At 71.2% G+C, this 56,343-nt stretch carries 50 protein-coding genes (1 of these 50 cut by a window edge); 9 read left to right on the top strand and 41 right to left on the bottom strand.

What is annotated here, in order from left to right:
* The first annotated feature begins 6 nt into the window (after positions 1 to 6).
* Positions 7 to 1,239, top strand: a complete 1,233-nt coding sequence (locus tag AB4091_RS01555; protein WP_442289972.1) for an MFS transporter — start codon at positions 7 to 9, stop codon at positions 1,237 to 1,239.
* Positions 1,240 to 1,276: 37 nt separating this feature from the next.
* On the opposite strand, the gene AB4091_RS01550 is transcribed toward AB4091_RS01555, so the two are convergent.
* Genes AB4091_RS01550 through AB4091_RS01540 form a run of 3 tightly spaced genes read right to left on the bottom strand, consistent with a single transcriptional unit; the run spans position 1,277 to position 5,357 of the window.
* Positions 1,277 to 4,018, bottom strand: a complete 2,742-nt coding sequence (locus AB4091_RS01550; RefSeq protein WP_442289971.1) for a LuxR C-terminal-related transcriptional regulator — start codon at positions 4,016 to 4,018, stop codon at positions 1,277 to 1,279.
* An 11-nt stretch (positions 4,019 to 4,029) separates the two neighbouring features.
* Positions 4,030 to 4,725: a TetR/AcrR family transcriptional regulator gene (locus AB4091_RS01545; protein ID WP_442289970.1), complete on the bottom strand. Its 696-nt coding sequence runs from the start codon at positions 4,723 to 4,725 to the stop codon at positions 4,030 to 4,032.
* Positions 4,722 to 5,357 (bottom strand): TetR/AcrR family transcriptional regulator, encoded by a 636-nt coding sequence (locus tag AB4091_RS01540; protein ID WP_442289969.1) that lies wholly within the window; start codon positions 5,355 to 5,357, stop codon positions 4,722 to 4,724. Before AB4091_RS01540 ends, AB4091_RS01545 begins: the two co-directional genes overlap by 4 nt.
* Positions 5,358 to 5,565: 208 nt before the next feature.
* Here AB4091_RS01540 and AB4091_RS01535 point away from each other — a divergent pair, with 208 nt between their 5' ends.
* Positions 5,566 to 6,819, top strand: a complete 1,254-nt coding sequence (locus AB4091_RS01535; RefSeq protein WP_442289968.1) for a flavin reductase — start codon at positions 5,566 to 5,568, stop codon at positions 6,817 to 6,819.
* A gap of 223 nt (positions 6,820 to 7,042) precedes the next feature.
* Here AB4091_RS01535 and AB4091_RS01530 read toward each other — a convergent pair whose 3' ends face one another.
* From AB4091_RS01530 to AB4091_RS01445, 18 genes are all read right to left on the bottom strand, one after another.
* Positions 7,043 to 8,365, bottom strand: a complete 1,323-nt coding sequence (locus tag AB4091_RS01530; protein ID WP_442289967.1) for an FAD-dependent oxidoreductase — start codon at positions 8,363 to 8,365, stop codon at positions 7,043 to 7,045.
* Positions 8,366 to 8,467: 102 nt separating this feature from the next.
* Positions 8,468 to 9,274, bottom strand: coding sequence for an aspartate/glutamate racemase family protein (locus AB4091_RS01525; protein WP_442289966.1), 807 nt, complete (start codon positions 9,272 to 9,274; stop codon positions 8,468 to 8,470).
* Positions 9,271 to 10,773, bottom strand: a complete 1,503-nt coding sequence (locus tag AB4091_RS01520; protein WP_442289965.1) for an FAD-dependent oxidoreductase — start codon at positions 10,771 to 10,773, stop codon at positions 9,271 to 9,273. The genes AB4091_RS01525 and AB4091_RS01520 overlap by 4 nt, the downstream gene beginning before the upstream one ends.
* Entirely contained in the window at positions 10,770 to 11,363 is a 594-nt protein-coding gene (locus AB4091_RS01515) for a cysteine hydrolase family protein (RefSeq protein WP_442289964.1), read from the bottom strand. Before AB4091_RS01515 ends, AB4091_RS01520 begins: the two co-directional genes overlap by 4 nt.
* A gap of 37 nt (positions 11,364 to 11,400) precedes the next feature.
* A complete protein-coding gene (locus AB4091_RS01510; RefSeq protein WP_442289963.1) occupies positions 11,401 to 12,171 on the bottom strand; it encodes an SDR family NAD(P)-dependent oxidoreductase in 771 nt (256 codons plus the stop codon).
* The gene (locus tag AB4091_RS01505) at positions 12,168 to 13,598 is read right to left on the bottom strand and encodes an FAD-dependent oxidoreductase (RefSeq protein WP_442289962.1); all 1,431 of its coding nucleotides are present in this window, start codon (positions 13,596 to 13,598) and stop codon (positions 12,168 to 12,170) included. Before AB4091_RS01505 ends, AB4091_RS01510 begins: the two co-directional genes overlap by 4 nt.
* The gene (locus AB4091_RS01500) at positions 13,595 to 14,569 is read right to left on the bottom strand and encodes an isocitrate lyase/PEP mutase family protein (RefSeq protein ID WP_442289961.1); all 975 of its coding nucleotides are present in this window, start codon (positions 14,567 to 14,569) and stop codon (positions 13,595 to 13,597) included. Before AB4091_RS01500 ends, AB4091_RS01505 begins: the two co-directional genes overlap by 4 nt.
* Before the next feature lie 6 nt (positions 14,570 to 14,575).
* Positions 14,576 to 15,508, bottom strand: a complete 933-nt coding sequence (locus tag AB4091_RS01495; RefSeq protein ID WP_442289960.1) for a VOC family protein — start codon at positions 15,506 to 15,508, stop codon at positions 14,576 to 14,578.
* 48 nt (positions 15,509 to 15,556) lie between these two features.
* Positions 15,557 to 16,729, bottom strand: a complete 1,173-nt coding sequence (locus AB4091_RS01490; RefSeq protein ID WP_442289959.1) for an acyl-CoA dehydrogenase family protein — start codon at positions 16,727 to 16,729, stop codon at positions 15,557 to 15,559.
* 51 nt (positions 16,730 to 16,780) lie between these two features.
* A complete protein-coding gene (locus tag AB4091_RS01485; protein ID WP_442289958.1) occupies positions 16,781 to 17,632 on the bottom strand; it encodes an alpha/beta fold hydrolase in 852 nt (283 codons plus the stop codon).
* A gap of 119 nt (positions 17,633 to 17,751) precedes the next feature.
* Positions 17,752 to 19,185, bottom strand: a complete 1,434-nt coding sequence (locus tag AB4091_RS01480; RefSeq protein WP_442289957.1) for an MFS transporter — start codon at positions 19,183 to 19,185, stop codon at positions 17,752 to 17,754.
* A gap of 14 nt (positions 19,186 to 19,199) precedes the next feature.
* A complete protein-coding gene (locus AB4091_RS01475) occupies positions 19,200 to 20,372 on the bottom strand; it encodes an acyl-CoA dehydrogenase family protein (protein WP_442289956.1) in 1,173 nt (390 codons plus the stop codon).
* Between the two features lie 154 nt (positions 20,373 to 20,526).
* Complete coding sequence (locus tag AB4091_RS01470; protein WP_442289955.1) at positions 20,527 to 21,618, bottom strand: ABC transporter permease; 1,092 nt, start codon at positions 21,616 to 21,618, stop codon at positions 20,527 to 20,529.
* Positions 21,611 to 23,218 (bottom strand): sugar ABC transporter ATP-binding protein, encoded by a 1,608-nt coding sequence (locus AB4091_RS01465; protein ID WP_442289954.1) that lies wholly within the window; start codon positions 23,216 to 23,218, stop codon positions 21,611 to 21,613. The genes AB4091_RS01470 and AB4091_RS01465 overlap by 8 nt, the downstream gene beginning before the upstream one ends.
* A gap of 2 nt (positions 23,219 to 23,220) precedes the next feature.
* Complete coding sequence (locus AB4091_RS01460) at positions 23,221 to 24,393, bottom strand: sugar ABC transporter substrate-binding protein (protein ID WP_442289953.1); 1,173 nt, start codon at positions 24,391 to 24,393, stop codon at positions 23,221 to 23,223.
* Positions 24,394 to 24,562: 169 nt separating this feature from the next.
* Positions 24,563 to 25,405 carry a fumarylacetoacetate hydrolase family protein gene (locus AB4091_RS01455; RefSeq protein ID WP_442289952.1) on the bottom strand — a complete coding sequence of 281 codons (843 nt, stop codon included), beginning with the start codon at positions 25,403 to 25,405 and terminating at the stop codon, positions 24,563 to 24,565.
* A complete protein-coding gene (locus AB4091_RS01450) occupies positions 25,402 to 25,998 on the bottom strand; it encodes a VOC family protein (protein ID WP_442289951.1) in 597 nt (198 codons plus the stop codon). The genes AB4091_RS01455 and AB4091_RS01450 overlap by 4 nt, the downstream gene beginning before the upstream one ends.
* Entirely contained in the window at positions 25,995 to 26,312 is a 318-nt protein-coding gene (locus AB4091_RS01445; protein WP_442289950.1) for a hypothetical protein, read from the bottom strand. The genes AB4091_RS01450 and AB4091_RS01445 overlap by 4 nt, the downstream gene beginning before the upstream one ends.
* 218 nt (positions 26,313 to 26,530) lie before the next feature.
* On the opposite strand from AB4091_RS01445, the gene AB4091_RS01440 reads away from it, so the two are divergent.
* Both AB4091_RS01440 and AB4091_RS01435 read left to right on the top strand, forming a co-directional pair.
* Positions 26,531 to 27,376, top strand: a complete 846-nt coding sequence (locus tag AB4091_RS01440) for an alpha/beta fold hydrolase (protein WP_442289949.1) — start codon at positions 26,531 to 26,533, stop codon at positions 27,374 to 27,376.
* 36 nt (positions 27,377 to 27,412) lie between these two features.
* Positions 27,413 to 28,663: an MBL fold metallo-hydrolase gene (locus AB4091_RS01435; protein ID WP_442289948.1), complete on the top strand. Its 1,251-nt coding sequence runs from the start codon at positions 27,413 to 27,415 to the stop codon at positions 28,661 to 28,663.
* Positions 28,664 to 28,907: 244 nt separating this feature from the next.
* On the opposite strand, the gene dmpG is transcribed toward AB4091_RS01435, so the two are convergent.
* The 6 genes from dmpG to AB4091_RS01405 form a co-directional block, all read right to left on the bottom strand.
* Positions 28,908 to 29,990, bottom strand: coding sequence for a 4-hydroxy-2-oxovalerate aldolase (dmpG, locus tag AB4091_RS01430; protein ID WP_442289947.1), 1,083 nt, complete (start codon positions 29,988 to 29,990; stop codon positions 28,908 to 28,910).
* Entirely contained in the window at positions 29,987 to 30,958 is a 972-nt protein-coding gene (locus tag AB4091_RS01425; RefSeq protein ID WP_442289946.1) for an acetaldehyde dehydrogenase (acetylating), read from the bottom strand. The genes dmpG and AB4091_RS01425 overlap by 4 nt, the downstream gene beginning before the upstream one ends.
* Before the next feature lie 151 nt (positions 30,959 to 31,109).
* A complete protein-coding gene (locus AB4091_RS01420) occupies positions 31,110 to 31,946 on the bottom strand; it encodes a 2-keto-4-pentenoate hydratase (RefSeq protein WP_442289945.1) in 837 nt (278 codons plus the stop codon).
* Positions 31,947 to 32,026: 80 nt separating this feature from the next.
* Positions 32,027 to 32,836, bottom strand: coding sequence for an IclR family transcriptional regulator (locus AB4091_RS01415; RefSeq protein ID WP_442289944.1), 810 nt, complete (start codon positions 32,834 to 32,836; stop codon positions 32,027 to 32,029).
* 73 nt (positions 32,837 to 32,909) lie between these two features.
* Positions 32,910 to 33,779, bottom strand: coding sequence for a DODA-type extradiol aromatic ring-opening family dioxygenase (locus tag AB4091_RS01410; protein WP_442289943.1), 870 nt, complete (start codon positions 33,777 to 33,779; stop codon positions 32,910 to 32,912).
* Between the two features lie 50 nt (positions 33,780 to 33,829).
* On the bottom strand, positions 33,830 to 34,210 hold the full coding sequence (locus AB4091_RS01405; protein WP_442289942.1) for a DoxX family protein: 381 nt from the start codon (positions 34,208 to 34,210) through the stop codon (positions 33,830 to 33,832).
* A 125-nt stretch (positions 34,211 to 34,335) separates the two neighbouring features.
* Between AB4091_RS01405 and AB4091_RS01400 the strand changes: the two genes are divergently transcribed.
* Positions 34,336 to 34,842, top strand: a complete 507-nt coding sequence (locus tag AB4091_RS01400; RefSeq protein WP_442289941.1) for a MarR family winged helix-turn-helix transcriptional regulator — start codon at positions 34,336 to 34,338, stop codon at positions 34,840 to 34,842.
* A 64-nt stretch (positions 34,843 to 34,906) separates the two neighbouring features.
* Here the strand turns inward: AB4091_RS01400 and AB4091_RS01395 are convergent, their stop codons facing one another.
* Both AB4091_RS01395 and AB4091_RS01390 read right to left on the bottom strand, forming a co-directional pair.
* Entirely contained in the window at positions 34,907 to 35,896 is a 990-nt protein-coding gene (locus AB4091_RS01395; protein WP_442289940.1) for an aldo/keto reductase, read from the bottom strand.
* A complete protein-coding gene (locus tag AB4091_RS01390) occupies positions 35,896 to 37,356 on the bottom strand; it encodes an MFS transporter (RefSeq protein WP_442289939.1) in 1,461 nt (486 codons plus the stop codon). The genes AB4091_RS01395 and AB4091_RS01390 overlap by 1 nt, the downstream gene beginning before the upstream one ends.
* 100 nt (positions 37,357 to 37,456) lie before the next feature.
* Between AB4091_RS01390 and AB4091_RS01385 the strand changes: the two genes are divergently transcribed.
* Complete coding sequence (locus AB4091_RS01385) at positions 37,457 to 38,407, top strand: helix-turn-helix transcriptional regulator (protein ID WP_442289938.1); 951 nt, start codon at positions 37,457 to 37,459, stop codon at positions 38,405 to 38,407.
* 2 nt (positions 38,408 to 38,409) lie between these two features.
* Here AB4091_RS01385 and AB4091_RS01380 read toward each other — a convergent pair whose 3' ends face one another.
* The 4 genes from AB4091_RS01380 to AB4091_RS01365 are packed head-to-tail and all read right to left on the bottom strand — an operon-like array spanning position 38,410 to position 42,431.
* A complete protein-coding gene (locus AB4091_RS01380; protein WP_442289937.1) occupies positions 38,410 to 39,156 on the bottom strand; it encodes an SDR family oxidoreductase in 747 nt (248 codons plus the stop codon).
* A 3-nt stretch (positions 39,157 to 39,159) separates the two neighbouring features.
* Positions 39,160 to 40,038 carry an aldo/keto reductase gene (locus AB4091_RS01375; protein ID WP_442289936.1) on the bottom strand — a complete coding sequence of 293 codons (879 nt, stop codon included), beginning with the start codon at positions 40,036 to 40,038 and terminating at the stop codon, positions 39,160 to 39,162.
* A 53-nt stretch (positions 40,039 to 40,091) separates the two neighbouring features.
* Positions 40,092 to 41,252 (bottom strand): fatty acid desaturase family protein, encoded by a 1,161-nt coding sequence (locus tag AB4091_RS01370; protein WP_442289935.1) that lies wholly within the window; start codon positions 41,250 to 41,252, stop codon positions 40,092 to 40,094.
* A gap of 48 nt (positions 41,253 to 41,300) precedes the next feature.
* Entirely contained in the window at positions 41,301 to 42,431 is a 1,131-nt protein-coding gene (locus AB4091_RS01365) for a ferredoxin reductase (RefSeq protein WP_442289934.1), read from the bottom strand.
* 86 nt (positions 42,432 to 42,517) lie between these two features.
* Between AB4091_RS01365 and AB4091_RS01360 the strand changes: the two genes are divergently transcribed.
* Entirely contained in the window at positions 42,518 to 43,747 is a 1,230-nt protein-coding gene (locus AB4091_RS01360; RefSeq protein WP_442289933.1) for a PucR family transcriptional regulator, read from the top strand.
* 67 nt (positions 43,748 to 43,814) lie between these two features.
* Here the strand turns inward: AB4091_RS01360 and purU are convergent, their stop codons facing one another.
* Genes purU through glyA form a run of 7 tightly spaced genes read right to left on the bottom strand, consistent with a single transcriptional unit; the run spans position 43,815 to position 52,705 of the window.
* Complete coding sequence (gene purU / locus AB4091_RS01355; RefSeq protein WP_442289932.1) at positions 43,815 to 44,717, bottom strand: formyltetrahydrofolate deformylase; 903 nt, start codon at positions 44,715 to 44,717, stop codon at positions 43,815 to 43,817.
* 37 nt (positions 44,718 to 44,754) lie between these two features.
* Complete coding sequence (locus AB4091_RS01350; protein WP_442289931.1) at positions 44,755 to 46,158, bottom strand: L-serine ammonia-lyase; 1,404 nt, start codon at positions 46,156 to 46,158, stop codon at positions 44,755 to 44,757.
* Positions 46,158 to 46,850, bottom strand: coding sequence for a sarcosine oxidase subunit gamma (locus AB4091_RS01345; protein WP_442289930.1), 693 nt, complete (start codon positions 46,848 to 46,850; stop codon positions 46,158 to 46,160). Before AB4091_RS01345 ends, AB4091_RS01350 begins: the two co-directional genes overlap by 1 nt.
* Positions 46,843 to 49,848, bottom strand: coding sequence for an FAD-dependent oxidoreductase (locus AB4091_RS01340; RefSeq protein WP_442289929.1), 3,006 nt, complete (start codon positions 49,846 to 49,848; stop codon positions 46,843 to 46,845). Before AB4091_RS01340 ends, AB4091_RS01345 begins: the two co-directional genes overlap by 8 nt.
* Before the next feature lie 2 nt (positions 49,849 to 49,850).
* Entirely contained in the window at positions 49,851 to 50,138 is a 288-nt protein-coding gene (locus tag AB4091_RS01335; RefSeq protein WP_442289928.1) for a sarcosine oxidase subunit delta, read from the bottom strand.
* Between the two features lie 27 nt (positions 50,139 to 50,165).
* On the bottom strand, positions 50,166 to 51,386 hold the full coding sequence (locus AB4091_RS01330) for a sarcosine oxidase subunit beta family protein (RefSeq protein WP_442289927.1): 1,221 nt from the start codon (positions 51,384 to 51,386) through the stop codon (positions 50,166 to 50,168).
* Between the two features lie 2 nt (positions 51,387 to 51,388).
* Positions 51,389 to 52,705, bottom strand: a complete 1,317-nt coding sequence (gene glyA, locus AB4091_RS01325) for a serine hydroxymethyltransferase (protein WP_442289926.1) — start codon at positions 52,703 to 52,705, stop codon at positions 51,389 to 51,391.
* A 147-nt stretch (positions 52,706 to 52,852) separates the two neighbouring features.
* On the opposite strand from glyA, the gene AB4091_RS01320 reads away from it, so the two are divergent.
* A complete protein-coding gene (locus AB4091_RS01320; RefSeq protein ID WP_442289925.1) occupies positions 52,853 to 53,512 on the top strand; it encodes a GntR family transcriptional regulator in 660 nt (219 codons plus the stop codon).
* Positions 53,513 to 53,525: 13 nt separating this feature from the next.
* On the opposite strand, the gene AB4091_RS01315 is transcribed toward AB4091_RS01320, so the two are convergent.
* Complete coding sequence (locus AB4091_RS01315) at positions 53,526 to 55,028, bottom strand: PucR family transcriptional regulator (RefSeq protein WP_442289924.1); 1,503 nt, start codon at positions 55,026 to 55,028, stop codon at positions 53,526 to 53,528.
* 154 nt (positions 55,029 to 55,182) lie between these two features.
* On the opposite strand from AB4091_RS01315, the gene AB4091_RS01310 reads away from it, so the two are divergent.
* Positions 55,183 to 56,343, top strand: partial view of a purine-cytosine permease family protein gene (locus tag AB4091_RS01310; protein WP_442289923.1) — the 5' portion only. It continues 423 nt past the right edge of the window; the window shows 1,161 of its 1,584 coding nt (coding positions 1–1,161); it begins with the start codon at positions 55,183 to 55,185; the stop codon falls past the right edge of the window.

Raw genomic sequence — 56,343 nt, 5'->3', positions numbered from 1 at the left:
GGTGGGGTGCGCGGTCACGTGACCGAGGTGCGGGTGGGTTTCATCACCCGGTACGCGTTGTCGTACCTGGGCACGTGCCTGCTGTTCATCGCGCCGCTCGCGGTCACGCTCGCCCTCAAGGTCGACCACCTCGTCGGCCCGGGCTCCGCGCCCGCCGGTCTCGCCGTCGTGGCCGGCGCCGGCTCCGTGGTCGCCCTGGTGGGCAACCCCCTCTTCGGGCGGCTCAGCGACCGCACCTCATCGCGCTTCGGCATGCGACGACCTTGGATGCTCGGGGGCCTGCTGGGCGGCACCGCAGGCGTTTTAGTCGTCGCGACCGCCTCTAGCGTCGCCGCCGTGGTCGTCGGCTGGTGCATCGCCCAGCTGTTCTTCAACGCTGTGCTCGCCGTCCACGTCGCGGTGCTCCCCGACCAGGTGCCACCCAGCCAGCGCGGGCGCGTCTCGGGCGTGCTCGGGGTGTGCCTCCCGGTGGCGTCGGTGGGGGCCACGTTCGTCGTGAAGGTCTTCAGCGGCAACGAGATGGCGATGTTCCTCGTGCCCTGCGCCGTGGGCGGCCTGCTCATCGTGGTGTTCGCCGCGAGCCTGCAGGACCGTCGGCTGCCGCGCGGCACCCGGCCGCCGTGGACTCTGCGTGAGGTCGCCGGCACCTTCGTCGTCGACCCGCGACGCCACCCCGACTTCGCGTGGGCCTTCCTCAGCCGCTTCCTGCTGGTCATGGCGTACGCGTTCCTCACGACCTACCAGGTCTACTTCCTCCTCGAACGCCTCCACCGGACCGCCGCCGAGGTCCCCGACCTCGTCTTCGTCGGGACACTCGCGCAGTCGGCCGCCGTCGTCGTGGCCTCGCTCGTCGGTGGCCGGGTGTCGGACCGTGCCGGGCGGCGCAAGGCGTTCGTGCTCGCCGCGGCCCTCGTGTACGCGTTCGCCATGGCCCTGCTGAGCGTGGCGACCGGGGTCGCGGCCTACGTGACCGCGCTCGCGGTCAGCGGGGTCGGCTTCGGGCTGTATTTCGCCGTCGACCTCGCGCTGGTCACGGAGGTGCTGCCCGACCCCGACGACGCCGCCAAGGACCTCGGCGTCTTCAACTACGCCGGCGCGCTGCCCTTCACGATCGCGCCGGCCGTCGCTCCGACCGTGCTGTCCCTGGGCCAGGGCAGCTACGGCATCCTCTTCGGGGTCGCTGCCGCCTGTGCTGCGGCGGGCGCGCTGGCCGTGCTCCCGATCAGGCGGCTGCGCTGAGCCCGAAGGGTGTGCGTCCGGACCGGCGGTGGCGCGCTCACCTGTCCCGGCCGCCGAGCAGGTCGAGCTCGCGGGCCCGGGTCACGGCTGCTCGTCGGCCACTCACGCCGAGGTTGGCGTAGACGTTGCGCGTGTGGGTCCGCAGCGTGTTGAGCGACACGACCAGCTGCCGTGCGAGCTCGGGGCCGGTGAGGTCGGTGGCGAGCAGGCGCAGCACCTCGAGCTCGCGGCTGCTCAGCGGGTCGACGAGCCCCCGCCCGGCCGCGGGGTTCGCCCCGGCAGCGACCTGCGGGGCAGCACCGGCTGTCGCGAGCGCACGAACGAACGGGACCTGCTGCTGCTCGGCCGGAAGCAGACGCACGAGGCGGGTCAGCGCCACACCGTGCTGGGTGAACACCCGCACGAGACCTTCCGGCCTGGCCAGGTTCAAGGCGTGACGGAGGTGGCCTGCCGCAGCCGACCTGTCGCCTGACGCGAGTGCCGCCAGAGCCTGCAGGACGTCGACCTCGAGCACCGTTCCGGCGCGACCGCCGAGCTGCGCCCCGTCGTGCAGCCGCTGGAGCAGACCTCGCACGGCCGCCACGTCCGTCGGGGCGGCGGGGCGCGCCTCGAGCTCGGCCACCAGCAGCATCGCCAGGGTGACGTGCTCGTACTCGTCGGCGTAGGTCACGGCGTCGTCCGCGTCGAGGCCGTGCTCGGCCGCCCAGCGGCGTGCTTCGTCGAGCCGCCCCGCGGCCACCAGGGCCCGGGCCCGGGTGGCGTGCACCGGGCGGACGTCGGGCTTGAAGTCCGCCACGTAGACGCGTGCGGCCTCGTCGAGCAGGGACAGCGCCTCGTCGAGGTCTCCGTGCGCCTGGCGCACGAGCGCCATGTTCACGCGCAGCTGGTAGGCGTGCTGCGGCATCCCGGCCTCGTCGCCGAGCTGTTGGGCTCGACGCAGCTGCGACTCGGCCTCGGTGACGTCGCCGCGCTCGAGAGCGACCGCGCCGAGCGCACTGTGGAGGTCGGCCGTGCCGCGCACCACGCCGTCTGCAGTGGCAGCGAGGTCGAGCGCCTTGCGGAGCGTGGCCTCGGCCTCGCCGAGGCGCCCCTGGGCGACCCGCACGTCGGCGAGGGTTGTCGAACAGCCCAGCACGTCGGAGACGTGGCCGGCCTGCACCAGGTCGTCCACGCACAGCGAGTAGCAGCGGTGGAGCCCGTCCAGGTCGCCCTGACGCCAGTACGCGAGCCCGGACAGTCCCCAGGCACCGGCCCGGGTCGGGTGGTCGTCGGGCGCTGCGAGCCTCGCGGCCAGCTCGGCGTGGCGACGAGTCTCCTCGAGGTCACCGCCCACGACCGAGAGTGCGGCGCGGTAGAGCTCGACCCTGCCGGCGAGGCGGGGCAGGTCGAGCGGGTCCTCGACCAGGATCCCGGGTGTGCCTCCCCCGCCGGGCGACGCAGTGTCGACACGGGTGATCGTTCGGTCGATGTCATCCAGCCGGACTGCGACAGAAGCGAACTCGTTGCGCTCCATGAGGGCAGCGACGAAACCCATCGCCAAGGCCGGGCGGTGGTGCACGACGTCGGCCGGCAGCGCGCCGATCCACCCGGCCACCACCGCTTCCTGCCTCCGACGGAGCAGGTCGGGGATCGAGCGCTCCATCAGGGCCGCGGCCCGGACGACGTCGCCCGCGGCGAGGGCGTGGTCCACCGCCGACACCGGTTGGCCCTCCTCCTCGAACCAGGCACTGGCCCGGGCGTGCAGCTCCGCCGGCGGCGGCCCCTGGGCGGCGGCCGCCAGGTGCGCGCGCAGCACGTCGGCGAAGAGGTGGTGGTAGCGGAACCACTGCCGGCGCGAGTCGAGCGCGACCACGAAGAGGTTCTGACGCTCGAGCTCGCGCAGCGTGGCGTCCCCGCCGACCTGCCCGGTGACGGCGTCGCAGAGCGGCCCGCTGAGCCGGTCGAGGACCGACGTGCGGAGCAGGAACTCGCGCACGTGCGAAGGTTGGCGGGCCAGCACCTCGTCGGCGAGGTAGTCGACGATGAACCGGTCGTCGCCCGCGAAGTGCGCGAGGAACTGTGAGGTGTCGGAACGCCCGCGGAGCGACAGGGCGGCGAGCTGCAGCGCGGCGGCCCAGCCCTCGGTGCGCTGCTCCAGCACGGCCACGTCCTCCGCGTCGAGCTCGAGCCCGGCCTGCTCGAGGAAGCCCGCCGCCTCCGAGAGCGTGAAGCGCAGGTCGGCCGCCCGCACCTCCACGACCTCGCCACGGGCCCGCAGCCTGCTGAGCGGCAGGCCGGGGTCGGCGCGGGTGCCGAGCACGACGTGCACCTGCGGCGGCAGGTGGTCGAGCAGGAAGAGCATCCCCTCGGCGACACCGGCGCCCTCGGCCAGGTGGTAGTCGTCGAGCACGAGGACGACGTCGCCGGGAGCGTCCGCGAGCCGGTTCACCAGCTCGGCCAGGACCACTGTCAGGGGCGGGCCGGGCCGGCCCAGCAGGGGAAGGACCCCCTCGCGCACCTCGGGCACGCGGTCGGCCAGCGCGGTGACGGCATACGCCCAGAACGTCTCGGCCTCGGCGTCGTCGGCGTCGAGCGACACCCAGGCGACCGAGCCGGGCGCGGCGTCCTCGTGCGCCCAGGCCGCCATGGCCGTGGTCTTGCCGAAGCCGGCCTGCGCCGACACCAGGGTCAGCTTTCCCGTCGTACCGCGACGCAGCAGCTCGGCGACCCGCGGTCGCTCCACCGCGCCCGCCTGCGGGCGTGGCACGAAGAGCTTGGTGCGGAGCAGCGGCGTCGGCACGGCGCACCCGGTCAGGCGGAGGCGGCGATCGCGTCGATCGTGCCGGCCATCAGCTCGACGTACGCGTCCGCGTCGAAGTCCGGGTAGACCTGCGAGCCGACGACGATGCCGTCGGAGATCGCGATGACGAGGTTGCCGAGGTCGTCGGCGAGGTCGGCACCCACATTGTCAGGGAGCAGCTGGGTGATCCATGCCGAGATCATCAGGCGCACCTGCTCACGCACGTCCATGTACGCCGCCCGCGACTTCGCGTTGACCTCTCCCGTCTCGAGCAGCACCTGCATGCCGATGCGCAGGAAGGCCGGCATCTCGGCGAAGGTACGGGTGGACTGGCCCATGACGCGGCGCAGACCCTCGACGATCGTCGTGTCGGTGGAGACGTCCCACCGCGGCACCGACACGAGCCACTTGGCATAGCTCGCCCGGATCACCTCGGCGAACAGGTGGTCCTTGTCCTCGAAGTACCAGTAGACCGAGCTGACGGGCAGGCCGGACCGCTGGCACACCCGGGCGATCGTGGCTCCGCTGACGCCGCGCTCCTTGGCGAGGTCGGACGCGGCCTCCATGATGCGGTCACGGGACCTCGCCGGCGGAGCGGCCTTGGCCGCCTCCTTGCGCACCACTTTGCTCACCTCTTTGCTCACCTCTTCGGCCGCCCCGGAGACGGGCGCGGATCGCGTGGCCTGGCCGGTCGCCTTGGGGCTCATGCCGCGACTCCCAGCGACTCGAGGTGCTGGCCGAGACCCTGCGCCACGCGGCTGACGAGGCGCTTGATGTCCTTGTGGTTCGACGAGCGCACCTGCAGGAAGAGGCCGTCCATGAGCATCATGTGGAAGCGCGCCAGCCGGGTGGTGAGGTCGGGGTCGGCCTCGAGCGCACCGGGGGCGAGCACCGTCGCCCACCAGTCGCGGATGGCGACCTCTGTCTCGTGGCGGACCTCGGCGTAGAGCCGACGCGCTGCGGGCTCCTTCACCCGGTGCTGCAGCGTCAGCAGCAGGCCGAGCGCCCAGAACTGGGGAGAGGTGCTCAGCGACTGCGCCGCGGCGCCGAACCGCTTCTCGATGCGGTCGACGAACTCCTGCGGCTCGGCCCCCGCGACCCAGGTGGGGGCGCTGGCGCGCCAGCTGCGGTAGGAGTGCTCGAGCGTCGCGGCCAGCAGCTGGTCCTTGCTGCCGAAGTGCCAGTAGATCGAGCTCGCGGGCAGGCCGGTGGCCTCCTGCACGAGCGCCACGGTCGTGCCGTCGTAGCCACGCTCGGCGGCGATGGAGAGGGTGGCGTCGAGGATCGCCTGACGGGACTCGTCGCCCTGCCGGTGCCGTCGTTCGGTCTTGCGTGCCATTCGCGCTCCGCTCTCTGCCCGGCGCCGTCGGGGCGCGTGGCGGACTGGTTCCCTGTAGTGCAATCCTACGGATAAGGGGCTCGTTGAACACCCTGCAGGCCGGTCGATATCTCATCGGAGCATGGAAGGCCTTGCCCTCCGCCCTGCGATGACCTACTTTCACTGTAGTGAATGCTACAGAGTTGTAGCAGGAAGAGAAGGTGGCATCGTGACCAACGAAGCAACGACGGTCCAGTCGCAGGCGCTGGACCCCGCACACTACCGCGAGGTCATGGGTCACTACCCGACCGGCGTCGCCGTGGTCACCGCCACGTCGGCGGACGGGGAGCCCCTGGGGATGGTGGTGGGCACCTTCACCGCGGTCTCGCTCGACCCCCCGCTCGTGGCGTTCATGCCGACCACGACGTCCGGCACGTTCGCGCTCATGCGCGACGCCGACGCGTACTGCATCAACGTGCTCGCCCACGACCAGCTCGAGCTGTGCCGCACGATGGCGGTGCCTCGGCCGGGCAAGTTCGACGAGGTGAGCTGGCACCTGTCGGACCACGGCGCACCCGCCCTCGACGACGCCGTGGCCCGCATCCACTGCCGTACGCACGACGTGATCACCGCGGGCGACCACTACATCGTGCTGTGCGAGGTGGAGGGGATGGAGGTCAGCCGCCCGGTGACGCCCCTGCTCTTCTTCCAGGGCGGCTACGGCGGTTTCAGCTCGGGTGGCCTGAGCGCCAAGGGGGATGCCGGCCTCATCGAGTCGGTGCGCCTCGCCGAGGTCGGCCGCGCCCAGGCCGAGCGCGTGGCCCGCACGCTCGGGTGCGAGACCGCCCTGCTCGTCGCCGCGAACGACCACGAGCTCACCACCGCGGTGACGGCATACGGCCCGAACGTGCCGGCCCTCGAGCCGCTCGGGGTGCGCGTGCCGCTCATGCCCCCGCTCGGGGAGGCCTATGTCGCGTGGTCCGACGACGTCGTCGTCGACGCCTGGCTGCGCCGCGCGTCGAGCCAGGAGCCGGAGGTCGTGGAGAAGTACCGCCGACGCCTGGCTGCAGTGCGCGAGAGCGGCTACGCCGTGTCGCGGCAGCGGGAGCTCGACCACCCGCGCTACTCCGACCTGCGCGAGGCGATGCGTGAGTATGCCGCCGGGGACCTCACGCCGGTCCGCGAGCGAGCAGTGCGCTCGGTCATCTCGCAGTCCTCCGCGTTCTTCGAAACGATCGAGATCCAGGACGGCGAGACGTACGACCTCGGTGCGATCGTCGTTCCGGTCCTCGGACGCGAGGGGCGAGTCGCCCTGTGCCTCAGGGCAAGTCAACTCCCCGGAGGCGCAGACGCCGAGACCGTGCGCGGGTGGATCAGCACCCTCGAGGCCGCCGCCGCCGAGATCGGCGAGCAGCTGCGCGAGCCGCGCCGCGCGGAGTACGCGGCGTTCCTCCAGGCCACGCCCGGCGACTTCATGATGTGACGGGCCGTCGCGCCCTCGAGCAGCTCGCACGAGGGCGCGATGCCGCCTGGGGTGCAGCCCCGGGCCACGAGTGCGGCTTTGCGCCACGAGCGCAGCTGTGCGCCACGAGTGCGGCTTTGCGCCACGAGCGCAGCTGTGCGTCATGAGTGGAGCTGTGCGTCACGAGCGCGCGGTGCACCGTGCACTCGTGACGCAACTGCGCACCGGTGGCGGCGGCGTGCGCTCACCGTCCCGAGCTGATCTCGTTCCCGATGATCCAGCCCATGCCGAAGGCCGACAGCAGCCCGTTGCCCGAGCTGTAGCCGCCCGACTGCGTGCCGGCCAGGCCGACGGCCACCCCGCCGCCGGCCCGCAGGCCCTCGATCGAGGTGCCGTCCGTCCGCAGCACGCGCCCGTGCGGGTCGATGGCGACGCCGCCCTGGGTCGTCAGGACGCCGTGGGTGAGCCAGGCGTAGTGGAAGGGCGCGACCAGCGCGCGGCGTCCGGGCAGCGGCTGCAGGGAGGCCTCGAGCACGGACCGGTCGATCCGCAGGGCGGCCGCGAGCGAGGTGATGTCAGGAGCACGTCGCAGGGCACCTGCACTCTCGGACTCGCGCATCATCTCCGAGTGCTGCGCTGTCTGCTGCGCCTCGTCGTCCCAGATCATCACGGCCCGCTCGCCGGGCTGCCCCTGGACGACGCCGGCCAGGCCCGAGTAGCCGTTGGCCTGCTCGTCGACGAAGCGCTCGCCGTCGCGGTTGACCAGCACCGCGCCGAGCCACGGCAGGGCCGGGTTGACCCTGGTGCCGTGCAGCGTGACCTGGCCGTGGCGCAGGCACGCGCCCATGTTGCGCAGCTCGGCCCCGAGCGGACGCAGCCAGCCGATGGCGTCACCCGTGGCGGTGCTGACCCCGCCGTGGAAGGGGTCGCCGAGCTCGGCGCAGAACTCCTGCATGAGCGCGCGGTTGCCCGCGAACCCGTCGGTCGCGAGCACGGTCACGTCCGCCGACACGACGAGGTCATGACCGCCCTGCCGGGCGCGCACCCCGACCACCGTGCCGTCCTCGACGCGCAGCCCCGTCACCGGCGCCTCGTCGAGGACGGCCACGTTGGGCCGGTCCGCGAGCAGCCGGCGCAGGTGCCCCATGAGGGGACCGCCGCCGGCGCGAGCCGGGTCGGCGTGCAGCCGGGGAACCGACATGCCCTTGCGGGCCATGTCGGTGCCGACGTCCATCGGGTAGCCGAGGTCGTCGGCAACCCAGTGGACGTAGTCGGCGGCGACACCACAGAGGGCGTCGACGAGCTCACGGTGCCGCTCGTCACCGGACGCGGCGAGGATGTCGTCGGCGTGACGCTCGGCCGAGTCGTCGATGCCGGCGGCCTCCTGGAAGCGGGTGCCGCCGGCGGCGAGGCTGCCGCTCGACACCCCGGCGTTGCAGCCTTCGGTCATGCTCTTCTCGAGCACTGCGACGACGATGTCGGGGTCCTCGCTGGCTCGTAGGGCGGCCATCACGCCGCACGCGCCTGCGCCGCCCACGACGACGTCGACCTCGATGTTCTCGTGCATGGCAGGGTCCTCGTGGTCGCTGGGGCCGACGGGTGTCGGGCGGGTGTCGGGCGAGAGTCAGGTGGGCGTCGGGCGGGAGTCGGGCGGGAGTCGGGCGGGTGGTCAGCCGTCGAGGGCGTCGGGGATGCCGTAGAAGGAGCGGGCCCGGTCGAGCAGCTCGCGCGGCGGCTGGGCGTGGTGGAAGCCGCGGCGCGACGGCACCAGGCCGGCCGAGCGGTACTGCCGCCCGCGCAGCTCGGCGACCTGCAGCAGGGTGCCGAGCGAGTCGACGACCGGGACGTCGTCCACCCGACTGACGCCGTGGTCGGCGAGGAAGACGTTGAGCGGTCCCTCCCCCGGCACGATCACGTCGGCCCCGGCGGCGATCGCCTCGCGGGCAGCGGCACGGAACGCATCGAGCAGGGCGTCCGGGGCGGCATACGCCCCCATGACGTCGGTGAACTCCGCCGCCACCTGCCGGATCGGACCGACGACGCCGTCGAGGCCGTAGGTGCGCAGGTTGCGGCGCAGCTGCGGCTCGAGGGCGCCGATGAAGTTGACGATGCCGACCGTGGCGCCGAGCGTCGAGGCCATGAGCACCGAGGTCTGCCCGAACGCGAGCACCGGGATGTCGACGACCGAACGGCACTCCTCGTAGGCCGTGTCGGGGATCGTCGCGATGAGGAACGCGTCGTAGCCCTCGTCCTGGGCGCGCAGGGCGGCGTGCACGAACTGCTCCTTGTGCAGGCCCGAGAGGTACGCGTAGCCGATGTGGGTGCCCGGGTAGTCGCTCGGGTAGGTGCCCGGCTTCATGCCGTGCAGGTGCACCTCGGTTCCTGGGTCGGCCACCTTGGCCAGGTGGCGCTCGAGCGCATCACGGTAGTGCGGCACGTCGTCCAGCACGGTGAAGCTCTGGTGCCAGATCTTCATGACCGCTCCTTCACGGCAAGGGCTGCGGCGTCGGCGCCGGCGATGCGCCCGAAGGTTGCACCGCGCAACACCGAGGTCGAGCCGGTGTAGTTCGAGTAGTAGAGACCGGTCATCTCGCCGGCGGCGTAGAGGCCCGGGATGGCGCGCCCGTCGCGGTCGATCACGCGGGACCCGGCGTCGACCTTGAGGCCGCCGAACGTGAACACGTTGGCGCACATCACGGGGTAGGCGATGAAGGGTCCGGACTGGATCGGCTTGGCCCAGTTGGACTTCGGGGGCATGACCCCCTCGGTGGCCAGGCCGTCGGGGCGGGTCGGGTCCCACTCTCCCGCCGGGCAGCCGGCGTTGTATGCCGCCACGGTCTCCTCCAACGTCACCGGGCCGACGTCGATCTTCGCCGCGAGCTCGGCGATCGAGTCGGCGCGCACCGGCTTCTCCTCCGAGCGGATCGCCGTGCGCAGGTTCGGGATCGCCTGCCCCTGCGCGTCGAGGATCATCCAGGCCATGCCGCGCGGCTGGGCCTGGATGTCGCGGGTCGTGCGCTCGTACCACGCGTCGATCGGGCCGCGCGCCTCGTCGACGAAGCGCTCGCCGTCGACGTTGACGAGGATGCCGTAGGTGAAGGCCATGATCGCGGCCTCCGGGTCGCCCGAGCGCGGGTCGACCGGCTCGGCGTGGAAGAGGGAGAAGTTGCCGGCCGTGGCCGCCCCGACGGCCATCGCCATCTCGAGGCCTTCACCCTTGTTGTAGTTGCCACCGCGCGCGACGGGACGGCACAGCATCCCGAGCGGGCCGTGGTAGCGGGCCATCAGCTCGGCGTTGCCCTGGTAGCCACCGCTCGCGAGCACCACGGTGCCGGTGAAGGTGCGCCGTCCTGCGTCGGCGACGGACGCCTCGACGCCGACGACGGCACCCGAGTCGTCGAGGACGAGGGCGCGCGCCGTGGTGCGGAAGTGGAAGTCCACACCGAGCGAGCGGGCTCGTGCGCCAAGGGTCTCGACGAGGGCGAGGCCTCCGCCGACCGGAGCCATCCTGGTGGTGGACACGGTCAGGAAGAGGGTCGGCAGCTCGCCGAAGGCGATGCCGTGCCCCTCGAGCCAGCGCAGCGTGGGGCCGGCGTTGTCCTCGAAGGCGGCGACGTAGTCGAGGTCGACGACCTGGTGCGCGCGCAGCAGTGGGTTGCGGCGTTCCCAGTCGAGGCCCGAGTCGGCCGTGATGCCCGGGTCTGGGTGGCCCATGAAGTCGTCGACGAGGGTGTCGGCGAGGCCGTCGGAGACCTCGTCGAGCGACTTCATCCGCAGGTAGGCCTCGGTGTAGCGGGTGTTGCCGCCCGTCTCGGCCTCGACCGAGCGCTCGAGCAGAGCCACCCGAGCGCCGCTCTCAGCGGCCGAGAGCGCGGCGGACAGGCCGGCGATGCCGCCGCCGACGACCACGACGTCGTAGTCGGTTCCGGCCGGCACCCCTGCGCCGGAGTGGATCTCGCGTGTCGTGGTGGTCATGCCCAGCTCCCGATGATCTCGTCGGCGGAGCGCACGTCACCGAAGAGCGGCAGCGTCCGGGTGACGGCGAACTCGTGCAGGGCCGGGTCGGGTGCGGCGCACATGTCCTCGACCACGCTGACCTGCAGCCCGGAGTCGGAGGCGTGGCGCGCCGTGGACTCGACGACGAGGTGGGTCGCGATGCCGCCGAGCACGACGTGGTCGACGCCCTCTGCCGCGAGCACCTCGCGCAGCGGGGTGCCGATGAAGGCGTTGACGCAGCCCTTGTCGACGACCGGCTCGCCTCCGACGGGCGCGAGGTCCGTGACGAACTCGGCCTCGGCCGAGCCGGCGAGCATCTTGCCGTTGGCCGGATAGCCGTCGAAGCGCGGAAGCCGGTTGGTGCGCAGGCGGTAGGTGGGGTCGAACGCGAGCCGGACGTGGAAGACCGGTACCTCGGCGGAGCGCGCGGCCTCGAGCAACCGCTTGGCGGTCGTGAGGACGTCTCGTTCGCGCACCTGGGCGGCGAGCGGCGGCGCCAGGCAGAGGTCGCCCTCCTGGGCCAGCGCGACCTGGTAGTCGAGCATGAGCAGTGCGGTCTTTTGGGACATCAGGCGGTTCTCCTTGAAGGGCAGAGGGATTCGGGGTTCACCACGCGGACCAGCCGCCGTCGACGTAGACGACCTGTCCGGTCATGTACGCCGAGCCGGGTGACGCGAGCAGGACGAGGGGGCCGGCGAGGTCGGTGGCCGGGTCGCCGAGTCGGCCGAGCATGGTGCGCTGCGCGAACCACTCGAGGCGCTCGGGGTCGTTGCCGAGCGGCGCGGTCATGGCCGTGGGGTAGAAGACCGCCGGGGCGATGGCGTTGACGGTGACCCCGGAGTGCCCGAGCTCGCTCGCCAGCGAACGGGTCACGTTCACGACCGCCGCCTTCGAGGCGTAGTAGGCACTCTCGGGCACCGGTCCCACCCGCTCGGCGTAGACCGTCGTGACGTTGACGATGCGGCCCCACCCGGCCGCGGCCAGGCGCAGGCCGAACTCGCGACCGACGAGCCAGCAACCGGAGACGTTGACCCGCATGACGCGCTCGAAGTCCTCCAGCGAGGTGTCGCCGACCTCTCGACGGAGCATGACACCGGCGGCGTTGACGACGATGTCGACGCGACCGTGCGCCGCGACGACGGCGTCGGCGAGCGCGCGGACCGAGTCCTCGCTCGTCACGTCGACGGCGTGCGCCGTGGCGGTGTCGCCGCAGAGCGCACGCGTCTCGGCGAGCTTGTCTTCCTGGCCCTCGAGGTCGGCGACGGCGACCGTGGCGCCGTGGTCGGCGAGGGCGCGCGCCATGCGCTCCCCGAGCCCGCCCGCGGCCGCGCCGATGACGACGGCCACCCGGCCGGTGAGGTCGAACAGGTCGGTCACCACTGGAGCTCACTCTCCTCGCGTGCGGCAGCGTCGCCGGCGACCCGGCCGAAGACGGCCGACTTCCCGATCGACGTGCCGGTCATGTAGCCCGCGCCGTGGAACCCGCCGACGAGCTCCCCTGCCGCGTAGAGCCGCTGGATGGGCTCACCGAACACGTCGAGCACCCGCATCGAGGTGTCGACCGTGACGCCGCAGTAGGTGGCGAGCACGACGGTGCCGGACAGCTGGGCGTAGAACGGCGGGGTGTCGACGGGCTGCCGCTCGCCGACTCCGCCGACGACGTGCACGCGGCCGAGGGGGTCGGGCTCGCCGGCGGCGATGCGTGCGTTGTAGTCGGCGATCTCGGACTCGAGGACGCCCGGCTCCGTGCCCAGCCGCTCGGCGAGGCCTTCGAGGGTGTCGGAGGTCTCGAGCATGCCGGCGCGTTCGCGACCGGCGAAGTCGTAGATGGGCACCTCGTCGTTGGACTGGGCCATGACCTTGGCGTCGAACACCTGCCAGGTGCGGGCGGTCGGTTGCGCCAGGCTCGCGTCTCCGAGCGCCTTGTAGGGGATCGACTCGTCGACGAAGCGGCGTCCGCTCCGGTTGACGGCGACCGCGCCCTTGTAGACGGCGAGGATGCCGGTGCCGTCCTCGCCGTGGTGCGGCTCGTGGAAGATCCCGTAGGTGCCCTTGACGTAGGGCAGGTCGCGCAGGCCGGCGCCGAGCGCCATCGCCATGCGCAGCCCGTCGCCGTGGTTGCCCTCTCCCCCGGCCAGCAGTGCCTGCGCCATCTGTGGCGCGAATCGCTGGAGCATCTCGCGGTCCCGCGAGAAGCCGCCCGTCGCGAGGACGACGGCGTCGGCCAGGACCTCTCGCTCCTCACCGCCCTGCATCACGAGCACGCCGGTCACCCGCGTGCCGTCGTGCAGGATCCGGGTGACGTCCGCGCCGAGGACGAGCCGGGCCCCGAGCCGGCCGGCGGCGGTGAAGAGCGAACGCAGCATCGCCGTCGTGTCGGTCGGGTGCGAGCGCGGGACCGACTGCCCCGACGCGGCGTGGATGTGGCCGTAGCGCACGCCGTGACCCTTGAGCCAGCGGTACGTGTCGAGCTGGCGCTCGCAGTAGAGGTCGACGAGGTCCTCGTCGTTGACGTGGCCACCCGTCTCGAGGAGGTCCTTGCGGAACAGCTCGACGGAGTCCGGGATGCCCTGCTCCCGCTGCTCGTCCGTGCCGACGAAGGCCGACAGTCCCGCCGAGCGCACCGTCGACCCACCGAACGCGTCCGTCTTCTCGAGCAGGACGGCATACTGCCCGGCCTCGGCGGCGGCGAGCAGGGCGGCGGCACCGGCGAGGCCACCACCGAGCACGAGCACCCCGACCCGGTCGGGCAGCTCGGCGTCGACGGGCAGACCTGCGGCCGGGATGCCCGGCTCCTCCCTCATCGCACACCCGCCCGGGTATCGGCAGGTGCATCGAAGTGCGCCTCGGCAGAAGAGAACTCAGGGAGGTGGAAGAGCGCCTGGCGCTCCTGCCACGTCGCGATCCGGCCGGCATACGACGCCGTCTCGCCCGTCGCACGCAGGTGGGCGAGGGCCTCGGACCCCGCGCGGATCGCCGCCCTCATGAGGAAGTTCGCGAAGAGCACGATGCCGAAACCGAGGTCGCGGTACTCGGCGAGGCTGAGCTGCGGCGTCTTGCCACCCTCGACGACGTTGACGACGAGTGGCACGCCGGCGAGGTCACGGCCGACCCGCTCGAGCTCCTCCACGGTGCGGGGGGCCTCGACGAAGATGACGTCGGCGCCGGCCTCCACGTAGGCGTGGCCTCGCCGGATCGCCTCGTCGATGTCGTGGACGCTCCTGGCGTCGGTGCGCGCGATGACGACGGTCGCCGGGTCCTCTAGGGCCTGGCGCACCGCGACGAGCTTGGCCTGCATGTGCTGGGTCGGGATGAGCGCGTGGTGGTCGAAGTGCCCGCAGCGCTTGGGCATGTCCTGGTCCTCCAGCTGGAGGGCCGCGGCGCCGGCGCGCTCGAGCCGCCGCGCGGCCCGCATCGCCATGACCGGCTGCCCGAAGCCGGTGTCGGCGTCGACGACGAGCGGCAGGTGGGTCGCCGAGGCGAGCCGCTCGACGTGGTCGGCCACCTCGCCGAGCGACACGAGGCCGATGTCGGGAACGCCGTACTGCGCGTTGGCGAGACCGGCCCCGGTGGCGTACGCGGCCTCGAAGCCCGCCTCCTCGATGAGGCGGACGCCGAGCGCGTCCGTCGCGCCGGGCAGCACGAGGGTGCCCGCGTCGGTGAGGCCGTCGGAGAGGAGGGCGCGGAGGCGCTCGCGACGTGCGGTGGGGGTCGGCGCAGGGCCGACCCCCACCAGCGTCGCGGCCGCCTCGAAGGGGGCCGGGACTGCGGACACGACTGCTCAGGCCTCCTCGGCCGCCGGCAGCGACGGGTCGGCGAGCGGGTGCATGATGCCGGGCGGGCGACCCTTGCCGTCGGGGTGCTGCTCGTGACCCCAGACGGCCGTCCGGTCGTAGACCTTGGGGATCCAGGTCTCCTCGTCGACCTCGAGACCGCCGTAGCCGTACTCGACGTGGAACGAGCTGGGCGTCGAGTGGTAGAAGCTGAACTGCTGGTCGTTGGAGTGGCGCCCGATCGTCAGCGTGATCGGCACGCCGATCTCCTGGGCGATCTCGTAACCGGTGCCGACGTCGTCGATCGAGCCCACCTGGATCATCAGGTGGTTGAGGCCGGCGACCCCGGGCGGGCACTGCCCGAGCGCCAGCGTGTGGTGGCGAGCGTTGCAGTGGTAGAAGCGGGCGTTGAGCCGCCCCGGCACGATGATCTTGTCGGAGAGCCGGAAGCCGAGCTTCGTGAAGAACTCGTGGCCCGCCTCGATGTCGGGCATGAGCAGCAGCACGTGGCCGAGGCCCTGCGCGCCGGTGACGAAACCGGTGATCGCGCGGCCGGGTCGGAACGACGACCGCACGTGGCTCTGGCCCCAGGTCACCTCGTGGCGGAAGCCCCACGGGTCGGTGAAGACGAGGATGCGGTTGACGGCCCGGGCCTGGGCGAGGGCCTCGTCGCCGCGCTCGCTGGAGACGCCGAGGTCGGCGAGGGCCTTCTCGACGCGGTCGATGTCCTCCTCGTAGTCGACCCCCCAGCCGAGGTATGCCGTCTCGTCGCGTTCGCCGGGATGGATCTGCAGGCGCCACTGGGCGTCGTCGAACTTGAGGCGCACGGCCCCGTCGGGTCCGGGGTCGGTCACCATCGCACCCCAGAAGCGGGTGGCCATCTCGGGCCACTCGTCCTTCTTCGGTGAGTTGATGCCCAGGTAGGCAAGGGAAGTGATCATCGTCGATCTCCTCGTTTCGGGGTGGTCGGTTCGGGTTGGGGTCGGCCGTCAGGCGAAGACGGGTGGGACCGAGGCCTCGCCACCGAGGTCGTCGGTGGCCCACTCGACCGTGATGGCCTCGGAGACGTTGCAGATGTGGCTGAGGCCGGCCTGCATGTCGCGCCAGTAGCGCTCGTTGGGGAGCCGCTCGTGGATGCCCTGCGCGCCGCTGATCTTGTAGAGGCGGTCGACGGCGTCGACGGCCCGGCGCACGGCACGGACGCCGTTGCGGCGCACCGTCAGCCGCTGGCTCCACGACACCTCGCCACCCTTGTCGACGTGGTCGAAGAGCTCCTTCATGTCGTTGAGCAGCACGGTGCGCGATGCGGCGACGTCGGCGGCGGCCTCGCCGTAGACGTTGAGCTGGATCGGGTCGCGCCGGGCCACGCGGCCGTCGGCGGACACCCGCTGCTCCATGTACGAGCGGTAGACGTCGAGGGCACCCTGGACGATGCCGAGCGTTCCGGAGTTGATGGCCGCGGAGAAGACCACGGGGAACTTCAGGCGGTAGAGCGACTTGCCGGGCTGTCGGTCCTCGTAGGCGCCGTTGAGCATCAGAGGTGCCTCGACGACGCGGTAGTCGGGGATGAAGACGTCGGTCATCCGCACGTCCTTCGAGCCGGTTCCCTTGAGGCCCAGCACGTTCCAGCTGTCGTCGACGATCTCGTAGTCCTTGCGCGGGATCACGAAGTGGCGCATGTCCGGCGGCATCGTCGGCTCGCCGTCGTCGCCGACGACGAGTCCACCCAGGATCACCCACTCGGAGTGGTCGGTGCCCGTCGAGTAGGGCCACTGGCCCGTGAAGAGGAAGCCGCCGTCGACCTTCGTGGCCCGGCCGAACGGGGCGTACGGCGACGCGGTCCACGTGTCGGGGTCCTCGCCCCAGATCTCCTCCTGGAGACGGGTGTCGAACATCGCGATCTCCCACGGGTGCACGCCCACGACGCCAGTCACCCATCCCGCGGAGGGTGAGGCAGCGCCGACGGCCATGGCCGCCTCCATGAACTCCACCGGGTGGGCCTCGTAGCCGCCGAACTCCTTCGGCTGGTAGAGGCGGATCACACCGCTCTCGCGCAGCACACTCGCTGTGCGGTCGGTGAGCCGGCCGAGGTCGTCGCTGGGCTTGGCCTCGTCCTTGAGGACGGAGGCGTTCTCCTTGATGTTGCCGAGCACGTCGGTCATGGGAATTCCTTTCCGCCGGCGCCCGAGGGCGTCTGCTGAGCGGGTCGTGGGCTAGTTGGCGCTCACGAAGTCGATGACGAGGCGGTTGAACTCGTCGGCGTGCTCGACCTGGGCCCAGTGGCCACAGCGGTTGAGCAGGACCGCGCGCGAGTTCGGGAGGTGGGCGAGGAGCAGCAGGGTGTTCTCGAAGTGGACGACCCGGTCGTCACGGCCGTGGATGAGCAGGGCCGGGATCTGCACCTTGGGCAGGTCCTCGAGCCGGAACCACTTCGCGATGGGGCCACCCTTCGCGAAGCCGTCGAGGTAGTTCGCGAGGTGCTCCGGGTGGGCGTTGGCGTTCTCGGCCCGCTCGGCCGCGAGCTCCGGGGTGGCGAAGCGTGCGCTGTCGTAGGTCATCACCTCGGTGAGGCGGGTCATCGACTCGACGGACGGGTCACGGTAGGCAGCCACGAGCGTGCGCATGCCCTCGGAGAGACCGCCACCGGGCGAGACGATCTTCGGCTGGGGGCCGGAGCCGGGCCCCATCGTGATGATGTGGCTGACGCGCTCCGGGAACTCGGTCGCGACGCGCAGGGTGGTGATGCCGCCCATCGAGTTGCCGATGAAGGCCGCCTGCTCGATCCCGAGCGCGTCGAGCAGGTCGACGGCGGCCCGGGCGTGGTCCGACTCCTCGCGGGTGACCGCCTGCGACCGGCCCCAGCCGGGCATGTCGGGGGCGATGACGTGGAAGTGCTCGGCCAGGACCTCGATGTTGGTCTTGAAGTTGCTCCACCCCGTCGCTCCGGGTCCGGAGCCGTGCAGGAGCACCACGGCCGGGGAGGCCGGGTCGCCGGCCTCGTAGAAGTGGATCGTGCCGGAAGCCGTCTCGAGCGTGCGGCTCGTCTGCTCGGATGTCAGCGTCATTGCTGCCTCTCTCGACCAGGCCCGAGGAACACCTCGTGGACCTTGTCTGTAGTAATCGCTACATAGAATGTAGGACGAAGCCGTCTGTTGCACAAGGGCTACCTCATAGATTCTGTTACTTACATTCCATGGAATGACTTTCGGGGGCGCATCCCGAGCACGGCGAACAGCCCGACGACCGTCAGCCCGAGGAGCACCCACACGGCGGAACGGTGCCCGCCGAGCAGCGTCTCGAGGGACGTCGCGCTCAGCTGGTCGGCCCGCCCCGCGTAGTAGTCGGCGGACGCCTCGGGCGTGAGGCCGCCTGTGCCCAGCGAGAGCAGCAGGGCGGTGCCGACGGAGACCGCGGACTGCTGCGCGGTGGCGCGGATCCCGTTGAGCGTGCCGGCGCGCGTGAGGCCGCCCATCGAGATGATCATCGTCCCGTTGACGGTCTGGAACGCCCCGCAGCCGAGCCCGAGCACGACGAGACCGGCGATGAGCGCCCAGGGCGCCGCGCCGGCATACATGGCCGCGACGAGCAGCGCACTCCCGAGGAGCGCCAGGACCGCGAGCAGCCGAGAGGTGATGACGTCGTCGTGCCTGCGGCCCAGCCGTCCGATGGCGAGCGTGCCGACCGTGACGGCCGCGGCGAGAGGGGTGATCTGGAGGGCCGCCCTCACGGGGTCGGCGCCGTCGACGCCCTGGAACCACAGACTGAAGAGGACGGCCGGGACGACCCTGCCCACGCACAGGCAGAAGGCCGCGACGTTGGCGAGCACGAACTGGCGGTCGGTGAGGAGGTCCACGGCCACGGCCGGCCACCGCGCGCGCCGCTCGACCGCGACGAACGCCGGCACCGCCAGCACGACGCCGGCGAGTGGAACGAGGGTGCGCACGCTCCCCCAGCCGCCCCGCTGCACCTCCGCCAGCGCGACGAGGAGCAGAGTCGTGAGGACCACGATGAGCGCGTTGCCCGGCACGTCGACCCGCAGGCCGGCGAACAATCGGCTCGGCAGCCGCGAGAGGGCTCGCCAGCCCAGGAGCACGTCACCCGCGGCGATGAGCAGTCCGAGCACGAAGAGCCACCGCCAGCCCAACGCGCTCGTCACCAGTCCCCCGATCAGCGGGGCGGCAACCTGGGCGATGGCGAAGCCCGCGAGGTAGACCCCCATGGCGCCGCGACGTCGCTCGGGAGGCTGGCTGACGCTGACGATCGCCGCCGCCGTGCTGAGCATCAGCGCCGACCCTGCTCCCTGGACCGCCCGGGCGGCGATGAAGACGGCAGCGTCGCCGGTCACCACGAGGACGAGTGAGGCGCCCCCGAAGGCCACGAGTCCGGCACGGAACACGGCTGCAAGGTCGAGGCAGTCGGCCAACTGCCCGCTGAGCACCAGTCCCGCGCCCGCCACGACGAGGTACGCGAGCAGCATCCACGTTCCCTGCGCCGGGCTGGCTCCGAGGTCGCCGACGACGGTCGGGAGCGCCACGCTGAGCATCGTGGCGTTGAGCCCGATGAGGATCGTCGCGGCGAAGACGACGGCGAGCGCCGCCCGCGCGTCACGCGCCGACACCGCCGGAGCCCGGCTCAGTACTGGGCGGACGGGGGGATCTGGCCGCCGAACGCGTCGAGACCCCAGGCGAGGTAGCAGGGCTCCTGGCTGTTGCAGACGTGCGTGGCGGCAACCTGCAGGTCGCGCCAGAAAGGCTCGAGAGGGGACCCCTTCTGGATGGCGCTCGAGCCCATCAACCGGTAGAGCTCGTGCACCGCCGTGATGGCTCGGCCGGTCGCCCGCACCTGGTCGACCCTGAAGCGCAGCCGCTCCTTGACCGTGATGTCACCGCCGGCCTCGACGGTGTCGTAGAAGCGCGCGATCGTCGACTGCACGTGGCTGATCCCCGCCTCGACGTCCGACTCCGCCCGCGCGAGCGCAGCGAGGACGAACGGGTCCGTGCGCGAGGCACTCCCCTGCGACGACACCCTTGCCTGGACGTGGTCGTGGGCGGCGCGGAGCGCACCCCGCGCGATGCCGAAGGTGCCCGCCGAGATGGCGAAGGGGAACATCACCCCGAACCGCATCGCGTAGAGCGCCTCGCCGGCACGCCAGCGGTCGCTGTAGGTGTTGTCGCGCACGAGGACGCCGTCGAGCACCCGGTGGTCGGGCACGAAGACGTCGCTCATGCGTACGTCCTTGGATCCCGTTCCCTCGAGCCCCATGACGTTCCAGCTGCCGTCGACGATCTCGTAGTCCTCCCGCGGCAGCACGAAGTGCCGCACGTCGGGCGGCGTCAGCGGCGTGCCGGCGTCGTCGGTCACCATGCCGCCGAGGATGACCCACCGCGAGTGGTCAGTCCCCGTCGAGTACGGCCACTGCCCGCTGAAGAGGTAGCCGCCGTCCACCCGGCGCGCCCGCCCGAACGGCGCGTACGGCGAGGCCACCCACGTGTCGGGGTCCTCGCCGTAGACCTCCTGCTGGAGCCTCGGGTCGGCGATGGCGATCTCCCAGGGGTGGATCCCCACCACGCCCGCGACCCAGCCGGCGGACGGGTGGTTCATCCCCACCGCCATGACCCAGTCCATGAAGTCGTTGGGGTGGCCCTGGAGGCCGCCGCAGTCCTTGGCCTGGAGCAGCTTCATGCCGCCGGAGGCGCGCAGGATCTGGGCGGTGCGGTCGGTGATCCGGCCGAGCTCGTCGCTCGGGCGGGCCTCGGCCCGCAGCTCCTCGGCGTGGTCGAGGACGTATCGGGTGGCCTCGTGCATGGCGAGGTCGCCCCCTCTCGTGTGGTGGGTGTGCGTGTTAGGCAGGGTGGTGGCGCGGCTCGCGCCGGTGACGACGCGCGTACGCGTACGTGACGACGCGCGTACGCGTACGTGACGACGCGCGTACGCGTGCGTGCTCGTGAGTGGGACCCCGTCAGTCGGTGCGTGACCTGTCGCGGACGACCTTGGCGAGCGTCACGGCGACGACGAGGCCGGCTCCGTAGAAGACGTTCTGGATCCAGCCCGAGAAGCCGAGCAGCTGCAGCCCGAAGATCCCGGTCGTCAGGAAGTAGATGGCGATGATCGTCCCGATCGGGTTGAACATGCCCGGCTGCACGACGGCGGTGCCGAGGAACACTGCGGCCAGGGCCGGCAGCAGGTAGGTCGCCGACGTGGAGGAGTCGAAGCCGCCGACGGTGGCGACCATGATGACGCCCGCGAGCCCGGCCAGCAGCGAGCCGGCGAGGTAGGCCCCGGCACGGATGCGGGGGACGCGGATGCCCGCGAGCCGGGCCACCTCGGGGTTCGCGCCGACGAAGATCATGCTGCGCCCCAAGGGAGTCCAGCCGAGGAGGTACGCGATGCCGATCGCGAGGAGGATGCCGTAGTAGAACGAGATCGGCATCCCGAGCACCTCGAAGGTCGCAAGGTTGCCCAGCTCCGGGCTGTTGACCGACACGATGTTCGAGCCCGAGACGACCTGCGCCAGCCCGATGAGCAACGTGCCGGTGCCGAGCGTCACGACGAAGCTCGAGACGTCCATCACCACGACGAAGAAGGCGTTGACGGCCCCGGCGAGGAGGCATACCCCGATCGCGACGAGGCAGGCCAGCCAGACGTTCCAGCCGTGGACGCCGGCGAGCACCGGGACGAGTGTCGCGGAGATGCCCATGACGGAGGCGATCGACAGGTCGAACTCGCCGACGACGAGGGTGATCATCGCCGACATCGCGAGGAACACGAGCACCTGCTGGCTGCCGAAGATCGACGAGAACGCGCCCCAGGAGCCGAAGCGGGTCGGCATCAGGATGTAGTAGACGAGCGCCATGACGCCCCAGACGAGCACGAGGGCGTACTTGCTGGTGATGGTGTGGAGCCACCGCGGCTCGAGGCGGCTGCGCAGGGTGACGCGTCGGACCGCGGGCGCAGGCTGCTCGGGTCGGCCGCTGTCGGTCAGGATCCGCTCGGTCAGTCCGGTCTGCTCGCTCAGCCGCTCGGCCGAGCTCTGGGTGGTGCTGTCATTCATGGGTCGGTCCTCCTGCGGCGAGCGCGGACGCCGAGTGGTCTGAGTGGTTGGCATGGTCGGCATGGTCGGCATGGTCGGCTTGGTCGGCATGGTCGGAGTAGATGGCCTGCAGGACCTCGTCGGGGTCCTGGGTCCGGATCTCGCGGAGGCCGCCGGGGCCGTGGACGAGGATCCGGTCACAGACCTCGGCCAGGTCCGAGGGCTCGATGCTGACGAGGAGCACCCCGACACCACGGGCTGCCGTGTCGGCCACGGCGCGCAGGATGTCGACACGGGCCCCGACGTCGACCGCCTGGGTCGGCTCGTGGAGGACGAGGAGGTCGGGGCTGACGGAGAGCCACTTGGCGAAGAGGACCTTCTGCTGGTTGCCGCCCGACAGCTCCTTGACCAGGGCGTGGGGCGAGCGGGCGCGGATGTCGAGCCGGCGGATCGACGAGCGCGCCTCGTGGTCCTGCCAGCGTCGGCCGACGTGCCACGGGCGACCGCGGCGGCGCAGGCTCGGGACGGCGATGTTGTCGCGGATGCTCAGCTCGACGGCGAGCCCCTCGAGGATCCGCTTCTCGGGAACGAGCGCCGCCCCCAGGGCGAGGCACGTCGCGACGTCGGAGCGGGCGAGGTCGATGCTGCCCGCGCCCGTCGTGAGGCGTCCGGCGCGGGCCCGACGGCCCCCGGTGACGAGGTGGGCGACGGCCTCGAAGCCCGACCCCGGCAGGCCCGTGAGCCCGACGATCTCGCCACGGCCGACCGTGAAGGACAGGTCGTCGACACCGTCGCTGCTCAGGCCCTCGACGGTGGCCGCGGGGCCGCCCGGCTCGGCGTTGGGCTGCCGGGTGCGGCCGACGGCCTCGACGGTCTTGCCGAGCATGTGCCGGGCCAGGTCGTGCTCGGACAGGCCGGCGGTCGGGATGCCGGCGGCCGCGACGGCGCCGTCCCTCAGCACCGTGACGCGGTCGGCGAGCCGCAGCACCTCGGTGAGGTTGTGGCTGACCATGAGGATCGCGGTTCCGTCGGCGACCACCTTGCGCAGCAGCGTGTGGAACCGGGCCAGCTCCTCGCGGGGCAGTGAGCGGGTGGCCTCGTCGAGGATGACCAGACCCTCGCCGGGGCGCTGGTCGCGCAGCGCCCGGGCGATCGCCACCTCGGCCCGGCGCATGGCGGTGAGCGGTCCGACCGGGGCCCCGGGGTCGACGGGCACGTCGAGCCGGTCGAGCACCCTTCTGGCGATGGCGTGCTGGGCGCGCCAGTCGATCTTGCGCGAGAGCTGGTGGCGCACGAAGCCGCCGACGCCGATGTTCTCCGACACCGTGAGGTGGTCGAGCAGCCCGAGGTCCTGGTGCACGACCGAGACCCCGGCCGCCGACGCCTCGCCCCAGCGGACGGGCAGGCTGAGCGCCTGCCCGTCCACCGCGACGGTCGCTCCGTCATCGGGCGCGTGGTAGCCGGTGAGGATCTTCACGAGCGTCGACTTGCCGGAGCCGTTCTGGCCGATGAGGGCGTGGATCTCGCCCGGTGCGACGTCGAGGTCGACGTCGCGCAGCACGACCGTCGATCCGAACGTCTTCGAGACGCCCCGGGCCTCCAGCCTCATCGTGGCGGACATGGTTACTTGACTCCCCAGGCAGAGAGGAAGGTCTGCTTGTAGGCGCCCCCGCCGAACCAGTCGTCCGTGAGGTACGTCTTGGCGTCGAGGGTGAGGCCGCCGACGTTGTCCTTGGTGAACGCACGGGTGACGAAATCGGACCCCTTCTCGACCTCCTGGCCGGCGAGCAGCTGCACCATCCCGTTGGCGAACTTCCAGCCCTCGAAGAGCACTGGGGTGCCCAGGTCGGTGGTCTGCTGGCCGTCCTTGACGCGCTGCAGCCCGGCGAGGTCGGAGCTCGAGGAGAAGACCTTCACCTTGCCGGCGAACTTCGCACTGAGGATGCCCTGGAGCACCGGCGGCACGAAGCTGTCCACCGGCACGATGACGGCGTTGGTGTCGGGGTTGGAGACCAGGGCGGCACTCACCGACGTCGCGAGCTTGTCGACGTTGGCGGTGGTGAACTCGGTCTCCGCGATGCCGCAGCTCGGGCAGAGGGCCTTGAACTTGGCGATCCCCTGGGCGCTGGCCCCGGTGGTCGTCGTCGAGTCCATCAGCCTCACCCAGAGCACGTTGGTCGACGTGCCACCGTCGGCGATCGCGGCCTCCGACATCGCCTCGTGGAGGGCGGACACCCGCGGCGTGTTGTCGTAGAAGGCGAGGTTGGCGTCCGCCTTGCGGCCGCCCGAAGGGGCCACTCCGCCGACGATGACCTTGACGCCCTTCGCAGCCAGCGCGTCGAACGCGGGGCCGGCCATCTGGTAGTCGACGAAGGCGCTGATGACGCCGTCGACCTTCTCGTCGCCGGCGGCCTTGAGGCAGTCGGCGACGGCCGTCGGGTTGAACTTGCCGTCGCAGATCTTGACGGTCGCACCAGCCGCACCAAGGGCCTCCGTGACACCGACGCCGACGGCGTGGATGACAGGGATCTGGTCGCCCAGGGCGACGAACGTGAACTTCTTGCCCGTGAGGTCGACGGGCTTGCCGATCGGCGTGACCTTCGGCCACGTCGGGGCCTTGGACCAACCGGCCAGGGACTCCTTGGCCTGCTGGACGCCGGCCGCGCCGGCGGCGGTCGCCTCGGCGCTGACCGGGGCGACCTTCTCCCCGGCGCCACAGGCACCGAGCAACGACGCGGCGAGGGCGCTCGCCGCGAGGGCCCGCGCGGGGCGGGAACGGAAGAGGGGACGAGACATGGTGGCGGCTCCTTTGCCGTGCAGTGTCCTGTGGTGCGGGCGGCCGGCCCGGTGGTGGGCCGATGGCGCTGCAGTCAGGTCTTCATGTAGTGCTTGCTACAGAGAAGCAGAATGCACGTTCCTGTGCAATAGGTTTGGTCGAACTTTTCGTGTAGCGACTGCTACGCGCTCAAGCGAACGTGTGGGACATTCGCCCGATACCGTCCACCCACGTCTCGAGCACCTCCCCCGACCGGAGGTAGCGGGGCGGCGTGAGGCCCATCCCGACTCCGTCGGGAGTGCCGGTGAAGACGAGATCGCCGGGGCGGAGCACGAGCACCCTCGACAGCTCGGAGATCGAGCGCGAGATCGAGAAGATGAGTCCGGCCGTCGTGCCGGACTGGACCACCTCGCCGTCGATGCTGCAACCGAGATGGAGGTCGTCCGGGTCGTCGAGCTCGTCCATCGACACGACCCACGGCCCGATCGGGCTGAAACCCGGGTAGGACTTCGCCAGCCCGAACTGCGGCGCAGGCCCGGAGAACTGGCGGGTCCGTTCGGACAGGTCCTGGCCGATCGTGAGACCGGCGAGGTGGCTGAAGACGTCCGCCTCGTCGACGTGGTGCATCTGCTTGCCGACGACGGCGACGACCTCCACCTCCCAGTCGACGGTGCCGCCCCCGGGAAGGCGCACGACGCCATGGGCCCCCGTGACGGACGACGGGAACTTCGCGAAGACCGGAGGCAGGTCGGTCGGCGGCTCGAACCCGGTCGCGCGGGCGTGCTCCGCGTAGTTGAGCCCGATGGCGATGATCGACGGGGGCACCGGAACGGGCGCATCGAGCTCTTCCGGCCTCACCGGCTCGGCGCTCGCCTCGTCGAGGCCGGCCACCCAGGTCGCGATCTCGTCGTGCCGCGCCCACATCTGCATCGGGTCCGGCGAGAAGCGACCACTACTCTCCTTCTCCAGGTCCCATCCGGCCGACGTGCCCTTGAGCACGAACGCACGACCACCCCGGTTGGCGAACCTCATGCCATCACCGACGCGACGTCGGCGAGGATGCCGGGCGCCGTCTCACGACCGACCTCGGTGAGCTCGTGACCCCACAGCGAGGGACGGTCGTTGGTCGCCGCGACCCAGGTGACGTCGTCCACCACCATGCCGCCGTGGCCGTACTCGATCTGGAACGACGACGGGGTCAGCATGTAGAACGAGGTCATCAGGTCATTCGTGTGCCGGCCGATCCCCCGGAGCACGGGCACGGCCGCCGCCTTGGCGAGATCGAGGCCCGTGCCGACGTCGTCGAGGCTCTTGACCTCGAGCATCAGGTGGTTCAGACCCACCTTGCCGGGCACCTCGGCGACCGCGAGCGAGTGGTGTCTGCCGTTGCAGTGGTAGAAGCGCACCTTCATGTGCTCCTCGTCGACCCGGTCGGACAACGTGAACCCGAGCAGGTCGGCGTAGAACGCGTCCGCCTGAGCCAGGTCGGGCACGACGAGCACGACGTGACCGAGACCGAAGTCGTCGGCGACGAAGCCGGTCATCGGCCGCCCGGGCCAGAAGGTCCCCGGCCGACGGCGCTGACCGGCCACGAACTCGTGCCGGGCTCCCCACGGGTCGGTCACCCAGCGAGCTCTGCGACGCCACGGTCACGGCATTCCGCAGGCGTGCCGGCCGTGGGTTCGAGGCCCGAGAGCCGCAGTCGGTCGAGGTACGCGTGCAGCTCGGCCTCGTTGGCGAAGGCCCAGCCCGTGTAGAGCAGCTCGTCGCGGTCGCCCGGTTCGATCGTGATGCGGTGGAGGGCGTCGTCGACGCGCAGGCGCACCGATCCGTTCTCACCGCGCGGGCCGAGCGCGCAGCCGAGAACTTCGGTGCCGTAGGCGAGCCACTCCTCGTGCCGGGGAGAGGCCACGCCGATGTAGGCGAGCTCTTTGATCATCCTTGGTCCCTTCGCGTCAGTCATGCGCCGACCGCCACTTCTCTGTAGCAATCACAACAGAGCATCCTGGACAGGCCTGTGCCCGGCAAGGGTTAGGCGCGTGTGATATTTCCGCTCTTACAAAGGACGGGAGGACCCTTGCCGCGATCGTCTTCCACGCATACCGTGTAGTGGTTGCTTCAGAGTCGAATCAATCAACCCGAGAGAGGTACGCCTTCATGGCCACCGTCAACAGCACGGACGTCACCCTCAGCGACGTCACCTACCGCGTCCACGCGACGGGCGAGTCGAGCCCGACCGCCCTGCTCTTCCTGCACGGCTCGGGGCCCGGTGCCACGGGAACCTCCAACTGGAAGGCCGTCATCGAGCAGCTCGGCGACCGCTGCTACTGCCTCGCACCGGACATGATTGGTTTCGGGGACTCCGAGCACCCGGTCGACGCCCCGTCGGGCATGAAGGCCTTCAACCTGCTCCAGGCCGAGACGCTCTGGCAGCTGCTCGACAAGCTGGGCGTCGACCAGGTGCACCTCGTCGGCAACTCCATGGGCGGGATGATCTCCATCCGCATGGCGCTGGCGCAGCCGGAGCGCGTCGAGACGATGCTGCTCATGGGGTCCGGAGGCGCCCCCGACCTGCCGATCACTCCCGGCCTGCAGCACCTGCGCACGTTCTACGCCAACCCCACTGCCGACTCCCTGCGCGACCTGCTCGAGTCGTTCGTCTACGACATGGACACCCTGGAAGGTGTCGTCGACCGCGTCGTCGAGGAGCGGATGCCCTACATCGGGCGCGCGGACGTCAAGCGCTCGCACGCCGCGATGTTCGACCCCAAGGCCGGCCCGCCGGCCTTCACCGAGGAGGAGCTGACCTCGCTCCCGCACCCGACGCTGTGCGTCCACGGTCGCGACGACATCATCGTGCCGGTCGAGTCGAGCACCTACCTCGCGAAGACGATGCCCAACGCCACGCTCCACATCATCCCGAATAGCGGGCACTGGACCCAGATCGAGGCCCACGACACCTTCGTCTTCCTCCTCGAGAGCCTGATGGCCGGCAAGTTCTGAGCGACGACTCGTCCCTGCGGATCAAAGGAGATCCAGATGTGTGGCAGCTGCCTTCCCGACGACATCCATGCGGCACTCGAGCACGACGCTCACCGAGGCACCGCACCTGACGACCACCGGGCGGGTGGGGTCGCGCGCCGCGCGCTCCTGCACGGCGGCCTCGGCGTCGCCTCGGCACTCGGCCTCGCGGTCGCGGCCGCGGCACCCGCCCGGGCCGCGCCGTCCTCCGACGCCCGCCGCATCCGCGGTGACGCCCGCACCAAGGCGGTGCTTGTGGGCACGGCCGGCGGACCCATCTGGCGGCAGGCCGCGGGTCGGCGCGGGATCTGCACCGTCGTCGAGGTCGACGGCGCGAGGTACCTCGTCGACGCCGGACACGGAGCCGCGGCCGGGCTCTACGAGGCAGGCATGATCGGCGGCGCCGACGGCAAGAACGATCTCACCGCCTTCCGCGCCGGCTTCATCACCCACCTCCACTCGGACCACGTCACCGACCTGTCGACCTTCCTCGTGCAGGGATTCATTGCCGGCGGACTCGGCTCTGCGGCAACGCCATTCCGACTCTTTGGGCCGGGAGAACGCGGCTCGCTGCCGCACGTCTTCCCGCCCAGCCGGCCCAACCCTGCAGCCTTCAACTCGGGCGACCCGACGCCTGGCACCAGGTCGATGGTGGCCCAGCTGCTGGGGGCCTTCGCCACTGACATCAACGACCGCATCTTCGACGCCGGGTCCCCGCGCATCGACGCGGTCGTGAAGGCCGAGGACATCGGGCTGCCCGCCGGCGTGACCGTCAACCTCGACGGGCCACCTGCACGGATGCGCCCCTTCCGCGTCCACGAGGACGACCGGGTCGCGGTGTCGGCGACACTCGTCGACCACGGCCAGATGGCGCCGTCGTACGCGTTCCGGTTCGACTCCGACAGCGGCTCCGTCGTCGTCTCGGGCGACACCACTCTGTCGCCCAACCTCCTCGAGCTCGCCGACGGGTGCGACGTGCTGCTCCATGAGGTCATCGACTACGACTCGATCGTCGCCAGCATCAACGCCCTCCCCGTGCCAGAGGAGATCAAGCAGGCGTTCCGCAACCACATGTTCGGCGCCCACACGACCGAGGCCCAGCTCGCTGACCTGCTCCGCACCATCGAGGTGGGGACACTCGTCCTCCACCACGTGGTGCCCGGTGACATCGGGTCCGGCGGCTGGAAGCGGGTCTCGCAGCGGCTCAGTCGGGTCGGCAGGACCGCCGTCGTGGCGGGCGACGACGGCATGGTGGTGGGGGCCAGGTGACCACCCACACCTCCTGACCACCGGAAGCTCCACGAGAACGTATGCCGCCGGGTCACCTCGGGTGACCCGGCGGCATACGTGATCCTCCGGCTCTCAGGCGAACTCAGGGACGAGACCCGTCGGGATCTGAGCACTCGATCGGCTTGGCCCGTCGGGAACTGAGCACTCGATCGCGGTGGAACGTCGGGAACTGAGCACTCGACCCGTTGGTCGAGTGCTCAGTTTCCTACGTCTGCGGGCGTCGTCAGCCGACGAGGTCGAGCGCGATGTCGACGATCATGTCCTCCTGGCCGCCCACGAGCTTGCGCCGACCGACCTCGAGAAGGATCGAGCGCACGTCGATGCCGTAGCGCTGCGACGCCGCCTCCGCGTGGCGCAGGAAGCTGGAGTAGACCCCCGCGTAGCCGAGGGTGAGCGTCTCACGGTCGACCTGGACGGGACGGTCCTGCAGGGGTCGCACGAGGTCGTCGGCGGCGTCCTGCAGGGCGAAGAGGTCGCAGCGGTGCTTCCACTCGTTGAGGTTGGCGACGGCGACGAACGGCTCGATGGGGCAGTTGCCGGCGCCGGCGCCGTGGCCGGCGAGCGACGCGTCGACGCGCACGACTCCCTCCTCGACGGCGACCACGGAGTTGGCGACGGCGAGCGAGAGGTTCTGGTGGGCGTGGATGCCGATCTGGGTGCTCGGGTCGAGCACCTCGCGGTAGGCCCGCACGCGCTCCCGCACGCCGTCCATCGTCAGGCGCCCCCCGGAGTCGGTGACGTAGACGCAGCCGGCGCCGTAGGACTCCATCAGCTTCGCCTGGGCGGCGAGCTCGGGTGCGCTGCTCATGTGGCTCATCATGAGGAAGCCGGACACGTCCATGCCGAGCTCCCGGGCCTTGCTGATGTGCTGCGCCGAGACGTCCGCCTCGGTGCAGTGCGTGGCGACGCGCACCGAGCGGACACCCAGCGAGTACGCGTCCTCGAGCTCGCTGATCGTGCCGATGCCGGGGAGCAGCAGCGTCGTCAGGGTGGCCTGCGAGATGTTCTCCGCGGCGGCCTCGATCCAGGCCCAGTCGCTGTGCGAGCCGGGGCCGTAGTTGAGGCTGCCACCAGCCAGCCCGTCGCCGTGCGCGACCTCGATCGCGTCGACGCCCGCCGCGTCGAGGGCCGCGACGATCCGGCCGACGTCCGAGGGGCTGATCCGGTGCCGGACCGCGTGCATGCCGTCGCGCAGCGTCACGTCCTGGATGTAGAGCAGCGGGGTGTCGGTGTTCGAGGGGGTCACGGAAAGGTCTCCTGGGCTGGTGGCGCTGTCGCCGAGGTCGGTGGTCGTCGTGGCGCTCATGCGGTCACCCCTGCGTCGGTGCGCGAGCGGAGGCGCTCGGCGATGGTCTCGGCCACACGCATCGCCGCGGAGGTCATGATGTCGAGGTTGCCGGCATACGCAGGCAGGTACATCGCCATGCCCTCGACCTCGAGGAAGACGCTCACCTTCGTCGTCACCGCGGGCGAGCCCTTTGGCAGCAGGGTGTGCACCGGCTCGTCGGGTGCGATGGACGTGAACTGCACCTGCTGCTTGAGCCGGTAGCCGGGCACGTACTCCTGCACCTTCGCGACCATCTCGTCGACGGAGGCGCGGATCGCCGCGTGGGTCTGCTCGTCGGACTCGCCGATCAGGGCGAAGACGGTGTCGCGCATGATGAGCGGCGGCTCGGCGGGGTTGAGGATGATGATCGCCTTGCCGCGCAAGGCTCCCCCGACCTTCTCGATGCCCGCGGTGGTCGTCTCGGTGAACTCGTCGATGTTGGCGCGCGTCCCCGGCCCCGCTGACTTCGACGCGATGGAGGCGACGATCTCGGCGTACGGCACCGTCGTGACGCGCGAGATCGCAGCGACGACCGGGATGGTGGCCTGGCCACCGCACGTGACGAGGTTGACGTCGTCGGCGTCGTCCTCGAGGAGCTGGTCGAGGTTGACCGGTGGCACGACGTACGGGCCGATCGCCGCCGGCGTCAGGTCGACGAGCTTCTTGCCGTATGCCGCCAGCTTGGCGGCGTTGGCCACGTGTGCCTTCGCGGACGTGGCGTCGAAGACGATCTCGATCTCGTCGAAGTTGTCGAGGGCGATGAGTCCGTCGACGCCTTCGTGGGTCGTCGGGACACCGAGGCTCGCGGCGCGGCGGAGCCCGTCGGAGGCCGGGTCGATGCCGACCATCGCCCCCATCTCGAGGGTGCTCGAGAGCCGGATCACCTTGAGCATGAGGTCTGTTCCGATGTTGCCGGGGCCGATGATGGCCACCTTGGTCTTTGTCATCTGGGCTTCCTTTGGAGGTCGGTTCAGGGCGCGCGCGAGGGCGCGAGATGAGGCGTGCTGGCGCGTGATGCCGCGTGCGACGAGGTCCCCACGCCGCGGCCGGGTGTGCCGCGGCCGGGAGCGGGCCAGGGGTTGGTCGGAGTGGCGGCGGTCAGGCCGGCGACGGGGCGAACCGCGCCGTCACGGTGCCGAGCGCGGACAGCTCGGCGCGCACCACCGACCCGGGAGTCACCGGGCGCATCGGCCCCAGGGCGCCGGAGAGGACCACCTGCCCGGCCCGCAGCGGGTCGCCGACCTGCTGCGCCGTGCGCGCCAGCCAGAGGAGTGCCTCGAGGGGGTCGCCGAGGCAGGCCTCCCCGTTGCCCTCGGACACGAGCTCGTCGTCGGCGTACATCTGCATCTGCACGTCGACCGGGTCGAACTCGTCGAGCGACAGGCGCCGCTCGCCGAGGACGAACATGCCGCTCGACCCGTTGTCGGCGATCGTGTCGGTGATGCGGATGTCCCAGCCGGCGATGCGACTGTCGACGATCTCGATCGCCGCGACGGCGTGGGTGACCGCCGCCCTGACCGTGTCGATGTCGAGGTCATCGCCGTCCAGGTCGGCACCCAGCACGAACGCGACCTCGGCCTCGGCCCGCGGTTGCAGCAGGGCCGACGTCGGGACCTGCTCGTGCGAGGAGACGTCCATGTCGTCGAAGAGGACGCCGAAGTCGGGCTGGTCGACGCCGAGCTGCGCCTGCACGGCGGGCGAGGTGAGGCCGATCTTGCGCCCGACGACGCGAGCGCCGGCGCGCGAGCGTCGTTGTGCGAGCTCGTGCTGCACGGCGTACGCGAGAGCGAGGTCGGTCTCGCCGAGGAGGTCGCGCACCGGGGAGCAGGCCTCGCCGCTCCTCGCCGCCTGCTCGAGGCGCGCGACGGCCTCGAGCACGATGGGGGTTGCGTCCGTCCGGACGTCCGCTTCGGCGGAGGGGTTGGAGACGGTCATGGGAGCTCCTTGTCTGTGTGCCCCCACACTGCGGGAGTCGGCACCGGGCCCGCCATCAGGACGTTCCACTCAGTGGACCGTCATTCCGCTGGGCTCGAACGCCGCAGCGTCGAGCGTCGTGCCAACGTCGCGGCCACCCCGGCCGCGGCGGCACGCACGGCGACCGCGTGCTTGTCGGGCTGGAACCGGGTGACCGGACCGGTGACGCTGATCGCGGCGGTCGGACGGTCGTCGGGGCCGAGCACGGGCGCGGCGACGCAGACGAGGCCGGTCGCGGACTCCTCGTACTCGTAGGCGACGCCGTCCTCGACGACACGGTCGAGCTGGCGCCGGAGTGCCCCCGGCGCCGTGATCGTGCGCGGCGTTCGGCGGGTCAGGCCGGCGGCCACCACCTCGCCGAGGAGCTCGGGCGACGAGTGCGCCAGCATCGCCTTGCCGATAGCCGTGCAGTAGAGCGGCATCCGTCCCCCGATGCGCGACGGCGAGGTCGCCTGACGATGACCGCCGATCTTCGCGACGTAGACGACCTCCGCCCCCTCGAGCACTCCCAGGTGCACCGTCTCGTGGGTGCGCTCGCGCAGGTCCTCCATGAAGGGGGTTGCCACCTCGAGCAGACCGCGCTCGACCGAGGCCCTCATGCCCAGCTCGAAGACGAGGCCGCTCAGGCGGTAGCCGTGCGTCGTGCGCTCGAGCAGCCTCGCCGCCGCGAGGTCGTTCACGACGCGGTGCAGCGTGCCCTTGGCCAGGCCGGTACGCCGGCCGAGCTCAGCCAGTGACAGCCCGTAGTCGTCCGCCGAGAAGGCGAAGAGCACCGCGACGACCTTGCCGAGCACCGTGTCGGTGCCGACGTCGGACGGCGTCGACCTCGGTGGTGGCTCGGGACTGCCCATGGCCCAACGGAACCCGACGGCGCGTCCGTCGTCAACCTCGGCTCGGAGCTCGCGCCCGTCGTGCCCCGCCGTCTCAGTCCACCTGGATCGAGCGGATGTGGTTGCCGAAGACGGCGCGGTCGAAGGCGGTCGTGGCCGTGCTCGCATCGGTGGCCGCGCCCATGGTGAGCAGCAGGGGGACGAAGTGGTCGGCGGTCGGGTGCGCGACGCGGGCCGCCGGCCCCTTGGCGAGGTAGTCGGAGAGGCTGTCGACATCGCCCCGGCCAGCCGCGTCCGCCGCCCACTCGTCGAACGCGTCGAGGTGCCCGGCCAGGGCCGGGTTGCGCATCACGGCGAAGCTGTGGGTCATGAACCCCGAGCCCACGACGAGCACTCCCTCGTCACGCAGGGCATGGAGCCGGCGGCCGAGCCGCAGCAGCGCCTCCGGCTCGAGACTCGGCATGGACAGCTGGACCACGGGCACGTCGGCCGCGGGGTACATCGCCATCAACGGGATGAACGCGCCGTGGTCGAGCCCCCGGTCGGGGAACTGGTGGACCGGGCTGTAGCCGAGGGTGCCCGCGACCCGACGGGCGAGGTCGGTCGCGTCGGGAGTGGCGTACGGGAGCGTGTAGTAGCGCGGGTGGAATCCCCCGAAGTCGTAGTAGAGGGGCGTTCCGGCGGTACTGCCCGACAACGCTGCCGGCGCGTTCTCCCAGTGCGCGGAGACGACGACGATCGCCCGGGGCTTGGGCATCGACTGCCCCCACGCGAAGAGGTCGTCGAGCCACTGCGGGTCATCGAGGGTCGGCGGCGCACCGTGGCTGACGAAGAGTGCGGGGAGACGGCCGTCCGCAGGCTCCCAGACCCGCTGCTGGCGTGCGACGGGAAGCGCCCGCGCTAGCAGGTCGTCATAGGCGCCGGCGGGCACCGCCGGGTTGAACGGGTCGATCACGCTGCTCATTGTCGTCTCCTGGTCGCGTACGCCGTGTCGTGCGTCTTGGGGGGCCGGCGTCAGGACGTGAACGCCTGCGGCCCGAACCGGGCCACTGCCACCACGAGGGCCAGCACGAGCAGCGCGACGTTGATGCCGATCATCTGGCTCTCCTTGCGGCGGGCGTGCGTGATGGCTGCTCCGACCATCATTGCCGCCAGCCCCGTCGCCGCCAGGGGCACGAGCACGGGAGCCACGCCGACGAGGGCCGGCACGACGAGGCCGACTGCGGCCAGCAGCTCGAGGGCGCCGATCGTCTTGACCGCGCCAGGGCTGAAGTCCTCGACCCAGGCCAGGCCCGAGGCGGCGAGCTTCTGCTTCGGCTGGGTCAGCTTCATCCCACCGGCGGCGGCGAAGGCGGCAGCGAGCAGGCCCGCGATGATCCACAGGACAACGTTCATGACTTCCACATCCTTGGGTCGGCACTTCATGTGTGAAGTGATCGTAGAAGTCAATGACTTAACAGAGCAAGTCATTCCCGCGTCTTCTCAGTTCACGCGTGAAGGCTGCGGCTAGGCTTGCCGGCATGACAGCAGCCGGGTCCCGTGACGCCGAGAACGCCGCGCCACGCTGGCTCGACGACGACGAACGCCGCGCCTTCCTGGCCCTCATGAGCGTGGCCGTGCGCCTCGAGCCCGCGCTGGATCGTCAGCTGCGACAGGCCGCCCAGCTCAGCCACTTCGAGTACACCGTGCTGGCGGCCCTGTCCGAGGCGCCCGACCACCGGCTGCGGATGAGCGACCTCGCCTGGATGGCCGAAGGCTCTCTCCCCCGGCTCTCCCAGGTCGTCGCCCGGCTCGAGAAACGCGACTGGGTGCACCGCACCCCGGACCCCGATGACGGCCGCTACACGCTGGCAACCCTCACCGACGAGGGCTGGGACAAGGTGGTGGCCACAGCGCCGGGCCACGTCGAGGAGGTCCGCCGGCTCGTCTTCGACGGCCTGACCCGGGCCCAGGTGCGGCAGGTCACCGAGATCGGGAGGCGCATCGTCCGCGCCATCGACCCCGAGGATCGCTGCCTCGACACCTGAGCCCGGCCCGTGTCGCGGGTCGTCCGCGGTGCAGCAGCGGGCCGGACCGGTCCACCGACGAGGGTCAGCGGTCGATCATGCGCTGCATGGCCTCCGGGTAGCGGTCGCCCTGGACCTGCACGCTCGACGACGCGGCGTCGAGCTCCGCCAGGTCCTCCGGCGTCAGCGCGAGCGCGGCCGCGGCGAGGTTCTCGTCGAGCCGTTCGAGCCGTCGGGTGCCGGGGATCGGGGTGATCCACGGCTGCTGCGCGAGCAGCCACGCGAGGGCGACCTGCCCGACGGTCGCGCCCTTGCGCTCGGCCACGGCCGTGACGAGGTCCACGAGCGCGAGGTTGGCCTTGAGGGCCTCACGCTCGAAGCGCGGCAGGGTGGCGCGCACGTCCCCCTCACCGAACTCGCTGGCCGCGGTGACCTGGCCGGTGAGGAACCCGCGCCCGAGCGGGCTGAACGGCACGAACCCGATGCCGAGCTCCTCGAGCACGGGCAGGATCGCCTCCTCCGGCTCGCGCCAGAACAGCGAGTACTCGCTCTGCAGCGCGGTGACCGGCTGCACCGCGTGCGCGCGGCGGATGGTCTCGACCCCGGCCTCGGACAGGCCGAAGCGGCGCACCTTGCCGGCCGCGATGAGCTCCTTGACGGTGCCCGCGACGTCCTCGATCGGCACGTCCGGGTCGACCCTGTGCTGGTAGAGCAGGTCGATCGCGTCGGTGCGCAGCCGTCGCAGCGAGCCGTCAACCGCCGCCCGGATGCCGTCGGGCCGGCTGCTGACACCGGTCTGCCGGCCGTTCTCGTCGAAGGCGAAGCCGAACTTCGTTGCGATGACGACGTTCTCACGAACCGGCTGCAGCGCCTCGCCGACGAGCACCTCGTTGTGGTACGGCCCGTAGACCTCGGCGGTGTCGAAGAACGTGACACCCCGGTCGACCGCCGCTCGCAGGAACGTGATCATCTCCTCGCGCGGGGGCGGCGGCCCGAACGACTGGCTCATGCCCATGCAGCCGAGGCCGAGCGCCGAGACCTCTAGCCCGGGTGAGCCGAGAGTGCGTGTCTGCATCATGCTTCCTTTCGTCGGATGATCATTGTCGTGCGGGCGTGCTGGCCTGGCGCGATGACGGCCAGGACGACGACCAGGCACAGGGCCATGAGGCCGGCGCCCCACGCGAGCGCGGTCGACACCTGGGCGACGAGGCCCGTGGCGCCGGCCGACACGGCCACCAGCAAGGCCAGTCCGGTCGCCATGCCGAGCTGGTGGGCCGTGTTGAGCAGTCCGCTGGCCGCCCCCGCGTCGGCGCCGCGGACTCCCGCGATCCCGAAGCTGGTCAGCGGGGCGAACGCGAGGCCCTGCCCGGCGCCGATCAGCACCATCGGGAGCGCCATCCCGCTCACGTATGCCGTCGAGCCGTCGACCTGCGCCAGCCACGTCATCCCGACCAGGGTGAGCGCCACCCCGGCCACCAGGGCCGGCGCATCGCCGAAGCGGCTCGACACCCGTGGGAGCAGGGTGGCGACGGCGAAGTTGACGACCGTCATCGGCAGGAACCCGAGCCCGGCCTGGAAGGGGCTGAACCCGAGGCCTTCCTGGAGGAGCTGGGTGGTGAAGAAGAAGAAGAAGCTCACCATCGCGCCGAGATAGAGCGCGCGGGCGGCGTACGCACCCCAGCGTCGGCGGTCACCGAAGAGGTGCAGCGGCATGATCGGCTGCACGGCGCCGCGCTCGTGGACCACGAGGCTCGTGAGCACGACGGCCGCCGTCGCGAGTGCACCGACGACGACGGGGTCGCTCCAGCCGCGGTCGGCGGACTCGATGACGCCGAAGACGAGGGCGCCGACACCGATGGTGGCGCCGAGCGCCCCGACGAGGTCGAACCGGCCCGGCTCGGGGCGGGTGACGGGCAGGTAGCGCGGCGCGAGGGCCACCATGGCGATGCCGATCGGGACGTTGATGAAGAAGCCTGCCCGCCACGAGATCCACTGTGCGGCAGCCCCGCCCACGAGCAGACCCAGGCTCGCACCGATGCCGGCGGTGGCGGCGTACCAGGCGACGGCGCGCGAGCGCTGGGGTCCTTCCGGGTAGCTCGCCGTCAGCAGCGACAGGGCCGAGGGCGCGACCACGGCAGCGCCGACGCCCTGGAGGGCACGCGACGCGATGAGCCACCACCCCGTGGGTGCGATCCCGATGAGGAACGACGCACTAACGAACACGACCAGGCCGGTCACGAACACCCGCCGTCGGCCGAGGATGTCGCCGAGCCGCGCACCGAGCAGCAGCAGCCCGCCGAAGACGAGCGTGTACGCGTCCTGCACCCAGGAGAGCCCCGACGCGTCGAGGTGCATCGCAGTGGCGATGGACGGCAGGGCGGTGAAGATGACGGAGTTGTCGAGCAGGATCAGGAAGTAGCTGACCAGGATGATCGCCAGGATGGCCCTCGGGTGCGCCGGGGCACCGTCGCCGTTGCCGGCGGCGCCCCTCGGGGCAACGGTCCCGGCCGGTGCGGTCTCACTCGACGTCGTCATGCATCCAGACAATCCGGCGCCGGCAGGGCGCAACAGGCACTGTCATGAGGGGTACTGGCAGGGACTGCCACATCGGTCCGAGCGACGTAGCGTGAAGGACATGGCTCCCACGAACGGCCCCCAGGGCGATGACCTGCGGCAGTTCCTCACCACGCGCCGCGCCAGGATCAGCCCCGAGCGGTCGGGCCTGCCGGTCTACGGCGCGAACCGCCGGGTCACCGGCCTGCGCCGGGAGGAGGTGGCCCTGCTCGCCGGGATCAGCGTCGAGTACTACACCCGGCTCGAGCGCGGCCGCGTGGGAAGCGTGTCCGAGGGCGTCCTGGACGGCTTGGTCCATGCGCTGCAGCTCGACGAGGCCGAGCGCGACCACCTGTACCGGCTGGTCCACACGGCAAGCACCCCGACGCGCCGCGGCGCCCAGGGCACCCACCGCGCTCCCGCCCGCCAGCGGGTGCGCCCGACGATCCAGCGCATCATCGACCAGATGCCGATGCCGGCCTACCTGCGCAACGGCCGGTTCGACGTCCTGGCGGCCAACGACCTCGGCCGCGCGCTCTACAGCCCGCTCTACGAGTACGCCGCCGCCCACACGCCCGGCGAGCCGCCCAACAGCGCCCGCTTCATCTTCTTCGCCCCGGACGCGCCCGACTTCTTCGTCGACCACGAGAAGGCGGCCAACGACTGCGTCGCGTTCCTCCGCGCCGAGGCCGGCCGCGACCCCTACGACAAGGCCCTGTCCGCCCTCGTCGGAGAGCTGTCCACCCGCAGTGAGGACTTCCGGACGCGGTGGGCGGCCCACGACGTGCGCTACCACCGCACCGGGCGCAAGCACTTCCACCACCCCCTCGTCGGCGACCTCGAGCTCGACTACGAGGCGTTCGAGCTGCCCGCTGACGCCGGCCAGCGCGTGAACCTCTACACCGCGCCACCGGGCTCGCCGTCCGAGGACGCCCTCAACCTGCTCGCGAGCTGGACGGCGCGCCAACCGGCCACCGTCACCCCGACCGACGACACCAGCGGAGCCACACCACCGGCCACGTCGAACGGCTGACCTCAGAGCTGCCCGGCGGGCCGCAGGAGGATCTCGTTGATCGCGAGGCGCCGCGGGCGGCTGAGGGTGAAGGCGATGACCTCGGCGACGTCCTCCGCCGTGACCTCGGCCTGGTCGTAGAGACGCCCGACGCCCTCTCGGGTCTCGGCGTGGGTGATGTGGGTGGGCAGCTCGGTGGCGACTACGCCCGGCTCGACCACGGTGACGCGTACGTCGGGCAGCAGCTCCTGGCGCAGCGACTCCGACCAGCCGTTCATCCCCCACTTCGTCGCCGCGTAGACACCGTTGCCGGCGCGTGCGGTGCGGCCGGCGACGGAGGAGATGTTGACGATGTCGGCGCCGCCATCGGAGGCGGCCGCCTTGAGCTGGTCGAGGAACACCTCGGTGGCGGTGATGGCGCCGAGCAGGTTGACCTCGATCATCTGGCGGTAGTCGTCGCGCTGGTCGGGGGCGAACGGTCCGAGCAGCATCACGCCGGCGTTGTTGACCAGGACGGCCGCGCCTCCGAGCTCGGCCTGCACGCGCTCGGCGGCGGCGACCAGGCTCGCGCGGTCGGTGACGTCGGCCTCGACGGCGATCACTCCCTCGCCGAGCTCGGCGAGCTCGTCGGCGAGGACGGCGATCCGGTCGGCGCGCCGGGCCAGCAGCGCGACGCGGTAGCCGGCCCCGGCGAGGGCTCGGGCGGTGGCCGCGCCGATGCCGGACGAGGCGCCGGTGACGACCGCGGTACGCGTCAGCGTCTCACTCATGGGTCAGGCCTCCGGGATCTCGCGGCCGAAGGTCTCCAGCGTGATGGCCGTCGGCTCGGGGCCCCCACGCTGCCCGGTGTCGAGGGCATCGATCGAGGCAAGCTCGTCGCTGGTCAGGTCGAAGTCGAAGACGTCGACGTTCTCGGCGATGCGGTGCGCCTTGGTCGACTTCGGGATGACCGAGCGCCCCTGCTGCAGGTGCCAGCGCAGCATCACCTGGGCCGGCGTCTTGCCGTGCGCGTCAGCGATCCCGGCGATGACCGGGTCCTGCAGGGTGCTGCCGTGGCTGCCGTCGCGGTAGAAGGTGATGCCGCCGATCGGAGACCACGCCTGGGTCAGGATCCCGTGCTCGGCACCGAACGCCTGCACCTCCCGCTGCTGGAAGTAGGGGTGCAGCTCGATCTGGTTGACCGCCGGCACGACCGTCGCCTTGTCGAGCAACGCGGTGAGGTGCTCGACCATGAAGTTGCTGACGCCGATCGCGCGCACCTTCCCGTCCGCGAGGAGCGTCTCCAACGCCCGGTACGCCTCGAGGGTCCTGGCGAACGCGGACGGCAGGGCCTGGTGCAGGATCAGCAGGTCGACCTGCTCGACCCCGAGCTTGCCGGCGCTCTTGTCGAAGCCGTGCAGGGTCTGCTCGTAGCCGTAGTCACTGATCCAGATCTTCGTCTCGACGAACACCTCGTCGCGCGGCACACCGGAGTCGCGGACGGCCTCGCCGACCTCGCGCTCGTTGCCGTACGCGGCAGCGGTGTCGATGTGGCGGTAGCCCGTCGCCAGCGCGGCCTCGACCGCGGCGCGGGTCTCCTCCGGCGGGGTCTGGAACACCCCCAGGCCGATCGCAGGCATCTCGACGTGGTTGTTCAGGTGCAGAGTGGTCATGCGGTCGACCGTAGGCGCGGACCCGCGCAGGTGGGAGGGACTGTGAGTACCCCTCAGGCGGCGGCCGAGGAAGTCGTGTCGGGTCGGATCGCCATCGGGACGACCGTGGCCTGCGCCCGGCGCAGGAGGCCGTTGGGCAGCGACAGACGGAAGACCTTCTTCCACGCGGACGCCACCTGACGCGGCAGCGAGCCCGTCGTGTAGGTCAGGCCGTAGCGGCGGAAGAGGTCCTGCACCTGCGGCGCGATCTGCTGGTAGCGGTTGCTGGGCAGGTCGGGGAAGAGGTGGTGCTCGATCTGGAAGCTGAGGTTGCCGGTCATGAAGTGCATGGCCTTGCTGCCGCTGATGTTGGCCGAGCCGAGCATCTGGCGCAGGTACCACTCGCCGCGGGTCTCGCCGACGATCGACCGACGCTCGAAGGTCTCGACGCCCTCGGGGAAGTGGCCGCACATGATCACGGAGTGCGTCCAGAGGTTGCGGATGAGGTTGGCCGTGGCGTTGGCCGCGAACGTGTTGAGGAACGACGGGCCCGACAGCAGCGGGTGGACGACGTAGTCCTTCGTCATCTGGTTGCGGATCTTCTTCAGCGTCACCTTGGCCCGCGCCCGGAAGTCGGGGTCCTGGCGCCGCTCCTTGGTGGCGAGGTTCTTGCCGAGCTCGAGGTCGTAGGCCGCGATGCCGTACTCGAAGAAGCAGGCGTTGACGAAGTTCCACAGCGGCTGCGCCGCGTAGAGCGGCACCCAGCGCTGGTCCTCGTCGACGCGCATGATGCCGTAGCCGAGGTCGTTGTCCTTGCCGATGACGTTCGTGTAGGTGTGGTGCAGCTCGTTGTGCGAGTGCTTCCACTGCTCCGACGGGCTGGCGTTGTCCCACTCCCACGTCGTCGAGTGGATCTTCGGGTCACGCATCCAGTCCCACTGGCCGTGCATGACGTTGTGCCCGATCTCCATGTTCTCGATGATCTTGGCGACGGCGAGGCCGGCGGTGCCGACCAGCCAGGCGGGCGGGAACATCGAGACGAGCAGGACTGCGCGAGAACCGAGCTCGAGCTTGCGCTGGGTCGCGATGACCTTGCGGATGTAGGCCGCGTCATCGGCCCCGCGGGTGTCGATGACGGACTGTCGGATCGCGTCGAGCTCGACGCCGATCTGCTCGATGTCCTCGGCGGTCAGGTGGCCGATGGGGTTGTGGGTCTTCTTCTGCAGGACGGTCATGGTGACTCCTCTGGTTCGGAGGTCGTACGGTCTGGGTTTCGGCGCCGGTCAGTGGTCGATGACGCACGCGCCGGCGGCTGCGGAGATGCAGGTCTGGATCGGGACGCCCTGTCCCTCGGTCTCGCCGGGGGTCGCCCTCGTGACCTCGCCGGTGCGCAGGTCGCGGACGGCGCCCTCTCGCAGCGGCAGCACGCAGCCGAAGCAGATGCCCATGCGGCACCCGGACGGCATGAGCACGCCGGCCGCCTCTGCGGCGTCGAGGATCGGGGTCGAGCCGTCGGCGACGACCGTCGTGCCGGAGCCGGAGAAGTCGACGGTGCCGCCCTCGCCGACGACGAGCGTGGTGGCGCGGAACTGCTCGGTGAGCAGGCCCAGCCCGCGCTCGTCATGGTGTCGCTGGAGGGCGTCGAGGAGGCCGCCGGGGCCGCACGCGAGCGTCATCCGCTCGTGCAGGTCGGGCACGAGGGTGTCGAGGTCGTCGACGTCGAGCACGCCGTGCTCGTCGTCGTAGCGGGCGACGAGGCGGATCAGGCCGGCCTCGTCGAGGGCGCGGAGGTTGTCGATGAAGATCGAGTGCGGCTCGCTCGGGGCCACGTGCACGACGACGATGTCGTATGCCGCCGCGCGGGGCAGGCGCACGACGCCCTCGTCGGCGACGGGGAAGAGGTTGCGCAGCATCCCGATGACGGGCGTGACGCCGGAGCCGGCGGTGACGAAGAGGAACCTGCCACCGTCGGTGGGCAGGACGAACTCGCCCTGCGCCTGCTCGAGGTGCACGAGCGTACCGGGTCGCGACTCGCGCACGAGGTGGTTGCTGACAAGGCCGCCGGGCACGGCCTTGACGGTGATCGAGATGTTGCCGTCGGCGCGCGGGCCGTGGGTCAGCGAGTAGGCCCGCCACTGGCGTACGCCGTCGACGTCGACGCCGATGCGCACGTACTGCCCCGGCACGTGGCCGGCCCAGTCGGCGCCCGGGCGGATGATGATGGTGGCCGCGTCGACGGTCTCGGGGCTGACCTCGACGATGCGGCCGCGCAGGTCGGCACCGGGGCGCAGGGGGTCGAAGAGGTCGAGGTAGTCGGCCGGCAGCAGGGGCGATGTCGCGCGCTCGGCCAGGGCGACGATCCGTCGGCGCAGCGACGGACGGGCGGCTCGGGTCGAGGGTGCTAGCAGGCTCATGTCTCCAGCATGACTGGCAGACGAGGGTAAGATCTTGACCGCAGGGCGTGAAGGATACGGGAACTCTTGTTCGGAGGGAACAGTCGATGGCATCAAAGCCGGCACGGGCGACCGCTCGGGGCGCAGCAGACCTCCAGCTCGACCACGCCGTGCTCCGCGAGCTGCGCGAGCGCCTTCCCGCCATCGCGGCGACCACGGTCGCGGCGGTGGTCGACGAGGTCCCCGACTACCGCGGGGCGCTCGGCGGACTGGCGGGCGACACCATCGAGCGCGCCGTGCAGATGGCCATCGCCGGCTTCCTCAAGCTCGCGGGCGGGGGCCGGGACGTCGACGCGAGCACGCCACTGGGCCCCACCCGCGAGGGCGCCTACGCCCTCGGGCGCGGCGAGGCGCGGGGTGGACGGTCGATGGACAGCCTGCTCGCGGCATACCGGGTCGGGGCGCGGGTGTCGTGGCGCGAGCTGGCCGCCGCTGCGGCCGGGGCGGGGCTGACGGCAGCGACGATGGCGAAGTTCGCCGAGTTGCTCTTCGCCTACATCGACGAGCTGTCGGCTGCCAGCGTCGCCGGGCACACCGACGAGCTGACGACCAGCGGTCGGGTGCGCGACCGCTACCGAGAGCGGCTCGGTCAGCAGCTGCTCGCCCGTGCCGGTGCTGACGTGCTGGCTGCGGCCGCCGCCCGCGCCGAGTGGACGCCTCCGACGTCGCTGACCGCGGTGCTGCTCCCCGCCGCCGAGGCCCGCCGCGCCGTCGCCTCCCTCCACGCCGACACCCTCCAGGTCGGCGAGGACCTGCAGGGCATCGAGGACGCCGACCCCGACCACCCGCTCACGCTGCTGCTCGTCCCCGACGCCGACGGCACCGGGCGTCGGCACCTGCTGCGGCAGCTGCGGGGGCGCCACGCCGTCGTCGGGCCACCGCGCCCGTGGGCGCAGGCGCGGTCCTCCTACGACCGCGCCGTGCGCACGGCGGCGCTGGCGCGGCCGTCACGCACCGGGGCTGCGCTGGACACCGAGCAGCACCTGGCCGACCTGGTGCTGACAGCCGACTCCGAGGCGCTGGCCGACCTGCGCGACCACGCCCTCGCGCCGCTCGCCGACCTGTCGCCCGGCACACGGGAGCGGCTCGCCGAGACCCTGCTGTCCTGGCTGCTGCACCAGGGCCGTCGCGAGGAGGTGGCCGCCGCGCTGCACGTGCACCCGCAGACCGTGCGCTACCGGATGGGACAGCTCCGCGGGCTCTACGGCGACCGGCTGACCGACCCAGCGGTGGTGCGTGAGCTCGTGCTCGCCCTCTCCCCGACCCCGACCCCGTGACACGGCCTGCTCGGCCGCATGACCGGTGCCCGGTCAGCGCACGATCGTGTCGTCGATCCGCGTGCGGTCAGAGCAGCACGACAGTCCGGTGGCCGTGCAGGACGACCCGACCCTCGCAGTGCCACTTCACCGCGTTCGACAGGGCGCGGCACTCGGTGTCGCGCCCCGCCGCGACGAGGTCCTCGGGCCCGAACGAGTGGTCGACCTCGCGCACCTGCTGGGAGATGATCGGCCCCTCGTCGAGCTCGCTGCTGACGTAGTGGGCCGTGGCGCCGACGGTCTTGACGCCCCGTTCCCACGCCTGGTGGTAGGGCTTGGCGCCCTTGAAGCTGGGCAGGAACGAGTGGTGGATGTTGATGGCACGCCCGGTGAGCTGGGTGGTGAGGTCGTCGCTGAGGATCTGCATGTAGCGCGCGAGCACGACCAGCTCGATCTCGAAGCGGTCGACGAGGTCGAGCAGGCGCGCCTCGGCCTCGGGCTTGGTCGCCGCGGTCACCGGAACGTGGAAGAAGGGGATGCCGTGCCATTCGACGAGGGCCCGGTGGTCGGGGTGGTTGGACACCACGGCGGCGATCTCCATGGGCAGCTCGCCGATGCGCGAGCGGAAGAGCAGGTCGTTGAGGCAGTGGGCGAACTTCGACACCATGACGAGGACGCGCCTGCGGGCCGAGGCCTCGCGCAGCTCGAATCGCATCCCATGGCGCCCCGCCACGGCGCCGAAGGCCCCACGCAGGGCGTCGACTCCCGGGTCGGGCTGGTCGCCGGCGATCGTGAAGTGGACCCTCAGGAAGAAGTGCCCGCCTCTCACGTCGTCGAACTGCTTGAGCTCGTGGATGTCGCCGTGCTGCTCGATGAGGAAACCCGAGACGGCGTGGACCAGGCCGGGGGCCTCGGGACAGTCGAGCGTGAGGACGTAGCCCTCCGGCTGCTGCGTGACGGCGCTCGTGACGGGGTTCGTGACGGTGCTCATGCGTGTCTCCTCTGGAGGCCTGCGCGGACGGCCCGCGTCAGCACTCGACGACGTTGACGGCGAGGCCACCTCGCGACGTCTCCTTGTACTTGATCTTCATGTCGGCGCCGGTCTCGCGCATGGTTTTGACGGCCTGGTCGAGGGTGACCTTGTGCACGCCGTCGCCCTGGAGCGAGAGCCGGGCAGCGTTGACGGCCTTGACGGACGCGATCGCGTTGCGCTCGATGCACGGGATCTGCACGAGTCCCCCGACCGGGTCGCACGTGAGGCCGAGGTTGTGCTCGATGCCGATCTCGGCGGCGTTCTCGACCTGCTCGGGCGTGCCACCGAGCACGGCGCACAGGCCGGCGGCCGCCATGGAGCAGGCCGAGCCGACCTCGCCCTGGCAGCCCACCTCGGCTCCCGAGATCGAGGCGCCCAGCTTGACGATGATGCCGACGGCCGCTGCGGTGAGGAGGAACTCGACGATCCCGTCGTCGTCCGCGCCGTCGACGAAGCGGGAGTAGAAGTGCAGCACGGCGGGGATGATGCCGGCGGCGCCGTTCGTCGGAGCCGTGACGATGCGCCCCCCGGACGCGTTCTCCTCGTTGACCGCGAGCGCGTAGAGGTTGACCCACTCCATCGCCCACAGCGGGTCCGAGACGGAGCCCCCGGTGGCCTGACGTGCGTCGGACTCCTGGCGTCGCAGGCGCTCGCGCAGCTCGGGCGCGCGTCGCCGCACCTTGAGCCCGCCCGGAAGCGTTTGCTCCTCACGGGTGCAGCCGCTCTCGACGCACTCCTGCATGACGCCCCAGAGGTGCAGCAGCCGCTCGCGCACCTCGTGCTCGGGACGCCACGCGCGCTCGTTCGCCATCATGACCCCGGCGATCGACAGCCCGGTCTCGCGGCAGCGCTCGAGCAGCTCGGCGCCGGTGCCGAAGGGGTGCGGCACCGGGGTGCTGTCGGGCACGACCCGGTCGGCACCGATCGCCTCCTCGTCGACGACGAACCCGCCGCCGACGGAGTAGAACGTCCGCGCCCGGAGCGTCCTCCCGCCCGCGTCGAACGCCTCGAACGACATCCCGTTGGGATGCCCCGGCAACGTACGCCGTCGGTGGAGCACGAGGTCGACGTCGGGGTCGAAGTCGACCCGGTGGGTGCCGTCGAGGGCGATCTTGCGGTCGGCGCGCACGGCGTCGACTCGGGCCACCGCGTGCGAGGTGTCGACGGTCTCGGGGTCCTCACCCTCGAGGCCGAGCACGACGGCGCGGTCCGAGCCGTGCCCGTGGCCGGTCGCGCCCAGCGACCCGTAGAGCTGCGCCTGCACCCTCACCGTCCGGTCGAGCAGTCCCGAGTCGGACAGCCCGGCGGCGAAGCGCCGGGCTGCCCGCATCGGGCCGACCGTGTGGGACGACGACGGACCGATCCCCACGGAGAACAGGTCGAGGGCGCTGAGCGACATCAGACGTACTCCCGCATCCCGTCGAGGAGCCAGCGCACGACGTGCGTCGCGAACGAGGCGCGCGGCATGACGCGCCAGGAGTCCTCGCCCGTACGCCAGAGGATGACTCCCGTGGAGCCCAGCAGCGTGGCGACGGCCGTGCCGACGGCGAACACCCTCGGGTGCAGGTCGATCTCACAGCTCTTCTCGAGCACGGAACGGGCGCGCGCCCCCGTCAGCTCGAGCGTGGTGCGGTTGGCCGACACGTCGACGACCTGCCCGGGCTGCGACCCGTGGGCGTCGGCCAGCCCCCCGGCACACGCCTCCGGGGAGATCCCGCTCTCGGCCTCGTCGAGGCCGACCGCGAGGAACTCGTCGGGCGAGAGCCAGAGCACGGCGAGTCCGCTGCCGTCGGCCGCCCCCGACACCGCGCCGACCGAGGTCGGCAGGGCGACACCCAGGGCGTCGGCGAGGGCGGCGCCGTGGCCCGGCGTGGCGCGGATCGCGACCTGGGTCAGGAAGGGCACCTCGCGGAGCCGCACGGCCTCACCGGACCCGTGCAGCATCTCCTCCGCCAGGTCCTGCGCCGGGCTGCGTCGCAGCCCGAGCACCGCGGCCCGGTCGACGTCCCTCGTGGGGGCGGTCCTCGTCGTGCTCGTGGGGTTCTCCACCGTGTCCTCCGGTGCCGTCATCGTCATCGTGCGCTCAGCCATCTCGCCTGGCCCCTTCCTTGTCGTAGAGCACCGCGTCGGCCACCTCGACCTCGGCGAAGCGTCCTTCGAAGGACGCGATGAGCGTCTGGCCGATGCGGTCGCGACCGGCCTTGACGAGCGCAAGACCGAACGAGCGGCCCAGCGCCTGGGAGTGGTAGCTCGACGTGACGTGGCCGAGCATCGGGATGGGTCGAGCGGGCAGCCCCTCCCCCGTGTAGTCGCCGAGCGCGTCGGGCTCGACGAGCTGCGCACCCTCGGGCAGCCGCAGGCTCCGGTCGACGGGCAGCACGCTGACGAGCTGCTTGCGGTCGGTGACCTGCTGCGACGACCGGGAGTAGGACCGGTTGCCGATGAAGTCCTTGGCCGTCGAGATGATCCAGTCCATCCCGAGGTCCTGCGGCGTCACGGTGCCGTCGGTGTCCTGGCCGACGATCGGGTAGGCCTTCTCGGCGCGCAGCACGTGCATGGTCTCGGTGCCGTAGGGCGTGATGTCGAAGTCGGCGCCGGCCTCGGCGACGTCCTCCCACACCCTCAGGCCGTACCACGTCGGCACGTTGATCTCGAAGGCCAGCTCGCCCGAGAAGGTGATCCGACAGATCCGCGCGGGGATGCCCGACGCGAGCAGGGTCTCGCGGAACTCCATGAAACCGAAGCCTTCTCGCGACACGTCGAGGTCGGGAGCCATCCGCGCGATGACGTCGCGCGACCGGGGGCCGACGACGGCGATCGTCGACCACTGCTCGGTCACCGACGTGCACACGACGTCGAGCTCGGGCCACTCGGTCTGCGACCACTCCTCCAGCCACTCCAGCACCCGGGCGGCTCCGCCGGTCGTCGTCGTCGCGAAGTAGCGGTCCTCGGCCAGGCGCAGCACGACGCCGTCGTCGAAGACCATGCCGTCGGGCTTGCACATCACGCCGTAACGGGCCTTGCCGACGGCGAGCTTCTTGTACGCGTTGGTGTAGATGCGGCCGAGGAACTCGCCGGCGTCGGCGCCACGGATCTCGATCTTGCCCAGCGTCGTGGCGTCCATGAAGGCGACTCCCTCACGAGCGGCACGGCACTCGCGCGCCACGGCGGCGTCCATGTCCTCCCCGGGACGCGGGTAGTACCACGGCCGCTTCCACTGGCCGACGTCCTCGAAGAGAGCGCCTTTCGCCTCGTGCCACGGGTGGATCGATGTCGTGCGGGCGGCGTCGAACAGGTCGCCGCGGGCGCGACCGGCCAGCGCCGCGAAGGCCACCGGCGTGAACGGGGCGCGGAAGGTCGTGTTGCCGATGGCGCCGGGAGTCGGGCGCTTCGCGCTGCCGGCTGCAGCGGCGGCACCCACCCCCTCGTCCTGTCCCGGCTGGCCGGGCGGGATGGCACGGGTGTCGTCACCCGACAGCACGCGCGTCAGCAGGCCGATGGTGTTGACCGCGCCGATGCGGCCCTGGTCGACGCCGGTGCTGATCGACGTGTAGCGCTTGACGTGCTCGACGGAGCGCATTCCCGCGCCGGTGGCCCGCAGCACGTCGGCTGCGGTGTTGTCGCGCTGCAGGTCGACGAAGTGGGCGGCGTAACCGTCCGCGCGCCCCTCGACGACCCAGAGCTGCCTGGTGTGACCGGCGCGGGCCGCCCGCTCCTCGGCGACGGCCGCGGTGTCGGGTTCCGTCACGCCAGCGGTGGATTCGCCCTCGATGCCGGCGGCGCGGGCGGCAGCCAGACCGGCGGCGCGCCCCTCCACGTGACAGCCCTCGGTCCAGTAGGTGCCGCGCACGGCCCCGGCGAGGTGCTGGTCACGCACCGGCGATGTCGGCACGAAGCCGGCGAGGTCGTCGTCCCAGTGCAGTGCGCCCTGCCGCTGGCTGTGCAGGCTGACGTTCGGCGTCCACCCGCCCGACACGGCCACGACGTCGCTCGCGATCCTCTCGGGGTCACCGGCGATGGCGCCGTCGGCGTCGATGCGCGCCACCCACGCGGCCTCGACCGCCACGCCGCCGTCGATGCCGACGACAGCCGACCCGGCGCGCACCGTGAGTCCCGCGGCGTCGGCTGCGGCCGCGACGGATGCGCTCGCGCCCTCGTCACGCGCATCGACGACCTGCACCGACGCACCCGCCTCGAGCAGTGCGTGCGCCGCGGCGTAGCCGGAGTCGTTCGTCGTGACGACGACGGCCTCGCCCCCCGGGAGGGCGGCGTACCGGCGTACGTAGGTGGTGACGGCCGAGGCGAGCATGACGCCGGGGACGTCGTTGTCCGCGAAGACGATCGGCCGCTCGAAGGCGCCGGTCGCGAGGACGACCTGAGCCGCGTTCACGTGCCAGATGCGCTGCCTGGGTATACCGTCGCGCGCGGTCCCGTCGAGGTGTTCGGCCCGCTTCTCGACGGCGATGAGGTGGTTGTTGTCGTAGCTGCCGAATGCCGTCGTGCGCGTCAGCACGCGCACCTCGGGTGCGGCGTCGAGCTCGGCCCGGACCTGCTCGACCCACTGCGCTGCGGGAACCCCCTCGATGACCTCGTCCGGCGAGGCGAGAAGGGTGCCGCCCAGGCGAAAGTCCTGCTCGAAGAGCACGACTCGGGCCCCGGTGGCCGCTGCCGCCCGGGCTGCGGCCAGTCCGGCCGGCCCGGCACCGACGACGGCGACGTCCACGTGGACGTGCATCTTGTCGTACTCGGCCGGGTCGGGCTGCTGGTCGAGCACGCCGATGCCGTCGAGCAGGCGCACGTCGAGGCCGGGCACGAGCTCGAGGGTCGTGGCCGGGAGCATCGACTCGTCGTGCTCGCCGCGGACGAGCACGAACGCGTTGGGCTCCTCGACCCCGGCTGAGAGGATGCCGCGTGGACGGCCTCGGTAGATCGAGTTGCCCACTCGCAGCTGGCCGTTCGCGACCAGGGCAGAGGCGACGGTGTCACCGGCGAACCCGGTCACGGTGGTGCCGTCGACGACGAGCTCGACCGGGGCGGAGCGGTCGATCGCTCCACCGGCGTCGAGGCGCTGGGTCTGGTTGGCTGCCATGGTCAGGCTCCCTTCTTGGTGTCGGGACGGGCTTCGCCGATGCGATAGACCGCGGAGATCTCGTAGGTGCGGGTGTCGCGAACCGCGTTGAACCACTTGCGGCAACCCGCCGAGTGCACCCAACGCTCGGCGTAGCTGCCCTTGGCGTTGTCGCGGTAGAAGAGGTACTGCGCCCACTCCTCGTCGGTGAGGGCGTGGGGGTCCTCGGGGTAGGCCACGTGGGCCTGGCCGCCGTAGCCGTACTCGGTCTCGGGGCGGGGCCCGCAGTTCGGGCAGTCGATGATGAGCATCGGGGTCTCCTTGCGAGGCGTTGGGCGTCAGTGGGCGACGGCTGCGGCGCCGTGCTCGTCGATGAGGGCGCCGCTGACGAAGCGCTCGAGGCCGAAACCCCGGTTGAGCTCGTGCGGCTCGTCGGTGGCGATGGTGTGCGCGTAGGCGTAGCCGGCGCCGGGCACGGCCTTGAATCCCCCTGTGCCCCAACCACAGTTGACGTACATGCCGTCGACGGGCGAACGGCCCATGACTGGTGAGGCGTCCATGGTCACGTCGACGATGCCGCCCCACGTGCGCAGCAGGTGTGCCCGGCTGAAGGCAGGGAACAGCTCGACGGCGGCCGACATCTGGTGCTCGATGACGTGGAAGGAGCCGCGCTGTCCGTAGCCGTTGTAGGAGTCGATGCCGGCGCCCATGACGAGCTCGCCCTTGTGCGCCTGCGAGACGTAGACGTGCACGTGGTTCGACATCACGACGGTGGGGTGGATGATCTCGTGCAGCTCGGAGACGAGGGCCTGCAGCGGGTGCGACTGGATCGGCACGCGGAAGCCGGCGAGCTCGGCGAGCACCGAGGTGTGGCCCGCGGCGCAGAGCGCGACCTTGCCGGCGTTGATGCGTCCGCGGCTCGTCTCGACACCGGTGACGCGCCCGCCGTCGATGACGAAGCCGGTCACCTCGCAGTTCTGGATGATGTCGACGCCGAGCTCGCTCGCCCGCCGGGCGTAGCCCCAGGCGACCCAGTCGTGCTTGGCGATGCCGGCGCGCGGCTGGTAGGTGCCACCCATGACCGGGTAGCGGATGTCGTCGCCGATGTTGATGATCGGGCACAGCTCCTTGACCTGCTGCGGGTCGACCCACTCGGCGTCCACGCCGTTGAGGCGGTTGGCCTCGACGCGACGCACCGAGTCACGGACGTCCTGAAGCGTGTGGGCGAGGTTCAGCACGCCGCGCTGGGAGAAGAAGACGTCGTAGCCGAGCTCCTCTTCGAGCCCTTCCCACTGCTTGAGCGAGTGCTCGTAGATCGCGGCCGACTCGTCCCACAGGTAGTTCGACCGGATGATCGTCGTGTTGCGGGCCATGTTGCCGCCGGCGATGTAGCCACGCTCGAGCACGGCGACGTTCGTGATGCCGTGGTAGCGGGCCAGGTAGTACGCGGTGGCGAGACCGTGGCCGCCGGCGCCGACGATGACCACGTCGTAGCTTCGCTTCGGCTCGGGGTTGGCCCAGAGGAAGTCCGGGTGCTCGGGGAGCTCACGCTGGTTCATCGTCACTGCACCTTCTCCAGAGTCGGGTAGAGGGGGAACCGGGCGGCGAGGTCGTCGACCCGCGCCCGCAGCGAGGCGAGCGTCGCCTCCGAACCGTCACCCGCGAGCGCCGTGGCGATGACGTCCGCGACCTCGGCGAAGGCGGCCTCGTCGAAGCCGCGGGTCGCGAGTGCCGGCGTACCGATGCGCAGGCCCGAGGACACCATCGGTGGCCGCGGGTCGAAGGGGACGGCGTTGCGGTTGACGGTGATCCCGACGGAGTGCAGCAGGTCCTCGCCCTGCCGGCCGTCGAGCTGCGAGTGGCGCAGGTCGACGAGCACGAGGTGCACGTCGGTGCCACCCGAGATGACGCCGATGCCGGCATCCGTGACGTCGGGCTGCGTCAGTCGCTCCGCGAGGATCGACGCACCGGCGAGCGTGCGACGCTGCCGGTCGCGGAAGTCTTCGCCCGCGGCGACCTTGAAGGCGACGGCCTTGCCGGCGATGACGTGCTCGAGCGGTCCACCCTGCTGGCCCGGGAAGACGGCCGAGTTCACCTTCTTGGCGATGTCGACGTCGTTGGTGAGGATTATGCCGCCGCGCGGTCCACCCAGCGTCTTGTGCGTGGTCGACGAGACGACGTGCGCGTGCGGCACCGGGGAGGGGTGCAGGCCGGCGGCGACGAGGCCGGCGAAGTGGGCCATGTCGACGAACAGGTAGGCGCCGACCGCGTCGGCGATGCGCCGGAACTCGGCGAAGTCGAGGTGCCGCGAGTACGCCGACCACCCGGCCACGATCATTTTCGGCTGGTGCTCTCGGGCCAGCCGCTCGACCTCGGCCATGTCGACGACGTGGGTGTCCTCGCGTACGCCGTAGGCCACGACGTCGTAGAGCCGACCGGAGAAGTTGAGCCGCATCCCGTGGGTCAGGTGCCCGCCGTGGGCGAGGTCGAGCCCGAGGATGGTGTCGCCCGGCGTGAGCAGCGCGTGCATGACGGACGCGTTCGCCTGGGCCCCCGAGTGCGGCTGGACGTTGGCGTAGGCCGCACCGAAGAGCGACGTGACGCGCTCGATCGCGAGCGACTCGACGACGTCGACGTGCTCGCACCCGCCGTAGTAGCGGCGGCCGGGGTAGCCCTCGGCGTACTTGTTCGTCAGCACCGAGCCCTGGGCCTGCATGACGGCGACCGGCGCGAAGTTCTCCGAGGCGATCATCTCGAGGGTGCCCTGTTGCCGGCGCAGCTCGGCCTCGATGGCCTCAGCGACCTGGGGGTCGAGATCTGCGAGGTCCGCGTCGAGGACCGAGGAACGAGTCGGCGCGGTGATGGTGACCTGGGACATGAAGCCCTCCGTGCAGTTGATGTCCTTGTTGTCGATGACTGATATATCATCGGGATCGCCATAGTATGTTTGGCGAGGCGGGTCGTCAACGGTCTGTCCGAAGAGATCGTCGAACGTGCCCGCCCAGCCCGCCCCGAGAGGACCCCGATGACCGCAACGGCGCCCGTTCTCGCCTTCGGCTCGCTCGCCGAGCAGGCCTACCACGTGCTGCGCGACCGGCTGGTCATGCTCGACATCGCGCCCGGTGCCCCGATCAACGAGGCCCAGCTCGCCGCCGACCTCGGCATCGGTCGCACCCCCATCCGCGAGAGTCTCAAGAAGCTCGAGCTCGACCACCTCGTGGTCTCCTATCCGCGGCGGGGCACCTTCGCGACCCAGGTCGACATCACCGACCTCGCCGCGATCTCGGAGATGCGGGCGGTTCTCGAGCCGCTGGCGGCTCGGCGGGCTGCCCTCGTCGCGCGCGCCGACGTACGCGCCGAGCTGGCCGAGAAGGCGCGGCAGATCGGGTCGATGGGCGACGAGCCCGACGACAAGCGGCCGCTCATGGAGTACGACATCGACGTGCACCGGCTGATCTACCGCGCGGCCGAGAACCCCCATCTCGAGGAGACCCTGGTCCGCCTGGACAACCTGGCGACGCGCATCTGGTGCCTCGTGCTCGAGCGGCTCCCGTCGGTTTCCGAGCACATCAAGGAGCACGTGACGCTGCTGGAGGCGATCGTGGCCAAGGACGCCGATCGCGCTGCGGCGCTGGCCGCCTCGCACGTCGAGCACTTCGAGGCGGCCGTGCGCTCGGTGCTCTGAGCCCGACGAGTCGTCACGGGCGGGGGTCGTCGCGCAGCTGGGCGCCACCCCTCACCAGCCTGAGGGCGAGCGCGAGCGCTGCCAGCTGTCCCCGCCCGCGAGGGTCCCCGCCGATCACCTGGAAGATCCGACGCAGCCTCTTGTGGAGCGACTGCCGCTCGAGGAAGAGGATCTGCGCCGACTCCGTCGCGTTGCACCCCGTCGAGATCCACACGTCGAGGGTGCGCACCAGCTCACCTCCCGACCTCTGGTCGAGCCGGACCAGCTCGCCGAGGGCCTCCTCGACGAGGGCGTCGACAACCCCACGCGACAGCGATCGCTCGGCCATCCGCTCGACGAGGAAGTCGGAGGCGTCGTAGACGGCATCCGAGCCCTTCGCCGACCGGCCGAGCCGCCAGGTCGTGCGCGCCTCCGCCAGTGAGAACGACGCCTGCCGCACGGTCGTGGCCGTGGGTCCGAGGGCGCCGGTGAGTCCGGTGCCCGCGACGGCTGTGCGCAACGCCGTGAGTGCCCGGGCCCGCTCGGCGTGGGTGGCCCCGCGCAGGGGCATGAGGATCTCCAGCCACTCCCCGTGCGCCACGACGAGGGTCGACGGAAGGGCGCGTCGCGTCCGCTGCTCGGTGTCGACGTGCCCGTCTGCCGGACGTCGCACCACCGCCATGACCAACGGCCGTTCCGGGTCGATACCGCCCGCCTGGCTGAGCTCCATGAGGCGCTCCCCTCCCCCGCCGGCGCCGATCAGTCGCACCAGCTCGTCCTCGGCGAGCCGCGTCAGGCTGGGCCGGCTGTGCCGCGCGAGCGCCAGCGCGACGATGCTGCGCACTCGCGCGAGCACCGTCTCCAGCGTCTCGACGTCGGCGCCGGCACCCCCGACCAGCTCCAGGTGGGCCACGCCGATCCCGCTCACGGACAGCTCCGCACCCAGCGGCTCCAGTGCGGCGTCGGGGTCCGGACCGGCCTGGCCGAGCAGTCCCCCTCGCGTGTCGAGCACCCGGACGTGCACGCCCAGGGTCTCGGCCATGACGGCCAGCAGCGGCTCGAGGGCGGTGCCGGAGCTGGCGATGCGCTCGGTGAGCGCCTGGGAGAGCTGGTCGGCCACCCGCAGGGCGGCGACCTGGGCGGAGACGATCCGGCGGTTGACCTCCTCCGCGACCTCGACGAAGGGGACGACCTGCCGCAGCTCCAGCAGCGGCAGACCGGCCTCCTCCGCTGCGGCGACGAGCTCGGCCGGGAGGTGCCTCCCGGACCCTGCCGTCTCGACGGCCAGGGCGGCCACGCCTCGCGATGCGAGGCTCCAGACGTACTCGACCTGCGCGGCCGGCTTGAGGGCGAGGAGCGCCACGCCGCCGGTGAGCAGCAGCTCGCCGCCGGACAGCAGCGGCGCGATCTCGAGCACCTCGCTGGAGTGCACCCACCGGACGCGCGCCGTGTCGACCCCGCGTTCGCCCGCGACCACCTGAGGTGCGCCGGCGGCGAGGACGCCGCTCTCGAGGATCTCGCTCAGAAGCAGGGACATAGCGGTCACGATCCCAGTGCCGGTGACACTTTGTCACCCATTCACGCCCGCAGAGGCGACACCGTGAGGCTGGTTGCCGCGGAAACCAGATCTTACCGTTGTCGACAGCCGGCCAACCATCCGCAGGGGTTTCAACGACGAAAGCAGTCCCCACATGAGCCTTTCCACCACAAGTCACTCGGAAGACGTGACCCATTCCGTCGAGGACGTGCTCCAGCCAGTGCCGGAGTCCGCCCGCACGACCAAGGTCTCCGGACAGTTCTGGATCTGGGCCGGCGCGAACGTCGCCCCCATCAACTGGATCCTCGGCGCGCTGGGCATCCAGCTCGGCCTCGGCTTCGCCGACACGATGACGGTGCTCGTCGTCGGCAACATCATCGGCATGGTCGGCTTCGGCTTCTTCGTGCTGCTCGGGCAGAAGACCGGGGCCACCGGCATGCTGCTCGCCAGGGGTGCGTTCGGCCGCCGGGGCGCCTACCTCCCGGCCGCGATCCAGGCCGTCGTGGCCGTGGGCTGGTCGGCGGTCAACACGTGGGTCATCCTCGACCTCGTCATGGCGCTCTTCGGCAAGATCGGCTGGGTCGACCCGGCCGCGTCGAACCTCGCCTGGAAGATCGGCGTCGCCGCCGTGATCATGAGCATCCAGGTCGGCATCTGCTACCGCGGCTACAGCGCCATCGCGAAGTTCGAGCGCATCACGATGCCGCCGACGATCGTCGTCCTCGTCGTCATGTCCGTCATCGCGTGGACCAAGCTGCCGATCGACTGGGGCTATGCCGGCCCTCCCGGAAAGATCCTGACCGGCGGCGAGCGCTGGGCAGCCATGTCCGGCATCATGACGGCCATCGGGATCGGTTGGGGCATCGGCTGGTTCACCTACGCACCGGACTACTCGCGCTTCGTGTCCAAGCGCATCCCGCCGTGGAAGCTCTACCTCACCTCGGTGCTCGGCCAGTTCCTCCCGGTCGTCTGGCTCGGAGTCCTCGGCGCCAGCCTCGCGACGATGCACGGCACCGCCGACCCCGGCGAGCTCGTCGTCAAGAGCTTCGGCGCGATGGCCATCCCGGTGATCCTGCTCGTCATCCACGGGCCGATCGCGACCAACATCATCAACCTCTACACGTTCGGCGTCGCGTTCCAGGCCCTCGACATCCGGATCAGCCGGAAGAAGCTGTCGGTCGTCGTCGGCTGCCTGTCGATGTGCGCGGTCATCCTCTTCCTCTTCGCACAGGACTTCGCGACGCTGCTGGACAACTGGATCATCGCCATCGCCGCCTGGGTGGCCACGTGGGGCGGCATCATGGTGGTCCACTAC

Source organism: Terrabacter sp. 2RAF25 (assembly GCF_052115265.1).
Taxonomy (GTDB): Bacteria; Actinomycetota; Actinomycetes; order Actinomycetales; family Dermatophilaceae; genus Terrabacter.
Note: the sequence above shows the minus strand (reverse complement) of the source record. Positions and strands in the feature narration are given on the sequence as shown.

What these genes read in the sequence shown, in the direction of transcription:
- AB4091_RS01495 (WP_442289960.1), bottom strand. Translation starts at nt 15,508, where the DNA reads ATGATCACTTCCCTTGCCTACCTGGGCATCAACTCACCGAAGAAGGAC.
- AB4091_RS01345 (WP_442289930.1), bottom strand. Translation starts at nt 46,850, where the DNA reads ATGGCTGAGCGCACGATGACGATGACGGCACCGGAGGACACGGTGGAG.
- AB4091_RS01370 (WP_442289935.1), bottom strand. Translation starts at nt 41,252, where the DNA reads ATGACCGTCCTGCAGAAGAAGACCCACAACCCCATCGGCCACCTGACC.
- AB4091_RS01445 (WP_442289950.1), bottom strand. Translation starts at nt 26,312, where the DNA reads ATGATCAAAGAGCTCGCCTACATCGGCGTGGCCTCTCCCCGGCACGAG.
- AB4091_RS01465 (WP_442289954.1), bottom strand. Translation starts at nt 23,218, where the DNA reads ATGTCCGCCACGATGAGGCTGGAGGCCCGGGGCGTCTCGAAGACGTTC.
- AB4091_RS01435 (WP_442289948.1), top strand. Translation starts at nt 27,413, where the DNA reads ATGTGTGGCAGCTGCCTTCCCGACGACATCCATGCGGCACTCGAGCAC.
- AB4091_RS01440 (WP_442289949.1), top strand. Translation starts at nt 26,531, where the DNA reads ATGGCCACCGTCAACAGCACGGACGTCACCCTCAGCGACGTCACCTAC.
- purU (WP_442289932.1), bottom strand. Translation starts at nt 44,717, where the DNA reads ATGAGCACCGTCACGAACCCCGTCACGAGCGCCGTCACGCAGCAGCCG.
- AB4091_RS01515 (WP_442289964.1), bottom strand. Translation starts at nt 11,363, where the DNA reads ATGTCCCAAAAGACCGCACTGCTCATGCTCGACTACCAGGTCGCGCTG.
- AB4091_RS01340 (WP_442289929.1), bottom strand. Translation starts at nt 49,848, where the DNA reads ATGGCAGCCAACCAGACCCAGCGCCTCGACGCCGGTGGAGCGATCGAC.
- AB4091_RS01395 (WP_442289940.1), bottom strand. Translation starts at nt 35,896, where the DNA reads ATGCAGACACGCACTCTCGGCTCACCCGGGCTAGAGGTCTCGGCGCTC.
- AB4091_RS01335 (WP_442289928.1), bottom strand. Translation starts at nt 50,138, where the DNA reads ATGCTCATCATCGACTGCCCGAACTGCGGGCCCCGCCCCGAGACCGAG.
- dmpG (WP_442289947.1), bottom strand. Translation starts at nt 29,990, where the DNA reads ATGAGCGCCACGACGACCACCGACCTCGGCGACAGCGCCACCAGCCCA.
- AB4091_RS01455 (WP_442289952.1), bottom strand. Translation starts at nt 25,405, where the DNA reads ATGAGGTTCGCCAACCGGGGTGGTCGTGCGTTCGTGCTCAAGGGCACG.
- AB4091_RS01315 (WP_442289924.1), bottom strand. Translation starts at nt 55,028, where the DNA reads ATGTCCCTGCTTCTGAGCGAGATCCTCGAGAGCGGCGTCCTCGCCGCC.
- AB4091_RS01320 (WP_442289925.1), top strand. Translation starts at nt 52,853, where the DNA reads ATGACCGCAACGGCGCCCGTTCTCGCCTTCGGCTCGCTCGCCGAGCAG.
- AB4091_RS01545 (WP_442289970.1), bottom strand. Translation starts at nt 4,725, where the DNA reads ATGAGCCCCAAGGCGACCGGCCAGGCCACGCGATCCGCGCCCGTCTCC.
- AB4091_RS01425 (WP_442289946.1), bottom strand. Translation starts at nt 30,958, where the DNA reads ATGACAAAGACCAAGGTGGCCATCATCGGCCCCGGCAACATCGGAACA.
- AB4091_RS01525 (WP_442289966.1), bottom strand. Translation starts at nt 9,274, where the DNA reads ATGAAGATCTGGCACCAGAGCTTCACCGTGCTGGACGACGTGCCGCAC.
- AB4091_RS01400 (WP_442289941.1), top strand. Translation starts at nt 34,336, where the DNA reads ATGACAGCAGCCGGGTCCCGTGACGCCGAGAACGCCGCGCCACGCTGG.
- AB4091_RS01390 (WP_442289939.1), bottom strand. Translation starts at nt 37,356, where the DNA reads ATGACGACGTCGAGTGAGACCGCACCGGCCGGGACCGTTGCCCCGAGG.
- AB4091_RS01360 (WP_442289933.1), top strand. Translation starts at nt 42,518, where the DNA reads ATGGCATCAAAGCCGGCACGGGCGACCGCTCGGGGCGCAGCAGACCTC.
- AB4091_RS01380 (WP_442289937.1), bottom strand. Translation starts at nt 39,156, where the DNA reads ATGAGTGAGACGCTGACGCGTACCGCGGTCGTCACCGGCGCCTCGTCC.
- AB4091_RS01365 (WP_442289934.1), bottom strand. Translation starts at nt 42,431, where the DNA reads ATGAGCCTGCTAGCACCCTCGACCCGAGCCGCCCGTCCGTCGCTGCGC.
- AB4091_RS01415 (WP_442289944.1), bottom strand. Translation starts at nt 32,836, where the DNA reads ATGGGCAGTCCCGAGCCACCACCGAGGTCGACGCCGTCCGACGTCGGC.
- AB4091_RS01470 (WP_442289955.1), bottom strand. Translation starts at nt 21,618, where the DNA reads ATGAATGACAGCACCACCCAGAGCTCGGCCGAGCGGCTGAGCGAGCAG.
- AB4091_RS01330 (WP_442289927.1), bottom strand. Translation starts at nt 51,386, where the DNA reads ATGAACCAGCGTGAGCTCCCCGAGCACCCGGACTTCCTCTGGGCCAAC.
- AB4091_RS01350 (WP_442289931.1), bottom strand. Translation starts at nt 46,158, where the DNA reads ATGTCGCTCAGCGCCCTCGACCTGTTCTCCGTGGGGATCGGTCCGTCG.
- AB4091_RS01405 (WP_442289942.1), bottom strand. Translation starts at nt 34,210, where the DNA reads ATGAACGTTGTCCTGTGGATCATCGCGGGCCTGCTCGCTGCCGCCTTC.
- AB4091_RS01375 (WP_442289936.1), bottom strand. Translation starts at nt 40,038, where the DNA reads ATGACCACTCTGCACCTGAACAACCACGTCGAGATGCCTGCGATCGGC.
- AB4091_RS01505 (WP_442289962.1), bottom strand. Translation starts at nt 13,598, where the DNA reads ATGAGGGAGGAGCCGGGCATCCCGGCCGCAGGTCTGCCCGTCGACGCC.
- AB4091_RS01485 (WP_442289958.1), bottom strand. Translation starts at nt 17,632, where the DNA reads ATGACGCTGACATCCGAGCAGACGAGCCGCACGCTCGAGACGGCTTCC.
- AB4091_RS01530 (WP_442289967.1), bottom strand. Translation starts at nt 8,365, where the DNA reads ATGCACGAGAACATCGAGGTCGACGTCGTCGTGGGCGGCGCAGGCGCG.
- AB4091_RS01460 (WP_442289953.1), bottom strand. Translation starts at nt 24,393, where the DNA reads ATGTCTCGTCCCCTCTTCCGTTCCCGCCCCGCGCGGGCCCTCGCGGCG.
- AB4091_RS01385 (WP_442289938.1), top strand. Translation starts at nt 37,457, where the DNA reads ATGGCTCCCACGAACGGCCCCCAGGGCGATGACCTGCGGCAGTTCCTC.
- AB4091_RS01475 (WP_442289956.1), bottom strand. Translation starts at nt 20,372, where the DNA reads ATGCACGAGGCCACCCGATACGTCCTCGACCACGCCGAGGAGCTGCGG.
- AB4091_RS01520 (WP_442289965.1), bottom strand. Translation starts at nt 10,773, where the DNA reads ATGACCACCACGACACGCGAGATCCACTCCGGCGCAGGGGTGCCGGCC.
- AB4091_RS01490 (WP_442289959.1), bottom strand. Translation starts at nt 16,729, where the DNA reads ATGACCGACGTGCTCGGCAACATCAAGGAGAACGCCTCCGTCCTCAAG.
- AB4091_RS01410 (WP_442289943.1), bottom strand. Translation starts at nt 33,779, where the DNA reads ATGAGCAGCGTGATCGACCCGTTCAACCCGGCGGTGCCCGCCGGCGCC.
- AB4091_RS01420 (WP_442289945.1), bottom strand. Translation starts at nt 31,946, where the DNA reads ATGACCGTCTCCAACCCCTCCGCCGAAGCGGACGTCCGGACGGACGCA.
- glyA (WP_442289926.1), bottom strand. Translation starts at nt 52,705, where the DNA reads ATGTCCCAGGTCACCATCACCGCGCCGACTCGTTCCTCGGTCCTCGAC.
- AB4091_RS01540 (WP_442289969.1), bottom strand. Translation starts at nt 5,357, where the DNA reads ATGGCACGCAAGACCGAACGACGGCACCGGCAGGGCGACGAGTCCCGT.